We start from the raw sequence: 41,620 nt of genomic DNA on the forward strand, positions 1-41,620 counted from the left end.
CGCCTGGCGCGGGGGGAGACCGGCCAGTCGCTGGACGCCGGCGAACCCGCCCCCAGGGCCGCCGGGCCGGCACCTGCTCCGGCCCCCGAGCCCGCCCCTGAGACCGCTTTTGAGACCAAGCCGGCGCCCGCCGAGGCGCCGTCCCAGGAGGGCGAGAGCCGCCTGACGGTCTCGCTGCTCAACGTCGGCGACGAGAATCGCGCCCTGCTGGTGGAGGAGCTCGAGCAGCTCGGCACCATCGAGTCGCAGGCGGGCGACGCGGCCTGCTATCGCGTCACGCTGGCCACCTCGGTGAGCGCCGAGGACATCGAGGCGGTGATGTGCTTCATCGTCGAGCCCGACCAGCTCAAGATCGAAACCGCGGAGGCCGAGACGAATGATGCATCGGCCGCCGGCGAGCGCCGGCTGGTCGTGTCGTTGCTCAAGGTCGGCGACAAGGACCGCGACCAGCTGCTGGAGGAGCTCGGGCAGCTCGGCACCGTCGAGGGGCAGTCGGGCGACGCGGCCTGCTATCGGGTGACGCTCTCCACCTCGGTCAGCGTCGAGGACATCGAGGCGGTGATGGGCTTCATCGTCGATGCCGATCAGCTGAAGATCGAGCGGGAGGCCGAGTCGGCGCCCGCGGCACCGGCCGCCTCCGAAACGCCGGCGGCGACCGAGCCGGAAGCCTCCGGCCAGGACGCGCCGCAGCCGGCGGCGAAGCCCAAGGCAGAGAAGCCCAAGGCGGCGAAAGCCGACAAGCCCAAGTCGAAGTCCAAGTCCGGTGGCGGCGAGTCCTCCTCGATCCGCGTCTCGGTGGAGAAGGTCGACCAGATCATCAACCTGGTCGGTGAGCTGATCATCACCCAATCGATGCTCGACCAGACCGTCAGCGAGCTCGACAACGTCAACCACAGCGGCCTGCACAACGGCATGAACCTGCTGCAGCGCAACGCCCGCGACCTGCAGGAAGCGGTGATGTCGGTGCGCATGATCCCGATGGATTTCGTCTTCAGTCGCTTCCCCCGCGTGGTGCGCGAGACCGCCGGCAAGCTGGGCAAGGACATCGAACTGGTCACCGAGGGCGCGGCGACGGAGCTCGACAAGAGCCTTACCGAGCGCATCATCGACCCGCTCACCCATCTGGTGCGCAACAGCCTGGACCACGGCATCGAGTCGCCGGACGCCCGCGAGGCCGCCGGCAAGCCGCGCACCGGCAAGCTGACGCTCTCGGCCAAGCACCAGGGCGGCAACATCCTGATCGAGGTGATCGACGACGGCGGCGGCCTGAACCGCGAGAAGATCCTCGCCAAGGCACGGGAGAGCGAGCTCAGCGTCTCCGACAGCATGAGCGACGACGAGGTCTGGCAGCTGATCTTCGCCCCCGGTTTCTCCACCGCCCAGGAGGTCAGCGACGTCTCCGGCCGCGGCGTGGGCATGGACGTGGTCAAGCGCAACATTCAGGGCATGGGTGGCAACGTCCAGATCATGTCCACCCCCGGGGAAGGCACCACCATTCGCATCGTGCTGCCGCTGACCCTGGCGATCCTCGACGGCATGTCGATCAAGGTCGGCGACGAGGTGTTCATCCTGCCGCTGTCCGCGGTGCTGGAGTCGCTGCAGCCGAGCCCCGACGACCTCTACGCCATGGCCGGGGACGACGTGGTGCTCAAGGTGCGCGACGAATACCTGCCGGTGGTGCCCGTGCACGAGGCGCTGGACGTCACCGGCGCCAAGACCGAGCTGGCCGAGACCATTGCCGTGATCGTCCAGGGCGAGGGCCGCCGCTACGCGCTGCTGGTGGATGAGCTGGTTGGCCAGCAGCAGGTGGTGGTGAAGAACCTCGAGACCAACTATCGCAAGGTGCCCGGCGTGTCCGCGGCGACCATCCTCGGCGATGGCAGCGTGGCGCTGATCCTCGACATCACCGATCTGCACCGACTCAACCGAGCCAAGAAGGAGGCGCGGCGCGACGCCCGTCCCGCCGTCTCCACGACCCTGAATCCCAAGGAGGTAGAGCCGTCATGAGCATCGAGACCACCGAAGCGGCCCTGGCCGCCACCGAGGCCGAAAACCGCGAATTCCTGGTGTTTTCGCTGGGCGACGAGGAATACGCCATCGATATCCTCAAGGTGCAGGAGATCCGCGGCTACGAGAACGTCACCCGCATCGCCAACGCCCCCGAATTCATCAAGGGCGTGACCAATCTGCGCGGTGTGATCGTGCCGATCGTCGACCTGCGCATCAAGTTCCATCTGGAGAACGTCGAGTACGGCGGCCAGACCGTGGTGATCGTGCTCAACGTCGGCGAGCGCATCGTCGGCATCGTGGTCGACGGCGTCTCCGACGTCATGACCCTGACGCCCGAGCAGATCAAGCCGGCGCCGGAGTTCGGCGTGACCCTGTCCTCCGACTTCCTCAGCGGCCTCGGCAGCCTCGAGGACCGCATGCTGGTGCTGGTGGACATCGACAAGCTGCTGACCAGCCAGGAGATGGCCCTGGTCGACAGCGTGAGCGAATAAGCCGGCACGTTCGGGCGCTCACGGCGGGAGGCGACGCGCCCGGCGTGCCGGACCATCGCGAGCAGGCTGTCATCACGTTCCTGGGCGCTGCGCTTGGCGCCCAGGCACCGACATCCTCGCGCCGCCTCGTGCCCGGCGCTCGTCTGCCATCCCCGGCAAGCAAGCCGCGCTCTGCCAATAACAACACACCCGACAAGAGGTGACGCATGCGCCAGCTGACAACGACAACAAAACTGTGGGCCACCCTGGGCATCATCTGGCTGGCCATGGGCCTGATGATGGCCTGGAGCGCCTGGGAGAATCGCCAGACCATGCTGGAGGAGCGCCGCGGGGCCCTCCAGGACACCGTCCATCTGGCCCAGAGCCTGATCGCGGGCCAGGCCGAGCGGGCCGCGGCCGGTGAGATCTCGACGGACGAGGCCAAGGCCAGGGCCGCGGCGCTGATCGAGGACATGGAGTACGACCACGGCCGCGGCTATCTCTACGTCTTCGACGACGACTTCGCGATGCAGAGCCACCCGCGCCTGGCCGCGGGCACCGACGTCGGAAGCTTCGAGAACGTCGAGGGTCGCCTGCTGTTCCGCGAGTTCGCCGAGGACGTGGCCAGCGACGACGGCTATGTCGACTACCTGTGGCCGCACACCGAGGGCAGCGAGCCGATTCCCAAGTCGTCCTACCACGAGCGCTTCGCGCCCTGGGGCTGGACGATCGGCACCGGCGTCTACATCGACGACGTCAATGCCGCCTTCATGGCGTCACTGGCCCGCTCGTTGATGGCGCTGCTGATCATCGGCGTGCCGGTCAGCCTGCTGATGGGATGGGTGATCCGTGGCGTGACCCGCTCGCTGGGGGGCGATCCCCGCTACGCCGCCGCCTCGGTGCGGGCCATCGCCGACGGCGATCTGACCCGGGAAGTGCGACTGCGCGGCGGCGACGAGCGCAGCCTGCTGTTCGATATCGAGCGCATGCGCCGGGCCCTGGTCGACACCATCGGCGACATCCATCGCGACAGTGATGCGGTGCATCAGGACGTGGAAGCGCTGGGCGAAGGCAACGACGAGCTGGCCACCCGCACCGAGCAGCAGGCCGCGGCGCTGGCCCAGACCGCCTCGAGCATGGAGCAGCTGACCACCACCGTGGGGCACAACGCCGAGCACGCCGAGCAGGCGCGCGCGGTGGCCGACGAGACCGCCCAGGGCGCCGAGCGGGGCCGCCAGGCGATGGGCGAGGTGGTCAACGCGATCGACGCCATCAATGCCAGCGCCAGCGAGATGAGCGGCATCGTCGATACCATCGATTCGATCGCCTTCCAGACCAACATCCTGGCGCTCAACGCCTCGGTGGAGGCGGCTCGGGCGGGCGAAGAGGGCCGCGGCTTCGCGGTGGTGGCCGAGGAGGTGCGCCAGCTGGCCAGCCGCTCGGCCGAGGCGACCCGGGAGATCAAGGCATTGATCGATCGCGCCGATGGTCAGGTCGTGGCGGGCAGCCGGCGCGTCAAGGAGACCGACGAGGTGATCGTCGGGATGGTGGATGACATCCGCCGTCTTTCCGGCCTGGTGGAGGAGATCTCCACCGCCACCGGCGAGCAGCGTCAGGGCATCGAGCAGGTCGGCGAGGCGGTCACCCAGATGGATCGCATGACGCAGCAGAACGCGGGCCTCGTCGAGGGCAACAGCGACGCCTCTCAGCGCCTGGTGGCGCGAGCACGAGGCCTGCGCGAGCGGGTGGCCCACTTCCGCTTCGTGGCGGGGGCCGACGTCGAGACGCCCGCCGCGCTGCCGGCGGCCGCGGCCTCGGCGCGCGAGGCCGAACCGGCCATGGCCTGATACCGAGAATTCGTGATTCGGGGCGGCAAGGACCGCCCCTCCAAGAAAGGGAGTGCGTGGTGAGGAAGCTTCTCGACAACATGACCGTGCGGGTCAGCTGGAGCCTGGTGCTGGCGCTGTTCGCCGTGCTGATCCTGGTGCTCAGCGCCCTGGGGCTCTATGCGGTGCGCTACAGCGAGGATTCGCTGCGCACGCTCAACGAGGTCAACGTGGACCAGCAGTCCTCCCTCAACCGGGCCAATGCGCAGATGCTGTTCGCGCAGACGGAACTGCGCGGCCTGCATGCCCGGCTGGGGCAGGCGGTATGGCCGGAGGAGCGCGAGTCGGTGCAGGCCGAGGCGGCCGCGCTGGGCGCGACCCTCGACGAGATCGAGGCGACCTTCCAGGACTTCCTGGCGCTGCCGCGCCAGGCGGGGCAGGACGCGCTGATCGCGTCGATCGAGGAAGACTTCACGGCCCTGATGGACCAGGGACTCAGGCCCCAGCGTCAGGCCCTGGAGGAAGGCAGCGCCCAGGCCTTCGCCGACCTGAACGAGGACGTCGACCGCCTGACCCAGGCCTTCTACACCGATGCCGTGGCCTTCTTCGAGGCCTCGGAGGCCAACGGCGCCGCTCTCTACGACGACTTCTTCGACCTGTCGCGGCTGATGAAGGGGCTGATGATCGCCGTGCTGGTGATCGCCGCCCTGGCCATCGTGGTGGTGATGTGGGGCGTGACGGCCAACGTCATCCGCCCGCTGGGCCGCCTGGTCGGCTACTTCGAGCGGGTCGAGGGGGGAGACCTGTCCCAGGATATCCCGCAGTACGGCAACAACGAGATCGGCCGCCTCTATCGCTCGCTGGACGAGATGCAGCGGGGCCTGGCGGCGACGATCGGTAGCGTACGCAGCAGCGGCGAGTCGATCTACGCCGGCTCGCAGAGCATTGCCAGCGGCAACAATGATCTCTCGTCGCGCACCGAGCAGCAGGCCTCCTCGCTGCAGGAGACCGCCTCGAGCATGGAGGAGCTGTCCTCCACCGTCGGCCAGAACGCCGACAACGCCCAGCAGGCCAGCCAGCTCGCCGTCGAGGCCACGCGCACCGCTGAAGAGGGCGGCCAGGTGGTCGGCGAGGTGGTCTCGACCATGCACGAGATCCAGCATAGCTCCCAGCGGGTGGCCGAGATCATCGGCACCATCGACTCGATCGCCTTCCAGACCAACATCCTGGCCCTCAACGCCTCGGTGGAGGCGGCCCGGGCCGGCGAGCACGGCCGCGGCTTCGCGGTGGTGGCCGAGGAGGTCCGCAGTCTGGCCAGCCGCTCGGCGGACGCGTCCAGCGAGATCCGCGGCCTGATCGAGGCCTCGGTGAACCAGGTGGAGGCCGGTACCGCCCGCGTCGACAAGGCCGGCCAGACCATGACCGAGATCGTCGCCGCCGTGCAGCGGGTCAGCGACATCATGGACGAGATCGCCGCGGCCTCCAGCGAGCAGAGCAACGGCATCTCCCAGGTCAACGACGCCGTCACCCAGATGGATCAGGTGACCCAGCAGAACGCCACCCTGGTGCAGCAGGCGGCCAGTGCCGCCACCCAGCTCGAGGCCGAGGCCGGTCGGCTGCGTGACGTCACCGGCCGCTTCCGCTTGCCCTCGGGGGCCGAGGCACCGAACCACGAGGCCGCCCGCCAGGACGACCTGGCGCGCTGGATGCCGTCGCTGGTGGCCGCTGGCGGCCAGGACGGTGGACGCACACCGGACAGCGCCCGTGGCTCGCAGCCGCCGCGCCAGCGCGATCAGGACCCGAACGAGGAGTGGGAATCCTTCTGAAGGCCGATGCGCCGCCGGTGTCATTCGGCGGCGCTCCAACTCCATAACAAATGGCCAGCATCCAGGCACGCCGTAGGGAATTGATGACATGAGAAACAATCAGCCGATCACGCAGCGGGAGGTCGTGCTCGACGACGACCACTTCCTGATCTCGCGCACCGATCTCAAGGGGCGCATCACCTATGCCAACCCGGCCTTCATCGAGGTCAGCGGCTTCTCCAAGGAGGAGCTGATCGGGGCGCCGCACAACCTGGTGCGCCACCCGGACATGCCGCCGGCGGCCTTCCAGGACCTGTGGGATACCCTGGCCGCCGGCGAGACCTGGCACGGCCTGGTCAAGAACCGCTGCAAGAACGGCGACCATTACTGGGTCGACGCCAGCGTGTCACCGATCCTCGAGGACGGCGAGGTGGTCGGCCATGCCTCCATGCGCACCAAGGCCGATCCGGCCGACATCGAGCTGGCCGAGACCGTCTATGCGCGGATGCGCGAGGGCCACAAGACCGGCTATCGCCTCGACAAGGGATGGCTGGAGCGACGCGGCCTGCGCGGCGCGCTGGGCCGGCTGAACCTGAGCAGCATGCGCGCCAAGATGGTGGCCATGGTGGCGGTGGCCGGCGGGCTGCTGGCCGTGACCGGCGGCATGGGGCTGTTCGGCATCGACGATGCCGGCCAGCGCCTGCAGACCCTCAACCGCGACGGCCTGCAGGACGTCGCGCGGCTGCAGCAGATCGACCAGGTGATCACCCAGAGCCATCAGGATCTGACCCGTCGCGAGCCCTTCGAGCTGATCAACCAGCGTGAGGAGGTGATCGCCGGGCTCGAAGAGGCCGAGACGCGCCTCGCGTCGCTGTGGGAGGGGTATCGAGGCGACGGTCGTAATGCCTCCGCGGTGGCCGATGATTTCGGCGAGGAACTCGATCACTATCGCCAGGCGGGGCTCTCGCATGCGGTGTCGCTGCTCAATTCCGACGACAACTTCCAGGTCTTCTCCAACCTGCCGCCTCATGCCAAGGAAATGCGCGACTGGGGCGAGGGGCTGTCGAGTGACGTCAACGAACTGATCGCCGAGGAGCAGCAGGCGGCCACGGCGCTGGCCGACGAGGCCCTGGCGGCCGAGCGGCGCATGGTGATGATGCTGGCGATGATGCTGGGCATCGGCCTGCTGGCGCTGGGTCTGCTGGGCTGGCTGCAGCTGCGTGCCCTGATCCGGCCGCTGCGCGGCGCGCAGCAGTTCACCCTGCAGATCGCCTCCGGCAACCTCGGCGCCACCCCGCCCCACCGCCGCCGCGATGAGGTCGGGCGCATGCTCGGCGCGCTGGAGCTGATGCGCAAGAGCCTGGGCAGCATCGTCGGTGACGTCAGCAACGGGGTCGAACGGGTGGCCCCGGCTGCCCGGGACATCGCCTCCGGCAACGAGGAACTGGCTTCGCGCACCGAGCAGCAGGCCGCCTCGCTGCAGCAGACCGCCTCCAGCATGGAGGAAATGACCACCACGGTGCAGCACAACTCCGACAACGCCCAGCAGGCCAGCGGCCTGGCCTCAGACAATGCCACCCAGACCGCCGAGACCGGCGAGCTGATGCAGCAGCTGGTGGGCACCATGGGCGAGATCACCGAAGGCTCGAAGAAGATGACGGAAATCATCGACGTCATCGATTCGATCGCCTTCCAGACCAATATCCTGGCCCTCAACGCCTCGGTGGAGGCGGCCCGGGCCGGCGAGCAGGGCCGCGGCTTCGCCGTGGTGGCCGGCGAAGTGCGTCAGCTGGCCAGCCGCTCGGCGTCCGCCGCCCAGGAGATCAAGGCGCTGATCGACGGCTCGGCCCGGCAGATCGAGGGCGGCGCCCAGCTGGTCAAGCGCGCCGAGAGCTCGCTTTCCGAGGTGCTCGAGGCCTCGACCCGGGTCAACGACATCATGGGCGAGATCACCGCGGCCTCCACCGAGCAGAGCAACGGCATCGGCCAGATCAATCAGGCGGTGATGGAGATGGATCGGGTGACCCAGCAGAACGCCGAGCGCGTGCAGGCCTCCGCCCAGGCGGCCACCGAGCTCGATCAGCAGGCCGCCGAGCTGGCCCAGGCCGTGGCCGCCTTCCGCCTGCGCGGCGCGGGCCTGGAACGAGCGCCGTCGCTGAGCGAGCGGCGCGGTGCCGCCGAGCGCCAGCCGCTGCCGGCCGCCTCCGCAAAGGCTCGCACCGCGTCCAGTGCCTCGGCCGAGGCATCCCGCGGGACGATGCCCCCGCAGACCCGCACGTCCCAGGCAGCGGACCTCGAGGAATGGGAGGAATTCTAACGTGACACAGGAGCTGCCCTCGTCGGGGCCGGGAAGCTGGGCGGGCGGCGGTCAGTTCGAGCGTGACCTCGAACTGACCGATGCGGACTTCGCCCGCATCCGTCAGCTCATCTACCAGCGGGCCGGCATCGTGCTGGCCGAGCACAAGCGGGAGATGGTCTATAGCCGCTTGGCCAAGCGGCTTCGCCATCATGGCCTGACGCGCTTCGCCGATTATCTGGCACGCCTCGAGCGCCAGCCCGATGCCCGCGAGTGGGAGGCCTTCACCAATGCCCTGACCACCAACCTCACCGCCTTCTTCCGCGAGGCGCATCACTTCCCGCTGCTGGCGACCCACGTGCGCGAGCGGCGTGGCCCTGTGCGGGTGTGGAGCTCGGCGGCGTCCACCGGCGAGGAGCCCTATTCCATCGCCATGACGCTGGCCGAGGCGCTGGGCTCGCGGGCCGGCGACGCCGAGGTGGTGGCCACGGACATCGACACCGAGGCGCTGGAGAAGGCGCGCGCCGGGGTCTATGCCATGGAGCAGATCCACAAGCTCGACGAGGCGCGGGTCAAGCGTTTCTTCCAGCGCGGCCGCGGCGCCCACGAGGGGCTGGCCCGGGTGCGGCAGGAGCTCAAGGACATGGTCGACTTCCAGCCGCTCAACCTGCTGGCGCCCTCCTGGTCGATCCAGGGGCCCTTCGATGCGATCTTCTGTCGCAACGTGATGATCTACTTCGACAAGCAGACCCAGGCGCGGATCCTCGAGCGCTTCGCCCCGTTGCTCAAGCCCGACGGCCTGCTGTTCGCCGGGCATTCCGAGAACTTTTCCTACACCACCGAGGCCTTCCGGCTGCGGGGACAGACCGTCTACGTGCGCAAGGCGCGTTAAACAACGGGCGCGTTAAAGAACCGGGAGCGCCGGCCGATAGTGACCCCATCGGCCGGCGACGGGGGTGGCATGCCGTCCGCCGCCCGCCCGCATGGAGAGGAGACATCCCTTGAGCGCACCCAAGATCAAGGTGCTGTGCGTCGACGATTCGGCGCTGATACGCGACCTGCTGACCGAGATCATCAATCAGCAGCCCGACATGGAAGTGGTGGCCGTGGCGCCGGACCCGCTGGTGGCCCGCGACCTGATCAAGCGCCACGACCCGGACGTCATCACCCTGGATGTCGAGATGCCGCGCATGGACGGCCTCGACTTCCTGGAGCGGCTGATGCGGCTACGGCCGATGCCGGTGCTGATGGTCTCGTCGCTGACCCAGGCCGGTTCCGAGGTGACCCTGCGCGCCCTGGAACTCGGCGCCCTGGACTTCGTGGCCAAGCCGTCGCTGGGCATTCGCCACGGCATGCAGGCCTACGCCGACGAGATCGCCGAGAAGCTGCGCGCGGCGGCACGCTCGCGGCCGCAGCGCGCCCGTCGCCGTGACGCTCCGGCGCCGAAGACCCTCGAGGCTCCGCTGGTGTCGAGCGAGAAGCTGATCATCATCGGCGCCTCCACCGGCGGCACCGAGGCCATCCGCAGCGTGCTGGAGCCGCTGCCAGCGGGCAGCCCGGCGATCCTGATCACCCAGCACATGCCCGGGGGCTTCACTCGCTCCTTCGCCGAGCGCCTCGACCGGTTGTGCCAGATCACGGTCAAGGAAGCCGAGGACGGCGAGCGCATCCTGCCCGGGCACGCCTACATCGCGCCGGGGGACACTCACCTCAAGCTGGCGCGCAGCGGCGCCAACTATGTCGCGCGGCTGGACAGCGGCCCGCCGGTCAACCGTCACCGGCCCTCGGTGGACGTGCTGTTCCACTCCGCCGCCACCCAGGCCGGCCGCAACGCCATCGGCGTGTTGTTGACCGGCATGGGCAAGGACGGCGCCGCCGGGCTGCTGGAGATGCGCCAGGCCGGGGCCCAGACCCTGGCTCAGGACGAGGCCAGCTGCGTGGTGTTCGGCATGCCGCGCGAGGCCATCGCCCTGGGCGGCGCGGCCGAAGTCGTCGCCCTGGACGCGGTGGCGCCGCGGCTGCTCAAGCTGGTCGCCGCCTCCGGTCGCGCCCAGCGGGTGTAAGAAGGACTGTCATTTCGGCTCAGGAGTCGCCTCGATGCTCAACCTATTGCGCAATTTCAAGATCAGCCGGGTCGTCAACGGCGTGCTGGCCTGCTTCCTGCTGTTCCTGGTGGTGGTGGCGGGCCTGGGCTGGACGGCCAGCCGCACGGCCCATGACACCCTGTCGACCCTGGACCGGATCAACGTCGAGCAGCTCAACGAGATCAACCGCGCCGATGCGCTGCTGACCGGAGGCCTGGTCGACCTTCAGACCGCCTCCGGCCACTTCCTGATGGGGCGCACCAGCCAGGCCGATACCGCCCTGGCCTCGGCCCTGGACAAGATCGAGCGCGCCGAGGCGCGCTACGAGAACTACGCCGGCGTGCCGCGCACGCCCCAGGGCGAGGCGCTGGGCGCCCGCGTCGAGGCAGATTTCGACGCCGTGCTGGCGCTGGTGCGCGAGGGCTACGAGACCCTGGACCGGGTGGATACCCAGGGCTTCTCCCAGCTGCGTCAGCGCATGACGGAACCCCGCGAGGCCCTCGAGGCGTCGCTGACCGAGTTCGTGCGCTACGCCGGGGAGCGCGGCGACACCCTGATGGCCGACTACAGCGTCATGGAGGGCCGCTTCGGCATGATCGGCCTGGCCATCCTGGCGCTGGCGGCGCTGATCATGGGGGGCATCTACCTGACCCTGCGCCGGCTGCTGGTGCTGCCGCTGCGTCAGGCGGTGCGCGATCTCGAAGGCATCGCCGAGGCCGACCTGTCCCGCGAGATCCAGGTCAAGGGGCGCAACGAGATCGGCCAGCTGTTCGCCGCCATGCGCGACATGCAGGGCAACCTGGGGCGCATCGTCGGCGACGTGCGCCAGGGCAGCGGCGCCATTCACGGCCGCGCCCGGGAGATCTCCCGCGGCAACGCCGATCTGTCCTCGCGCACCGAACAGCAGGCCGCTTCGCTGGAGGAGACCGCCTCCAGCATGGAAGAGCTCACCGCCACGGTGCGCCAGAACGCCGACAACTCCCGCCAGGCCAGCGGCCTGGCCCAGGAGGCCACCAGCACCGCCGAGCGCGGTGGCGAGGTGGTCCAGCAGGTGGTGCAGACCATGCACGGCATCGCCGGGAGCTCGCAGAAGGTCGCCGACATCACCGGGGTGATCGACTCGATCGCCTTCCAGACCAACATCCTGGCGCTCAATGCCTCGGTGGAGGCGGCGCGGGCCGGCGAGCAGGGCCGCGGCTTCGCGGTGGTGGCCGGCGAGGTGCGTCAGCTGGCCAGCCGCTCGGCCGAGGCGGCCAAGGAGATCAAGGCACTGATCGACGGCTCGGTGACCCAGGTGCAGGAGGGCTCGGCGCTGGTCGAGCAGGCCGGTTCGACCATGCAGGAGGTGGTCGCCTCGGTGCGCCGGGTGACCGACATCATGGACGAGATCTCGGCGGCCTCCCAGGAGCAGAGCGACGGCATCGAGCAGGTCGGTCAGGCGGTGGGCCAGATGGACCAGGTCACCCAGCAGAACGCTGGCCTGGTGCAGGAGGCGGCCTCCGCGGCGTCCGAGCTGGAGGCTCAGGCCACGCGCCTGGAACAGGCCGTGTCGGTGTTCCGGCTGAGCGGTGGTGAATCCGCCGCCCTGCCGGCGGCCGGTCCGGCCGCGGCCCCCCGTCAGGCTCCTGCCCCAGCGCCGCGCGCCGAGGCCGCGCCTCAATCCCGGCCCGAGCCGACCCGCCCCGCCCCGCGGGCGGCGACCGCGGCCGAGGACGACTGGGAAGAATTCTGAACATGGCCGGTGGCGTGCCGCCGGCCCCGCAACGCAATTGCCCCGACTAGCAAAAGAAGAGGAATCCCGATGGCGGACAAGAACATGAGCATCTTGGTGGTGGATGACTTCCCGACCATGCGGCGTATCGTGCGCAGCCTGCTCAAGGAACTGGGCTTCACCAACGTCGAGGAGGCCGAGGACGGTCAGGAGGCGCTCAACAAGCTCAAGGCCGGCGGCTTCGAGTTCGTGGTGTCCGACTGGAACATGCCCAACCTGGACGGCCTGGAGATGCTCAAGCAGATCCGTGCCGATGATGATCTCAAGGAGCTGCCGGTGCTGATGGTCACCGCCGAGGCCAAGAAGGAGAACATCATCGCCGCCGCCCAGGCCGGCGCCAACGGCTACGTGGTCAAGCCCTTCACCTCGGCGACCCTCGAGGAGAAGCTCAACAAGATCTTCGAGAAGCTGGGCATGTGATACCCGGCCGGGTCCGCGCGGGCCCGGCATGCAGGAGAGGCGATGATGAGCACCGAGACACAGCCTGGCGACCACCAGGCGAACGGAGACGAACTGGTCCAGCGCATTGGCCACCTGACGCGCATGCTGCGCGACAGCATGCGCGAGCTGGGGCTGGACAAGGAGATCGAGCGGGCGGCGGACGCGATTCCCGATGCCCGCGACCGCCTGAGCTACGTGGCGACCATGACCGAGCAGGCGGCGGAGCGTGCCCTCAACGCCATCGATCGTGCCCAGCCGCTGCAGGACCGCCTCAGCGAGGGGGCCGAGGCCCTGGACGCGCGCTGGGCCGAGTGGTTCGCCGAGCCCAAGGAGCTCGACGACGCCCGCGAGCTGGTCAAGGACACCCGTGGCTACCTGGCCGAGGTGCCCCAGACGACCCAGGCGACCCACAAGGAGCTGCTCGAGATCATGATGGCCCAGGACTTCCAGGACCTGACCGGCCAGGTGATCAAGAAGATGATGGACGTCATCCGCGAGATCGAGCATCAGCTGGTGCAGGTGCTGATCGACAGCGTGCCCCAGGGCGAGGCCCGCGACAGCATGCAGCGTCGCGCCGACGGTCAGCGCGAGAGCGAGGCCAGGAAGCGCGACGAGGAGGACAGTCTGCTCAACGGCCCGCAGATGAAGCCCGAGGCCGAGGACGTGGTGGCCGATCAGGATCAGGTGGACGACCTGCTCGACCAGCTGGGCTTCTGAGTCATCGCCGAACACCGTCTGCGCCCGGCCAGCCTGGGGTCAGACCCCGGCGGTGTCGATGTGGCCGGAGAGGTGTCCGATGACGGGCCGGGTGGCGTGGCCGGGGGCTGACCCCTGAGCCATGCCCACCGCCGTCCTTTCTTCCCGCTTTCCCCTTCCGGCAAGCGGCCGAGGCGCGTGGATAAGCCCACGAAAATCGGCCCTTTTCGCCTGACCGTTCCTACCTTCCTCCCCGGATAATGGCCAGGGTGCGCACGAGTGCCCGGTGACTGGCCATGGCCGACGACAGCAGCGACGACGAGAAGACAGAAGAGCCCACGGCTCGACGCCTGGAGAAGGCGCGCGAGGACGGGCAGGTAGCCCGTTCCCGGGAGCTGGCCACCTTCATGCTGCTGCTCGGCGGCGTGATCGGCCTCGGAGCCATGGGCGCGAGCCTCTTCGAACTGGTCGGTGGCGTCATGGAGCAGGCCTTCCTGTTCGAGCGTCGGCAGGCCATGGAAACCATCCCGATGCTGGTCCAGGCGCTGGCACTGGGGCAGCGCACCCTGATCGGCATGCTGCCGCTGTTCCTGTTGCTGGCGGTGATCGCGCTGGTGGCGCCGGCGCTGCTGGGCGGCTGGGTGATCTCCGCCAAGTCGCTCAAGCCCCAGGCCAGCAAGCTCAATCCGTTCAAGGGGCTCAAGCGCATGCTGGGCGTCCAGGCGCTGGTGGAGCTCGCCAAGGCCATCGCCAAGTCGGTGCTGGTGGGCGGCGTGGGCGTGGCCTACCTCTACCTGCACCGCGGCGAGTTCATGGCGTTGATGGGCATGCCCGTCCAGCGGGCCCTGGCCGACGCCATGTGGATGGCCGCCGAGGCCTGCGGCCTGATGGTGCTGACCCTGCTGGTGGTGATCCTGATCGACGTGCCCTACCAGCTGTGGAACCACACCAAGCAGCTGCGCATGTCGAAGGACGAGATCAAGCGCGAGCACAAGGAGTCCGAGGGCGACCCCCAGGTCAAGGGCCGCATCCGCCAGCAGCAGCAGGCCATGGCGCGCGGGCGGATGATGAGCCAGGTGCCGGAGGCCGACGTGGTGATCACCAACCCCACGCACTACGCCGTGGCGCTCAAGTACGAGCAGGCCGGCATGAGCGCACCGCGGGTGGTGGCCAAGGGCACCGACGCCGTGGCGGCGCGCATCCGCGAGGTGGCCGAGGAGGCCGGGGTGCCGCGCCTGGAGGCGCCGCCGCTGGCTCGCTCGCTCTATCACCATGTGGATCTGGAGGCCGAGATCCCCGCCGACCTCTACACCGCGGTGGCGGAGGTGCTGGCCTGGGCCTTCGGCCTGAAACGCGTTGCCGAAGAGGGCGGCGAGGCCCCGCCGACCCCCGAGAACCTGCCGATTCCGGACGCCGTGGCGGCGCCGGGAGCGGGCCCTGACACCGACGAGGCACGAGCATGAAGGCCCTGAGCCAATACCTGCCGCGACGCAACCTGATGGCCGACGTGCCGATGAAGCTGCTGGCCGGCCCGCTGCTGATCATCATGATCCTGTCGATGATGATCCTGCCGCTGCCGCCCTTCGCGCTGGACCTGCTGTTCACCTTCAACATCGCCATGGCGGTGATGGTGCTGCTGGTCAGCATGTTCACCCAGAAGCCGCTGGACTTCGCCGCCTTCCCGGCGGTGCTGCTGTTCACCACCCTGCTGAGGCTGTCGCTCAACGTGGCCTCCACCCGGGTGGTGCTGTTGGAGGGGCACCAGGGCGGCGACGCCGCCGGCAAGGTCATCGAGGCCTTCGGCCAGTTCCTGGTCGGCGGCAACTTCGCCGTGGGCCTGGTGGTGTTCCTGATCCTGGTGATCATCAACTTCATGGTCATCACCAAGGGCGCCGGGCGCATCGCCGAAGTGGGCGCCCGCTTCATGCTCGACGCCATGCCCGGCAAGCAGATGGCCATCGACGCCGACCTCAACGCCGGCCTGATCGGCGAGGACGAGGCCCGACAGCGTCGGTCCGACGTCTCCCAGGAGGCCGACTTCTACGGCTCCATGGACGGCGCCAGCAAGTTCGTGCGCGGCGACGCCATGGCCGGCCTGGTGATCATGGTGGTCAACATCATCGGCGGCCTGCTGATCGGCCTGATGCAGCACGACATGGCCTTCGGCGACGCCGCCCGCACCTACGTGCTGCTGACCATCGGCGACGGCCTGGTGGCCCAGATCCCCGCCCTGGTGATCTCCACCGCCGCCGGCGTCACCGTGTCCCGGGTCACCACCGACCAGGACGTCGGCCAGCAGATGATCGGCCAGCTGTTCGTCAACCCCCAGGTGATGATCCTGGCGGCCTGCGTCATGGGCCTGCTGGGCCTGGTGCCGGGCATGCCCAACCTGGTGTTCCTGATCTTCGCCACCCTGTTGGGCGGGCTGGCCTGGTGGCTGATCCGCAAGAAGGAACGGGAGCTGGTCGCCGAGCAGACCCAGGCGGCGCCGCCGCCGGCTCCCGAGGCCCCGGAGGCCAGCTGGGATGACGTCCAGCTGGTCGACACCCTGGGCCTGGAGGTGGGCCACCGGCTGATTCCCATGGTCGACGCTCAGCAGGACGGCGAGCTGCTGGGCCGCATCAAGAGCGTGCGCAAGAAGTTCGCCCAGGAGGTCGGCTTCCTGCCGCCGGTGGTGCACATCCGCGACAACCTGGAGCTCTCGCCCAACGCCTACACCCTGAGCCTCAAGGGCGCCGAGATCGGCCGCGCCGAGGCCTTCCCGGGGCGCTGGCTGGCCATCGACCCGGGCCAGGTGTCCGGCGAGCTGAACGGCACCCCGACCCAGGATCCGGCCTTCGGCCTGCCGGCGGTGTGGATCGACACCGAGCAGCGCGAGCACGCCCAGGTCTACGGCTACACGGTCGTGGACGCCAGCACCGTGGTGGCCACCCACCTGAATCACCTGCTGCACCGCCACGCCGCCGAGATGCTCGGTCGCCAGGAGGTGCAGAAGCTGCTCGACAAGCTGGGCGAGGATCACAAGCCGCTGGTCGAGGAGGTGGTGCCCAAGGCCATCTCGCTCACCGTCTTGCAGCGCATCCTCCAGAACCTGCTGGAGGAGGACGTCTCGATCCGCGACATGCGCACCATCCTCGACGCCCTGGCCGAGCACGCGCCCCAGCAGCAGGACCCCGGCGAGCTCACCGCCGCGGTGCGCCTGGCGCTGGGCCGGGCCATCACCCAGCAGTGGTTCGCCGGCCGCGAGACCCTCAATGTCCTGGGGCTGGACGGCCAACTGGAGCAGGTGCTGACCCAGGCCATGAACGGCAGTGGCGCCCTGGAACCGGGACTGGCCGAGACCCTGATGACCCAGGCCGAGCAGGCCCTGGAGCGCCACGAGGCCAGCGGCGAGCCGCCGGTACTGGTGGTGCCGCACCCGCTGCGCCCGGTGCTGGCGCGCTTCCTGCGCCGCCGCCTGCGCCACCTGGTGGTGATGTCCCAGGCCGAGCTCCCCGATGACCGGACCCTGAGGGTCACCACCCTGATCGGAGGACAGTGAACCCCATGAGCGTGATGCGATTCGTCGGCGAGACCAGCCGCGAGGCCATGCGCCAGGTGCGCGCCGCCCTCGGCGACGATGCCTTGATCCTGGCCAATCGTCCCACCGAGACGGGCGTGGAGATCCTGGCCATGGCCGACGAGGCCGTGGCGCCCGCCGCCGCCGAGGCCCCGTCGCCCGCCGCCCCGGCGCCGGGGGGCGAGACGCCCTCGGCGCCTGCCGCCCCCGCCGAGGGCGACGGCGATCTGCGGGCGATGAGTGAACGCCTGCTGCGCGAGATGCAGGACATGCGCTCGCTGCTGGCCGGCGAGGGCGGGGCGACGGCCGCCGCCGAGCCGGGACGCGATGCCCTGGAGCGGGCGCTGCGCGAGGCGGGCTTCGGCCAGGCGCTGGCCGACGAGCTGCTCGCCCGCCTGCCCGCCGAGCTGGCTGGCCCCGAGGCCGCGCCCGATACCGCCCGCGCCTGGCTGGCCCGGCGGCTGGCCGCGCGGCTGCCGGTCAGCGTCGATCCCGAGGCCTTCCTCGACGCGCCGGGTATCCTGGCACTGGTCGGCCCCACCGGCGTCGGCAAGACCACCACCACCGCCAAGCTGGCGGCCCGCTGCGTGCAGCGCCACGGTGCCGAGAACGTTGCCCTGGTGACCACCGACGGCTTCCGGGTCGGCGCCCACGAGCAGCTGCGCATCTACGCCGAGCTGCTGGACGTGCCCCTGCACGCGCTGTCTCCCGAGGTCTCCATGGACGAGCTGTTGGGCGAGCTGGGCGGCCGGCGCTGGGTGATCATCGACACCGTGGGCATGAGCCAGCGGGATCGCCGCATCATCGCCCAGGCCGCCCAGCTTCAGGGCAGCGACGAGCGGGTGCGCATGCTACTGGTGCTCAACGCCGCCAGCCAGCCCGGCACCCTGGAGGAAGTGATCACTCGCTATCGCCAGGCGGCCCGGGCCGCTGGCGTCGCCCTGGACGACTGCCTGCTGACCAAGCAGGACGAGGCCGGCCAGCTGGGCCCGGCCCTGGATGCCCTGATCCGCCACGGTTTGCGGCTGCGCTTCGTCTCCACCGGCCAGCGGGTGCCCGAGGACCTGGAGGCGGCCGACGCCGAGGCGCTGGTCGAGGCCGCCCTGTCGGCGCGGATCGCCGCGCCGCCGGCACCCGCCGCGATCGCCGCGACGCCCTGGGCCGACGACCTGCTCGGCCGAGGGCGCCGGCTGGGCCTGCTGCTGGCGGGCTTGCGTCGCCGGCTGACCGGCATCGCCGCCCTGGAGGCCGCCTGGGACCTGTCGGCGCTGCCGGCCTGCCTGCAGGAGGAGCGCCTCGAGCGCCTGCTCGAGGCGCCGCCCGAGGCCCTCGAACGGGTGGGCATGCTGTGGGCGGCGCGTCGTACCCTGCCGGGGGCCGACTGGGCGATGCCCGATCTCGGCATCGATGCCCGCGGCGGCTGGCTGGCGCTGCCCGAGCTCCAGCAGCGTCAGCCGGCGGGCTGGCCCGCGCGGCTGGCCCGGGCCGGCGAGCGGGGCGTCGGGGTGCACCTGTTGCCGAGCCTGCCCGACGCCGAGACCTGGCTGTGGCTGGACGAGGCCCGGGCGGCCTGGCTCTGCCAGGCGCGGCCCGGCCAGCGGGTGCATCACGCCGGCGAGCGCCGCGCGCTGTCGGAGCTGGCGGCGCTCGCCGAGCACGCCGGGGAGCGCCGCTGTCGCTTCCGCGGCCAGGCCGCCCGGGCGCGCTTCGCCGCCCTGCCGGTGGAGGCGGGCCCCGCGGGGCAGCGTGGCGGGCCGTCGCGACAGCCGCTGATGGCTTGGGTCGCGGTCCTGGACGATCCCGAGAGCGGCCGCGCCCTGGGGCAGCGCTACTGGTTGACGCCGTTGACCGCCGCCACCGACACCCTGCCGCTGCTGCTCGGCCGGCTGCACGGCGAGGCCCTGCCCCGCCAGGTGCGACGCGCCTGGGAGCGGCTGCAGGCCCTGCTGCCGGGCGAGACCGATGCCGAGGTGCGACAGCTGCTGGCCGCCGGCCTGGCCGCCGCCTCCTGTCACCTGGATCAGGCCGAGGACGCCGAGGCCGACGAGCTGCGCGGCGAGCTGCTGGCGCTGCCGGGTGGGCGTCGCCGGCGCCGCGAGCATGCGCTGCTGGAGGGGCTGCTGTACCTGTTCATGGGCCGTGACGCCATTCGACATGTCGGCGCCGCGGGCCTGGAGGGCCTGCGGTGATCGCCGGGGATCAGGCGGCCGGGCTGCGCGCCTGGGCCGAGCGGTCCGGCCGGGCGACCGGGGGCGCGGCGCCCGCGGCCCCGGTCGAGGCGCCGGCCTCGCGCGACACCGAGCCGGCGCCGAGTGCCACCCTGGTGGTGGTCGGCCTGCCCGGCACCTCGGCGGAGCAGGCGGCCCGGGTGACCGAGCTGTTCGAGGAGTGGGCCGGCCGCGGCCGCCGCTGGGTGGGCGACCCGCGGCGCTGGAAGGTGGTGCCGTTGGCCGTGTCGAGCCCCCACCTGGCGGCCCTGGTCGAGCAGCAGCCGCGCTGGGCCCTGTGGGTCGGCAGCGACGCCGAGGCCTTTCGCCGCGCCTTCGGGGTGCTGGCGCGCCTGGCGGCCGCCGGCGGGCCGCGGCGGCTGCTGGCGGTACATCCTCCCGGCATGTCGCGCCTCGGCCTGCTCGACAACCTGCGCCAGGCGGCGGGCCGCTACCTGGGCATCGACCTGCTGGTGATGGCATGAGGCGTGGCGCCGTGGCGGGGGCGGCCCTGCTGGGCTGGCTGCTGGCCGCCCCGGCATCGGCGGCGGGCAGCTGGGTCGCCGAGGCGCCCGGGGTTCGGGCCGCCGTGGCCGGCCGGGAAACCCCGAGCCGGGCCCTGACGCCGCCCCCGGCGGCGACCGGCGGGCGCATCGCCGAGGTGCGCTGGCGCTTCCGCGCCCCGGCCGGGGCCGCGCTGCGGGCGCGGCTCTGCCATCCGGCCGGCTGCGTGACGCTGCCCGCCCGGCGCGGGCACACTCGGGCCCTGGCGGGGCTGCCTGCCGGCGAGGCGCTGCGTTTCCGCTTCACGCCGACCGGCGCCGACCCGGTCCGCGTCCAGGGGCTGCAGGTGATCGTCAACTATCGGTGAGGCTCGCAAGAGGGCGAGGCACGTATGTATACCGCACAAGGCAAGATCGAACAGGACACGCTGCTGGATGACTACATGCCCCTGGTGCGTCGCCAGGCCCTGGCGCTGCAGGTACGCCTGCCGGCCAGCATCGAGCTGGACGACCTGATCCAGGCCGGCACCGTGGGCCTGCTGGAGGCCCTGGGGCGCTTCGACGCCGCCCAGGGGGCGAGCTTCGCGACCTTCGCCAGCCAGCGCATCCGCGGCGCCATGCTCGACGAGCTGCGCAGCCGCGACTGGCTGCCGCGCAGCGTGCGCCGCAATGCCCGAGCCGCGGACGAGGCGGCGCGTCGCCTGGAGCAGGAGCTGGGGCGTCCGGCCGAGGAGACCGAGATCGCCGCCGCCCTGGACATGGACCTGGAGGCCTATCGCCGGCTGCTCAGCGACACCAACAGCGGCCAGCTGCTGCCCTTCGAGGAGCTGATGGCCGAGGGCGGCGAGGGGCGCATGCTCGAGGGCGGCGCCCCCGAGACGCCCTTCGCGCAGCTGGTGGATCAGCAGCAGCGCGCTCGGCTGGTGGCGGCCATCGAGGCCCTGCCCGAACGCGAGAAGCTGCTGATGGGGCTCTACTACCAGGAAGAGCTCAACCTCAAGGAGATCGGCGCCGTGCTCGGCGTCACCGAGTCCCGGGTCTGCCAGCTGCACAGCCAGGCCGTGGGGCGGTTGCGCGGCAAGCTGCGCGATGCCTGAGGCGTGGGCGAGAAAGGCCTGCGCTCGACGATGTTTCGCTCCACGCCTGGCCATCTATAAAGCTTTCGGCCATCCAGGCCGATAACCACTCATTGTCCGTCGTCCTAGAGACAGGGAGCCCACATGAATCCGTCCACGCTGATCGGGATCCTGGCGAGTATCGTGCTGCTGGCGAGCGTGCTGCTGTTCACCGCCGAGTCGCCGCAGAGCTTCGTCAACCTGCCGGGGCTGGCCATCGTGCTGGCCGGCACCCTGGCCGCCACCTTCATCAGCTATCCGCTCAAGGAGGTGGTACGAGTGGTGCGCCTGGTGGGGCTGGTCTTCCGCCGCGAGAACACCTACACCCGCGACGACATCAAGGAGCTGGTCGACATGTCGCGGCTGTGGTTCAAGGGCGACGTGCGGGCCGTGGAGGCGGCCCTGGAGCAGACCCGCAACCCCTTCCTGCGCACCGGCATCCAGCTGGTCATCGCCAACACCAAGGAAGAGGAGATCTTCGACCTGCTGCGCTGGCGCATCGCCCGGCTCAAGGCCCGTGAACACGCCGAGGCGCAGATCTTCCGCACCATGGCCACCTACGCACCGGCCTTCGGCATGATCGGCACCCTGGTGGGGCTGGTGAACATGCTCGAGGTGATGGAGGCCGGCGACCTGAACGTCATCGGGCCGCGCATGGCGGTGGCGCTGCTGACTACCTTCTACGGGATCCTGCTGGCCAACCTGGTGTTCAAGCCCATCGCCGTGAAGCTCGAGCGCCGCACCGAGGAGCGCCTGATCGCCATGAACATGGTGCTCGAGGGCATCTCGCTGATCACCAAGCGGCGCCTGCCGTCGTTCATCGAGGAGACCCTGAACTCCTTCGTCGCCAACTACCACGACGAGATCCGCGATCCCCAGCGGCCGGGGGCGCGCGACGAGGAGGCCGGCCAGGGTGCTTGATCACGACACCCGCCAGGCGATCGCGCCTCCGGCCCAGGGGGAGGGCGACGGCGAGAGCTGGCTGATGAGCTACCTGGACGTGCTGACGCTGCTCATCACGCTGTTCGTGCTGCTGCTGTCCATGGCCAGCTACGGCCTGCCGGGGGAGCGGGAGGATGAGATCGTGTCGCCGGCGCGGCAGGCGGCCCTGGCGGTGGGTCAGGGGCTGAAGCCGCGCCACGAGGGCCTGCAGCCGCGCTTCCAGGGGCTCGGCATCGACGGCGTCAGCGTCGAGCACGGCGCGCGCGGGGTCACCCTGCGCATCGAGGAGCGCTTGCTCTTCGACAGCGGCCGGGCGCGCCTCACCGAGGGCGGCCACGGCGTCCTGGCGCGCCTGGCCGAGCGGCTCACCGGCGTCGAGGGCGAGATCTCGGTGGAGGGGCATACCGACAGCCTGCCCATTGCCACCTCCCGCTTCCCGTCCAACTGGGAGCTCTCCACCGGCCGCGCCAGCGCCGTGGTGCGCGCCCTGGCCGAGGCCGGGGTGGCCCGCGAGCGGCTGCGCGCCATCGGCTACGCGGACACCCGCCCCCTGGCCGCCAACGACAGCGCCGAGGGCCGAGCCGAGAACCGCCGCGTCGAGCTGCTGCTCAAGGCGCCCGCCGGCCGCGGCTGAGGCCGCCGGCTCAGGGCTCCTCGACCTCGAGCACATACTGGCCCGCGCCGATGGTGTTGCGGATCTGCTCGACCACCTGGTCGGGGAGCTCGGGGGAGTCCGGCGTGAACAGCCCGCTGCGGCGCAGGGCCTCGCGGGTGTCGACCTCGCGGCCCAGGTATTCCAGCAGCACCTTGGAGGCGCCGGGGCGCCGCCCCCGGCGCACCGGGCCGCCGGTCTGGATGCCGCGCATCCGGCGCACCCGCAGGTGGTAGTTGGGATAGAGGGTCAGCTGGGTCAGCGACATCTTCTGCAGGGCCTCGCATTCCATGATGTAGATGCGGTCGGCGAGGAAGAAGACGACGCCCTCGTACTTGTTGACCGTGTAGGTGCGCCCGCTGTCCAGGTCCCGGAGCACCTCGATGTTCTTCCAGTAGTAGTGCCCGTCGCGCTCGTAGATGGTCGCCAGCGAGCGAATCACCAGGCCGGCATGCCCGAACGAGAAGAAGTAGCGATAGTAGTAGCCGACGTAGCGCTCCAGGCTCTGGCTGTGGCGATAGAGCTCGTCGAGGTGCTGAAGCGGCAGGCTGATTGCCTGGTCCTGAACGGGGCGCCGGCGGACGTTCAGCAGCAGCTCGAACTGGCTGCTCTCGAGCATGATCTCGGCCTCGGTCACGCCGAAGAAGTCGCTGATGCGGCGCATGTTGTGCCGCGAGGGGCGGGAACTGCCGTTGAGGTACTTGTTGAACTGCTGACGATTGATGCCGAGCCGTCGGCAGACGTCGGCGATGGAGGGGTAGTGGCTGCACAGCAGCGACAGGTTGGCGGCGAGCTCGTTTGACATGGGGCCATTGCACATTGACGCGAAAATAGTGTCAAGTCGCGAACCCCGCGAAATTGTGATTCTGCATGAGCCTGCAAGGATAGTAAGGACCAAGCGTTATCCAACGTTCGTCCTACGCCAGACCCTGGAGCCATGCATGAGCGAACACCTCTCTCTGCCCCATGACATCGTCGAGATGCCGCATATCGAAATCCCGATGCCCGACGGCTGCCGCCTGGCCGCCCGGGTCTGGATGCCCAAGGGCGCCGAGGGCGCCCCGGTGCCGGCGATCCTCGAGTACCTGCCCTACCGCAAGAACGACATGACCCAGGAGCGGGATGGCTCCATGCAGCCCTACCTGGCCGGGCACGGCTATGCGGTGGTGCGCCTCGACCTGCGGGGCGCCGGCGACTCCGAGGGCCTGATGGAGGACGAGTACCTGCCCCAGGAGCTGCAGGACGGCTTCGACGCCATCGCCTGGATCGCCGATCAGCCCTGGTGCGACGGCAACGTCGGCATGATCGGCATCTCCTGGGGCGGCTTCAACGGCCTGCAGATCGCGGCCATGCGCCCCCCGGCCCTCAAGGCCATCGTCACCCTCTGCTCCACCGACGACCGCTACGCCGACGACGTGCACTACATGGGCGGCTGCCTGCTCGGCGAGCAGCTGTCCTGGGCCTCGATCATGTTCGGCCGCAACACCCTGCCGCCGGATCCCCGCAACGTCGGCGACCGCTGGCGCGACATGTGGAAGACCCGCCTCGGCGGCAGCGGCCTGTGGCTCAAGAACTGGCTGGAGCACCAGACCCGCGACGATTTCTGGAAGCATGGCTCGGTGTGCGAGGACTGGTCGGCGATCCAGATCCCGGTGTTCGCCGTGTCGGGGTGGGCCGACGGCTATTGCCGCAGCGTCTTCCGCCTGATGGAGAACCTGCAGGGGCCCAAGAAGGGCCTGGTCGGGCCCTGGGCGCATCGCTATCCGCACCTGGGCGAGCCGGGGCCGGCCATCGGCTTCCTGCAGGAGGAGCTGCGCTGGTGGGATCAGTGGCTCAAGGGCGTCGACACCGGGATCATGGACGAGCCGCCGCTGCAGCTCTACATGCAGGACAGCGTCGCCCCGGCCGGCTGGCACGCGCATCGCCCCGGGCGCTGGGTGGCCGAGCCCGGCTGGCCGTCCCCCCACGTCACCCGCACCGACTTCCGGCTCGGCGCCGACGGCCGCCTGTCCCGCGAGGCCGAGCTGCCCCATGGCAGCCTCAGCCATCGCTCGCCGCTGGACGTGGGCATGGGCTCGGGCAAGTGGTGCGGCTACTCCAAGCCGGGCGACGCCCCGGTCGACCAGCGGCGCGACGACGGCGGCAGCCTGTGCTTCGAGACGGCGCCCCTGGAGGCCCCGCTGGAGATCGCCGGCGACGCCAACCTGACCCTGGAGTTCTCGGTGGACCGGCCGGTGGCGCAGGTCGCCGCCCGCCTGGTGGACGTGGCCCCGGACGGGCGCAGCAACCGCGTCTCCTTCGGTGTGTTCAACCTCAACCACCGCGACGGCCACGAGGCGCCGGAGGTGCTGGTGCCCGGCGAACGCTATCGCGCCACGGTGCCCATGAAGCACGTCGCCCAGCGCTTCGCCGAGGGGCATCGCCTGCGCCTGGCGATCTCGACCAGCTACTTCCCGCTGATCTGGACGCCGCCGGAGCCGGTGACGCTGACCCTGCACACCGCCGGCTGCCACCTGGAGCTGCCGCTGCGCGCCCCGTCGCCGTTGGACGAGACGCTGACCGACTTCGCGCCGCCGGTCTCCGCGCCGCCGATCGCCAAGGAGGTGCACGAGGAGGCCGACGGCTTCTGGCGCATCACCGAGGATGCCGCCAGCGGCACCATGGAGATCCACCTGGCCGACGGCGGCGGGCACTTCACCCTCAAGGACAACGACCTGACGATCTACAAGCAGGGCTACGAGCGCTACCGCCTGACCCACGACGATCCGGCCTCCGTGGGCGGCGAGGTCGAGTGGGAATACCGCATGGAGCGGGATGACTGGTCGGTCCGCACTCACACCCATACCCAGCTGACCGCCGACAAGGACGACTTCATCGTCAAGGCGCGAATGACCGCCTGGGAAGGCGACGAGGTCGTGCACAGCGAGGAATGGGACGAGCGCATCCCCCGCCACCTGGTCTGATCGCGCCGGTTCGCGAATGTGACGAAGACCGACAAGTGAGCAACGCCGAAGGGGGCCTGGCCCCCTTCCGCCAACAACAACTCGAGGGAGTGGAAACATGAGCAAACTGACCACATCGCGTCGCGGCTTCCTGGCCATGACCGCCGCCATGGGCGCCGCCGGCATGCTGCCGGGCTTCACCCGCCTGGCCGGCGCGCAGGAGGGCGGCAAGGTGCTGCGCCTGCGGCTGGACAGCGACAACGACATCCTCGACCCCGGCTACATGAGCGGCGGCATCAACATCGAGGCCCAGAAGCAGTGCCTGCCCTTCCTGGCCGACTACGCCCGGGAAGGCGACAAGATCACCTGGCGCCCGACCTATTTCGTCAACCGCCTCGAGCAGCGCGACGCCACCCACATCGACTTCGAGCTGGCCGAGGGCCTGGTCTGGTCCAACGGCTACGGGCCGGTGCGCGCCTCGGACGTCAAGTTCTCCTTCGAGCGGATGAAGGACACCGACTGGGCGGGCTACTACGAGGCCCTCGACCACGTCGAGGTGACCGGCGAGCGCTCCGGCATCATCGTGCTGAGCAAGCCGTTCTCGCCGTTCATGATGGTCACCCTCTGCCACGGCCCCGGCGCCATCCTCTGCGAGCAGGCCGTCAAGGACGCCGGCGGCACCTTCACCACCGACTTCCCCGCCGTCTGCGGCCCCTACACCTACGAGGCCATTCCCGGCCAGCGCGCGACCTTCCGCGCCAACCCGGAGTGGACCGGTCCCAAGCCGGCCTTCGACCGGGTCGAGGCCAACGTCATCAGCGAGGTCAAGGCGGCGGAGCTGGCCTTCGAGGCCGGCGAGCTCGACTGCACCGAGGTGGGCGCCGACACCCTGGCCCGCTACAACGAGAACATGCCCGAGGGCGCGGCGATCACCGTCGCCGGCGAGCTCCAGTACATGTGGATGGGCATGAACACCGAGCACCCCAAGCTGCAGGACAAGACGGTGCGCCGCGCCCTCCAGCACGCGGTGGACGTGGACTCCATCCTCCAGGGCGCCTACTCGGGCACCACCACCAAGTCCCACGGCATCGTCTGCCCCGGCCTGCTCGGCCAGCGCCACGAGACCAGCTACTACCAGTACGATCCCGCCAAGGCGCGCCAGCTGCTGGCCGAGGCCGGCGTGTCCGGGCTCAACCTGACCCTGCGCACCCTCAACACCCAGGAGCGCATGCTGGCCGCCCAGATCATCCAGGCCAACCTGGCCGCGGTGGGCATCACCGTCACCGTGCTGCCGCAGGACAGCGGCCCCTTCTGGGAGATGGGCCAGGAGAGCAAGGGCGACACCTGGCAGGACCTCGAGCTGTGGCTGATGCGCTTCGGCACCACCCCGGACCCCTACGAGGCGACCTCCTGGTTCACCTCCGACCAGGTCGGCGTCTGGAACTGGGAGCGCTGGACCAGCGAGGAGTACGACCGGCTCTACAAGGAAGGCGTCGCCGAGACCGACGAGGCCAGGCGCCGCGAGATCTACCTGCGCATGCAGGAGATCATGGAGGAGACCGGCGCCTACGTGTGGATCAACCACGAGCCGGAGGCCTTCGCCCACCGCCAGGAGGTGGTGGTCAACGCCGCGCCCTCCGGCGAGCTGAACTACCGCCGCTTCGAGCAGGCCTGAGCCCTGCCCGCCCCGCCCTGACGGGCGGGGTGCCTTCCGCCGTACCCGCAACGAGGAGCTTCGCTCGATGCTCACCTATCTCATGAAACGGCTGGGGCTGGCCGTGGCGGTGATCTGCGCCGTCGTGGTGGTGCTGTTCTCGCTACTGCACCTGATCCCCGGCGACCCGGCGACCATCGCCCTGGGGCCCCGGGCGACGCCGGAGGCCATCGCCCGCTATGCCGCCAAGATGCATCTCGACGAGCCCGTCTGGATGCAGTTCCTGATCTATATCCAGAACGCCGTCCAGGGCGATCTCGGGGTCGACGTCTTTTCCGACCGGCCGGTCGCGGCCATCGTCGGCGAGCGGCTGGGCTTCACCCTGGCCCTGATCACCACCGGCCTGGGCTGGGCCATCCTGCTGGGCGTGCCGCTCGGCTGCCTGGCGGCGGTGCGCCCGAACTCCTGGCTCGACCGCATCACCGGGGTGCTGTCGGTGGGCACCATCGCCGTGCCTTCCTTCCTGGTCTCCATCTGGGCGCTGCTGATCTTCGCCGTGACGCTCAAGTGGCTGCCCGCCATCGGCGCGGGGGAGCCCGGCGACACCCTGGACCAGCTCACGCACCTGGTGCTGCCGGCCTTCGCCATCGGCCTGAGCTGGGTCGGCTACCTGGCACGCATGGTGCGCGCCTCGATGCTCGAGGTCATGGGCGAGAACTACATCCGCTCGGCCCGGGCCTTCGGCCTGACGCCGCGCAAGGTGGTCTACGGCTATGCCCTGCGCGTGGCGATCCTGCCCACCATCACCCTGATCGGCATGGGCTTCGGCGGCCTGATCTCCTCGGCGGTGTTTGCCGAGATCATCTTCGCCCGCCCGGGGATCGGCAAGCTGATCTTCGACGCCGTCATGGCGCGCAACTTCCCCATCGTTCAGGGCGCGGTGCTGGTGGCGACATCGCTGTACATCATCATCGTGCTGATCTCCGACCTGCTCATTGCCTGGAGTGATCCCCGTGTCCGAGAAAATTTCTGATCCCGAAGCCGAAACCGGCGAGCCGATTCTCGATTCCTCGGGCCTGCCGGATCATGTCGATGAGGCCATGCGCGAGTCCGCGGCCCGCGAGCGGCGCGAGAAGCTGCGCCAGTTCATGACCAGCTGGCAGGGGATGACCGGCCTGATCCTGGTGGTGCTGTTCTTCGCCAGCGCCATCTTCGCGCCCTGGATCGCCCCCTACGACCCCAATGCCCTGGACGTGCCGGCGCGCCTGTCGGGGCCGACCCTCGAGCACCTGGCGGGCACCGACCAGCTCGGCCGCGACACCTTCTCGCGCCTGCTGTTCGGCGGCCAGGTCGCCCTGAAGATCGCCGCCATCGGCGTCTCGGTGGCGCTGGGCGTGGGGCTGCTGCTGGGCATGCTGGCGGGCTATGGGCCGCGCTGGCTCGACCACCTGCTGCTGTTCGTGTTCGATACCGTGCGCGCCTTCCCGACCATCGTGCTGGCGCTGGCCACGGTGGCGCTGACCGGCCCCAGCCTGGAGCTGGTGCTGGCGATCATCATCATCACCTCGATTCCCCAGTACGCGCGGATGGCGCGCACGGCGACGCTGACCCTGAAGAACACCGACTTCATCCTCGCCGAGCGCTCGCTGGGCGCCAGCATGGGCCGGGTGCTCTGGCACCACGTCATGCCCAACGTGGTCGGCCCGCTGCTGATCCTGGCCGCCATGGAAGTGCCGGTGGTGGTGACCGTGGAGGCGGGCCTCAGTTTCCTCGGCCTGGGCGTCCTGCCGCCCACCGCCAGCTGGGGCACCATCCTCAACGAGGGCTACCTGGTGATCCGCGACAACCCCTGGATGGTCATCGCCGGCGGCATCCCGCTGATCCTGACGACGCTGGGCTTCACCTTCCTGGGTGAGTCCCTCCGCGACATCTTCGACCCGCGCATGGGCAAAGGACGCTGAGACATGGACACCCTACTCGATATCCGCAATCTCTCGGTCGACTTCCGCACCCCCCGCGGTCGCGTCCAGGCGCTGCGCGACGTCAGCTTCGGCGTGCGTCGCAACCGCATCATCGGCGTGGTCGGGGAGTCCGGCTCGGGCAAGAGCACCGTGCTGTGGTCGATCCTCGGCCTGCTGGCCGGCAACGCCGAGGTCACCGGCGGCGAGATCCGCTTCGGCGATCGCGACATGCTGAACCTGGGCGAGACGGATCTGCGCGCCGCCCGGGGCGAGGACGTCTCGGTGGTCTTCCAGGACCCGATGACCTCGCAGATCCCGGTGCTGACCTACGGTCGGCAGATGCGCGACATCCTCTACCGCCGCCCCAACCTGCCGGCCAGCGAGAAGCGCCGCCTGGCGGTGGAGATGATGCAGAAGGTCGGCATCCCCGACCCCGAGACCCGCGTCGACCAGTATCCTCACCAGTTCTCGGGCGGGATGCGCCAGCGCGCGGGCATCGCCATGGCGCTGCTGACCGGCCCCCAGCTGCTGCTCGCCGACGAGCCGACCACGGCTCTCGACGTGACCATGGAGGCGCAGATCATCCACCTGCTGCAGGAGCTGCAGCAGGAGCTCGAGGCCACCGTGGTGGTGGTCTCGCACAACCTGGGGCTGATCGCCGAGCTGTGCGACGACGTCGTGGTGATGTACGCCGGCGAGGTGGTCGAGGCCGGCGAGGTGCGCGACATCTTCCATTCGCCCCGGCATCCCTACACCCGGGCCCTGCTCGAGTGCGACCCGGCGCGGATCCAGACCGGCTCGGGCAAGCTGCCGGTCATCCCCGGGGACATCCCCGACCTGATCCATCCCCCCAGGGGCTGCATCTTCGCCTCGCGCTGCCATCAGGCGGTGGCGGCCTGCCGCGAGGTCACGCCGCCCCTGGCGGCGCGCGGCGACGCCGGCTTCGCCCGCTGTCACCTGCTCGAGGGCGAGCATCGCAATCCCGCCTGGCCGCCGCCGGCCGACGTGCCCACCGTGGAGATCGCCGCGGACGGCGGCGCGCAGAAGCGCATCTCGCCGGAGCCGCTGCTGGACGTCGAGGACCTGCGGGTGCGCTTCCCCACCATGGGCCCGCTGCGCGCCAAGCTGAAGGGCGTCGAGGACCCCTTCGTCGATGCCGTGCTCGACGTCTCCCTGTCGGTGCGTCCCGGCGAGACCGTGGGCCTGGTGGGCGAGAGCGGCTCCGGCAAGACCACCCTGGGCCGGGCCGTGCTCAACATGGTGGAGTCCCAGGGCGGCTCGGTGCGCTACGAGGGCGGGGAGATCCGCAACCTGGCCGAGCGGCGCTTCAAGTCGCTGCGCCGCGACATGGCGATGATGTTCCAGGACCCGGTCGGCTCGCTCAGCCCCCGCAAGTCCGTGCGCGCCCTGATCACCGAGCCCTTCCAGATCCATGGCGTGAAGGGCGTCGACCTCGACCGCGAGGCCGAGCGCCTGGCCGACATGGTGCGCCTGCCGCGCGCCTTCCTGTCGCGCTATCCCCATGAGCTGTCGGGGGGCCAGGCCCGCCGGGTGGGCGTGGCCCGGGCGCTGGCGCTGAACCCCAAGGTGATCATCGCCGACGAGCCCACCGCCGGGCTGGACGTCTCGGTGCAGGGCGAGATCCTCAACCTGATGGCCGACCTGCAGGCCGAGCACGGCCTGGGCTATCTGATCATCACCCACAACCTGCCGGTGGTGCGCCATATCAGCGATCGCCTGGCGATCATGTACCTGGGGCGCATCGTCGAGCAGGGCGATGCCGAGCAGATCTTCGATCAGCCGGCGCACCCCTACACCCGGGCGCTGGTGGACGGCGTGCCCCAGCCCGACCCGGATCGGCGGCGCGCCCATGTGTCGATCTCCGGCGAGGTGCCGAGCCTGCTGAACCGCCCTGCGGGCTGCGACTTCGCCACGCGCTGCCCGCATGCCCGGGAGCGCTGTCGCCAGGAGAAGCCCGAGCACGTCACCCAGCCGGACGGGCGCCAGCACGCCTGCCTGTTCCCCCTGCGCTAGCCCCTGGCGGCGACGCCGTTCCCTCGCCCCTCCGGCCCCCGGCCGGAGGGGCGAGGTGCGTCATGCCGGCTGGTCGATCCGCTGGGCGTCGTACCAGGCCAGGAAGTCCGCCTCGAGCAGCGGCCGCGCGAACAGGTAGCCCTGGCCGATGCCGCAGCCCATCTCGCGGAGCCGCTGCGCCTGCTCCAGGGTCTCGATCCCTTCCGCGACCACCTCGAAGCCCAGGCCGTGGGCCAGGCGGGTGATGGTGCAGGCCAGCTGGCGCGCCGCGGGGTCGCCCTGCAGGTCGGTGACGAAGGCGCGGTCGATCTTGAGCACGCTCAGCGGCAGGGTCTTCAGGTAAGCCAGCGAGGAGTGGCCGGTGCCGAAGTCGTCCACGGCGATGGCGATGCCCGCCGCCGCCAGCGCCTGGAGCTGGCGGCGAGCCTCGTTGAGGTCGGCCATCAGCCCGGATTCGGTGACCTCGATGCTCAGGCTGTGGGGCGGCAGCCCGTGTTGGGCCAGTCGGCGCAGCAAGGTGGCGGCGAAGTCCGGGGTGCACAGCTGGCGGGCGGCGACGTTCACCGCCAGGGAGAAGTCCTCGGCCACCCGGCCGTCGGTCCGCCAGGCGACCAGGCGCTGCATGGCGGTCTCGAGCACCCAGTCGCCGATCTCCAGGATGTCGATGGTCGCCTCGGCGAGGGGGATGAAGCGCCCCGGCGAGACGTCGCCGTGGCGCGGATGGCGCCAGCGCAGCAGCACCTCGGCGCCCAGCGGATGGCGCTCGGCGAGCCACAGCTTGGGCTGGTAGGCGAGCCGCAGCTCGCCGCGCCCGGCGGCGCCGCGCAGGTCGTGCTGGAGTTCCAGTCGCTCGCGCTGCCGGGCCTCCAGGGAGGGGGTGTGGCAGCGAATCGGCGGCGTCGCCTGGGCGTCCGGCAGCGCCAGGGCGGCCATGTGCACCAGCCGCTGCGGGGCGCTGTCCCGGGCCCGGCCGATGCCGATCCGGGCGCGGCTGGTGAGGCGCCGCTCGTCGACCGGCTGGGGGCGGCCGAGCCGCGCCAGCAGGTGGCCGGCCAGGGCCTCCAGGGCGTCCGGGTTCGCCGGGGCCGGCAGGATCACCAGCAGGTCGTTGCCGCCCCACAGGCCGAGCATGGCCGCCTCGGGCAGCATCGGGGTCAGGGCGTCGGCCAGGCGCTGCAGCAGTCGCTCGGCGACGTCGTGGCCGTGCAGGCGCATGATGTCGGGCAGGTCGTCGAGGACGATGAACAGCGCCCCGGCCTCGTGGCCGGCCTCCCGCCACGCCTCGAGGCGCTGCAGCAGGGCCCGCCGGTTGGGCAGCCCGGTCAGCGGGTCGGTCATCGAGAGGCGCTCGAGCTCGCGGGTGCGCGCCTCGGCCAGCCCCTCGAGCTCGGCGGCCTGCTCGCGCCGCTCGGCGAGCCGCTGCTCCACGCGCAGCACATTGCGGATGCGCTGCATCGCCTCCTCGTGATCGAAGGGCTTGGTCAGGAAGTCGCGCACGCCGGCCGCCAGGGCGCGCCGGCGGGTGGCGTCGTCGACCTGGGCGGTGAGCACGATCGTCGCCGGCGCCTGCTCGCCGAAGGCGTCCTGCAGCTGCTCGAGCACCGCATAGCCGTCCAGGTGGGGCATGCGGATATCCAGCAGGATCAGGTCGGGCAGCCGGGTCCGGCAGTGCCCCAGCACCTGGCGGGCGTCGTCCAGGCAGGTCAGGTCGGTGTAGCCGTGGTCCTCCAGCAGGTCGCCGAGCAACTCGAGGTTGACCGGGTTGTCGTCGACCACCAGCAGGCGCTTGTGGGTCAGGTCCGTGTCGGGCATGCCCGCTCCTCAGGCGTTCTCGGGGCGGCCAGGCAGCGCGCCAGGGCCGCGAAGAGGTCATCGAAGGCGACCGGCTTGACCAGATAGTCGTCGAAGCCGGCCTCGCGCCCGCGGCGCACGTCGTCGTGCATGGCGTTGGCCGACAGCGCGATCACCGGCAGCCGCCTCAGCGGCGGTTCCGCGCGCAGGCGCGCCAGCGCCTCGAAGCCGTCCATGCCCGGCAGGTTCAGATCCATCAGCACCAGGTCCGGGGGGTGGCGGCGGATCCGCTCGAGAGCCTGCTCGGCGCCGGGCGCCAGCTCCAGGATCAGGCCGTCGCGCTCCTCGAAGGCCTCGCTCATCAGCCGCCGGTTGGCCGGGTTGTCCTCCACGTAGAGCACCCGGGCGCGCAGCTCGACGGCGGGGGCGGCGGCCGAGGCGGCCGGCGGCGGCGCGGCGGGCGCGGCGGCGGGCAGGCCGAACCAGAAGTGGCTGCCCTCGCCGGGGCGGCTCGCCACCTCGAGGCGGCCGCCCATGTGCTCGACCAGCTGGCGGGTGATGGCCAGGCCGATGCCGGTGCCCTCCACCGGGCCGTGCTCGGCGTCCAGCCGCTGGAAGGGCTGGAAGAGCTCGCTGCGGCGAGCCTCGGGAATCCCGGGGCCGGTGTCGCGGACGCCGATGCGCCAGGCGTCGCCGCGGCGCTCGATGGCCAGGCGCGCCTCGCCGCCGGGCCGGTTGTACTTGATGGCGTTGGACAGCAGGTTCAGCAGCACCTGCTTGAGGCGGGTGTAGTCGCCTTCCACCGTCGCCCCGGCGGCCAGCTCCGCGGTCAGCCGGACCTCGAGGTCCCGAGCCTGGGGCTGCATGGCCTCCAGGGCGTCCTCGGCCACCTCGCCGAGGTCGACCCGCTCCCGCGACAGCGGCAGCCGGCCGGCCTCGATGCGGGCCAGGTCGAGGATGTCGTCGATCAGCCGCAGCAGGTGCCGGCCGCTCTTGTCGATCTGCTCGACCTGGCGGCGCTGACGCGCGTCCAGCGGATGGCGACGGCTGCCGGCCAGCAGCTGGGAGAAACCGAGCACGGCGTTGAGCGGCGTGCGCAGTTCGTGGCTCATCGCCGACAGGAAGTCGCTCTTGGCCTGGCTGGCCCGCTGGGCCTCGTCCCGGGCGCGGGCCAGGGCCTCCAGCACGCTCTCGCGCTCGGCCATCCGCCGATAGAGGTTGATCAGCAGCGCGCAGGTGGCGGTGAAGGGGCGCAGCCACTCGAGCAGCTCGTCGTCGTAGGCGCGGCGGCCGTTGGCGATGGCGTACATGCCGATCAGGGTCTCGCCGTCGTGGATCGGCACGCCCAGGTAGTTGTGCAGCGCGGGGTGGCCCGATGGCAGGCCGCCGCGGTGGGGGTGCCCGGCCAGGTCCTCGGTCATCACCACCTCGCCGTGGGCGAAGACGCGCCCCAGCAGGGTGTCGGGGGAGGTCAGCATCATGTCGCCGCTGCGCAGCCGCTCCATCAGGCAGCGCGACTCCTCGCTCCAGGACAGGTCGGTGATGGCGTGGATCTTCAGCGCCGGGGCCCCGGCCTGCTCGATGACCTCGCCGATCAGCGCATAGTCGCTCTCGGTGAGCTCGCGCAGGGCTTCCATCAGGAAGGTCCACAGCCGGTGGCCGGACATCAGCGCCTGGTAGTCGGTGATGCCCTGGTGGAGCACCCGCAGCAGGGCGGCCTGGCGCCGGGTCTGGGTGTTGTCGTGGGCGACCCCCACCACCCCGTCGATGCGGCCGTCGGCCTCGCGCAGCGGCGCCAGGGTCAGGTCGTGATGGCGCCCGGGGCGCAGCGACAGCCCCAGGCACTGGGGCCGGCCCTCGGCCACCACCCGGCGCTCGGCGGCGTCGATCGCGTCGCGGGCCCGGGGGTCGAGGCGGGTCAGGGCGTCGCTGTCGTCGGGCCGCTTCATCAGCGAGTCGAAGGCCTGGTTGATCGCCAGGTAGCGGCCGTCGCCGCTGCGGGCATAGATGGGGTCGTGGCTGCCGTCGAGCACCGCTCGGAGCAGCTGCCGCTCGCGCAGCGCCGCCTCGCGGGCGGCGCGGATCTCGCTGAGGTCGGTGAGGATGCCGATGAACTCGTCGATGCGGCCCGCCTCGTCGCGCAGGGCGCTGACCGCCAGGTGGACCGGCACCGGGTGGCCGTCGCGGTGGCGTGCCTCGACCTCCCGCCCCTGGCCGATGATCCGCGGCGTCCCGCCGGCCAGGAAGCGCCGCAGGTAGCCGTCGTGCTCCCGGGCCACGGCCTCCGGCATCAGCCGATTGACGTTGTGGCCGAGCAGCTCCTCGCGGGCATAGCCCAGCAGCAGCAGGGCATAGGGGTTGGCGTCCAGCACGATGCCGTCGCCGTCGATGCGCAGGATGCCGGTCGCCGATTCCCGCAGGATCGCCTCCAGGCGCCGCGTGGAGCGCTCCAGGCGTTGCGCCTGCTCGCGGGCGCGCAGCAGGGCCTCGGCCTGGCTCGCCAGCAGGGCCAGGCGGCGGCGTCCCCGGGCGTCGAGGACGCCGGCCACGCACAGCGCACCGGTCGGCGTCGCGCCGTCGGGGCACAGGGGGTGAGCGGCGAGGCCCCCCGCCGTCTCGTCCGCCAGCGGCGTCGCTGCGTCCAGCACCCGGGCACAGAACGCCAGCGCCGCCGGGGAGGGCGCGCCGGCGACGGCCAGCGTCCGGGGCGTGCCCTCGCGGTCGACGCGGGCCAGCAGCGCCATCGGCACCGCGAGGAGCTCGCGGGCCAGGCGGGCGACGCCCTCCAGGCCGTCGCCGGCGGGCGCCATGTCGGGGGAGTCGGGTGGCTGCATCCTGCCTCCGGGGAGCGCGGCCCTCGGGACGAGGCGCCGTACATTGCCCGGGTTATCGGCCGCTCGAGGCAGGACTTGACCCGTGCCGATGCTTAGTCATGTTCTTTGGCTATCAGAATCATCATTGTGTTCAATTTTAGCTATCAATGGGGCGCGGTTATGCTCGTTTGCGTCTTCACCCATCACCCAACGCAACGAGGATCGCAACGCCATGTCCCTGCTCAACACCGAAATCAAGCCGTTCAACGCCACCGCCTATCACAACGGCGACTTCATCGAGGTCAGCGACGAGAGCCTCAAGGGCCAGTGGAGCGTGTTCTTCTTCTACCCGGCCGACTTCACCTTCGTCTGTCCCACCGAGCTGGGCGACCTGGCCGACAAGTACGAGGAGTTCCGGGAGCTGGGCGTCGAGATCTACGGCGTCTCCACCGACACCCACTTCACCCACAAGGCCTGGCACGACAGCTCCGAGACCATCGGCAAGCTCCAGTATCCGATGCTGGCCGACCCGACCCATGTCGTGTCGCGCAACTTCGAGGTGCTGATCGAGGAAGAGGGCGTCGCCGACCGCGGCACCTTCGTGGTCGACCCGGACGGCCGGATCCAGATCATCGAGCTCAACGCCGGCAACATCGGCCGCAACGCCGAGGAACTGCTGCGCAAGGTCAAGGCCGCCCAGTACGTCCGTGCCAACCCCAACGAGGTCTGCCCGGCCAAGTGGAAAGAAGGCGAGGAGACGCTGGCGCCGTCGCTGGATCTGGTCGGCAAGATCTAACTGACTGCCGATTCGCGCATCCCTGACGGATCGCCGATCTTCAGCGGGAGTCGAAGGCTCCCGCCCCCGTTACCCCGCCGAGGCGCTGCGCCTCGATCGCCCAGCCAGTCGCGCAAGCGAGATCGGGGCGACGTCCCGGCGGGGCCTGATTCCGATTCTGCCGACATGGCTTCCGGGTGCGAGTCCATCGCGACCCGTACGGGGAAGTCCTTCGAGTCACTCATCACAAGGATTACTGCCGTTATGCTGGACGACTCTCTGAAGCAACAGCTGAAAGCCTATCTCGGCAAGGTCACCCACCCCTTCGAGCTGGTCGCCACCCTGGATGATGGCGACAAGTCCAGGGAGCTCCACGCCCTGCTCGACGAGATCGCCGGGCTCAGCGACCAGATCACCCTGTCCACCGAGGGCCACGACCGGCGCGCGCCGTCCTTCGCCCTGCATCGCGGCGGCGAGCCCACCGGCGTGGTGTTCGCCGGCATCCCCATGGGCCACGAGTTCACCTCCCTGGTGCTGGCGCTGCTGCAGGTGGGCGGTCATCCGCCCAGGGCCAGCGACGCGGTCATCGAGCAGATCCGCTCCCTCGACGCCGACCTGCACTTCGAGACCTACTTCTCGCTGTCCTGCCAGAACTGCCCGGACGTGGTCCAGGCGCTGAACCTGATGGCGATCCTCAACCCGCGCATCTCCCACGACGCCATCGACGGCGCCCTGTTCCGCGACGAGGTCGAGGCCCGCGAGGTGATGTCGGTGCCGAGCGTGTTCGTCAATGGCGAGCCCTTCGACCAGGGCCGCATGAGCCTCGAGCAGATCCTGGCCAGGGTCGACACCGGCGCCGCCGAGCGCGAGGCCGCCAGGCTCAGCGAGAAGGACGCCTTCGATACCCTGATGATCGGCGGCGGCCCGGCCGGCGCCGCGGCGGCGGTCTACGCGGCGCGCAAGGGCATCCGCACCGGCGTGGCCGCCGAGCGCTTCGGCGGCCAGGTGCTGGACACCCTGTCGATCGAGAACCTGATCTCGGTGCCGCACACCGAAGGGCCCAGGCTCGCCGCGGCACTGGAGGAGCACGTCAAGGAATACGACGTCGACATCATGAACCTGCAGCGTGCCGTAGCGCTGGTGCCGGGCGAGGCCGGCGGCGAGCACGAGGTGCGCTTCGAATCCGGCGCCCGCCTCCGGAGCAAGACCCTGGTGCTGGCCACCGGCGCCCGCTGGCGCGAGATGAACGTGCCGGGCGAGGCCGAGTACCGCAACAAGGGCGTGGCCTACTGCCCGCACTGCGACGGCCCGCTGTTCAAGGGCAAGCGCGTGGCGGTGATCGGCGGCGGCAACTCCGGCGTCGAGGCGGCCATCGACCTGGCCGGCATCGTCGGCGAGGTCACGCTGATCGAGTTCATGGACGAACTGCGCGCCGACGAGGTGCTGCAGAAGAAGCTCGCCAGCCTGCCCAACGTCGAAGTGATCAAGGGCGCGCGCACCACCGAGGTCAACGGCGACGGCAACCGCGTCACCGGCCTGACCTACGAGGAGCGCGCCTCCGGGGAACTGCGCGAGCTGGCCCTCGAGGGCGTCTTCGTGCAGATCGGTCTGGTACCCAACACCGAGTGGCTGAAGGACTCGCCCATCGAGCTCTCCGAGCGCGGCGAGATCGTGGTCGACGAGCGCGGCATGACCTCGGTGCCCGGCATCTTCGCCGCCGGCGACGTCACCACCGTGCCCTACAAGCAGATCGTCATCGCCATGGGCGAGGGCTCCAAGGCCGCCCTGGGCGCCTTCGATCACCTGATCCGCAGCTGATCGCCCCGCGGTTCATGCAGGACGCCCTCGCCGCTTTGCGGCGGGGGCGTCCTGCGTTGGGCGGGAGAATAACGGCGAGGGCTCAGCCTGCGCGGCAGAGCGTCTCCATGCGGGTCAGCGCCGCGTCGGCGCCGTCCAGGCTGAAGACCAGGAACCAGTGGTCGTCCTCGGCGCGATGGAGGCGCAGGCGCAGCGTCTCGCCGCCGCGCATCTCGTCGAGCACCTCGTCGGTGTCGGGCAGCACCAGGCGCGCGTAGAAGCCGCTGTTGCCGCGCTCGGTGATGAACTCGGCCCGGCCCTGGTGGACCCAGCCCTCATCGATCAGCAGGTCCACCGGCACCCGGTTGACGGTGCCGGTCTCGGCCTGGACCTCGTCGAGCTCGACGCGCAGCTCGAGCCAGGGGCGATCGCAGGCGTCCGGCGTGGCGTTGACGCTGAACACGCTGTCGCTATAGCTGTGCTGCTCGATGGCGCGCACGTGGCGTTCGTTCCCCAGCCGCAGCACCAGCGAGTGCCAGTCGCCGTGGGCCCGGGCGTCGTCGACGTTGAAGGTTTCGGCTGCTGCCGGGGCGGCGAGGGTCATGCCCATCAGCGCGCTTAGCGAGAGAGGCATCAGGCAAGAGAGGAAGGGGCGTGAGGAGAACATGCGGGCATCCATGACCGTGGCGTCGGGAGACTAGCACGCGGTGTCGAAGCTGTCGGCCTTACGAGGCCTGTGAGGCGTCCTCGATATTCAGCAGCTGGACCAGCTCGGCGCGCTGCTGGCCCAGCAGATCGGCGAGGGTGTAGCGGTCGAGCACCGACAGGAAGGCCGCCAGGGCCTCGCCGAGGATCGGCTTCAGCCGGCAGGCGGGGGTGATGGTGCAGGCGTTGCCGTCGCGGAAGCATTCCACCAGGCCGAGGTCGGGCTCGGTGTCGCGCACCAGCCCGCCCAGCGAGATCTCGGCGGGCGCCCGCTTCAGCCGCAGGCCGCCGTGCTTGCCGCGGGTGGCGGTCAGGTAGCCGAGCCGATTGAGCTCCTGCACCACCTTCATCAGATGGTTGCGCGAGATGGCGAAGCGCTCGGCGATCTCCGAGATGGTCGCGCGCTCCTCGTCCTGTCCCTTCACGGCCAGATAGATCAGCACGCGTAGCGAGTAGTCGGTGAATCGGGTCAGGCGCATGGGGTCTCCGGACGCGGCGGGAAGCGGTCTTCATTCTATCACGGCGAGGGCGGGCTCCCGGCACGTCGCGTCGCCGCGGCGTTTCGCCGCGATCGGCGGCGGTGAATTGACCGGCATCAAGCCGGCGCCGGGTGGTACCCGTGGGGCCGCGGGCGGGCTGGCATAATATGGGCAGCGTTCATGGAGGTCCGATCATGCCCCAGCCACAGCCGTTCATCCGCCCCCTCGTCGAGAAGTACGACCGCCCCGGGCCGCGCTATACCTCCTATCCCACGGCGCCGCAGTTCCATGCCGCCTTCGCCGAGGACGATTATCGGGCCCAGGCCGCCCAGAGCCATCGCGTCGCCGCGCCCAAGCCGCTGTCGGCCTACGTGCACGTCCCCTTCTGCGAAAGCCTCTGCTATTACTGCGCTTGCCACAAGATCGTCACCCATCGCCGCGAGCGGGCGGCCGAGTATCTCGCCCTGCTGAAGCGCGAGATCGGTCTCCAGGCCGAACTCTTCGATAGTGAGCGCACGCTTGCCCAGCTGCACCTGGGTGGCGGCACGCCGACCTATCTGAACACTGCCCAGCTCGGTGAGCTGATGGAGGCCCTGGCGGCGGGCTTTCGCTTCGCGCCCCCCGAGGCCCGGGAGTTTTCCCTGGAGGTCGACCCGCGTACCGTCACCCCGTCGCAGCTGCATGAGCTGCGTGCGCTGGGCTTCAATCGCCTGAGCTTCGGCGTTCAGGACTTCGACCCCGAGGTGCAGGCGGCGGTCAACCGCGTCCAGGGCGAGGCCGAGGTGGCCGCCTTGATGACGGCCGCCCGGGACGCCGGCTTCCACTCGGTGAGCGTCGATCTGATCTACGGCCTGCCACGCCAGACCGTGGCCAGCTTCGCGGCCACCCTGGACAAGATCGTCGCCCTGCGGCCGGATCGCATCGCCACCTACAGCTATGCCCATCTGCCCGAGCGCTTCAAGGCCCAGCGGCTGATCCGCGACGAGGACATGCCGCCGCCCGAGCGCAAGCTCGAGCTACTGGAGCTGACCATCCATCGCCTGACCGACGCCGGCTACGTCTACATCGGCATGGACCACTTCGCGCTGCCCGACGACGAACTGGTCCGGGCCCAGCGCGAAGGTACCCTGCAGCGCAACTTCCAGGGCTACTCCACCCACGCCGACTGCGATCTGATCGGGCTTGGCGTCAGCGCCATCGGCGAGGTCGGAGACGGCTACAGCCAGAACGTCAAGGAGATCGCCGCCTATCGCGAGCGCCTCGAGGCCGGGCGGCTGCCGGTGCTGCGCGGCTACCGGCTCGACGACGAGGATCGCCTGCGCCGCGACGTCATCCACGCCCTGATGTGCCATGGTCGCGTGGACGTCGATGCCATCGAGGCGCGTCACGGCATCGACTTCGCCGGCCACTTCGACGATGCCCTGAAGGCCCTGGCGCCGATGCGTGACGATGGCCTGATCACGCTGGGCGAGCGCCGCCTCGAGGTGCGCCCGGCCGGCCGTCTGATGTTGCGCAACCTGGCCATGGTCTTCGATGCCTACCTGGACGGCGACAAGGTGCGCTACTCCCGGACCGTCTAGGCGTGGTCCCAGGGGAGCGTGATCGCCCTGTCACCCCGGTACGAGTTTCCTGCCGTCTGCCAGGCAGCCGTTTGCCTGATTCCCTCGTCGCGATAATCAGCGGCCCTTCCGATGGTGAAGCCTGCGTTCTGTGACGATGCTTAGCTTGCGTGTAACAAAATGTTGTATGGCGTTATGTCGCGTCGACGGCGAGGGCCGGCGGCGGGGGAGGGCGAGATGCAAGGGTTCAAGTTGGCTGCCCTGGTCGTCGCCGTGGGCTGTCTGTCAGCCGCCGGCGTACAGGCGCAGTCGGGAGTCGAGGGTTCCGGGGGCAGCACGCTCTCGGAAGACGAGATGGCGAGGGTCGCCAACGATCAACTGACCGAGCCGGCCGGGTCGGGGAGCCTGACCGATGCCGAGATTGACGCGTTGCTCGAGGACCTGCCGGCGCCGGCCGCCGGGGGCGGCGGTGGTGGCTGCGGCGGTGGGCTGCTGGACGGATGCGACGGCACCTTCCTGCCCCTGATTGCCGCCGTGCCGAGCGAGGAGGTCATTCCCGCGCCGACTGTGCCCACCACGCCCACTGGCGCACCCACCACACCAACGAATGGTAACGATGGCGGCGGCGATGGCGGTAATGGTGGCGGGGGTGACGGCGGCGGTAATGGCGGCGGCGGTGACGGCGGCGGTAATGGTGGCGGCGGCGGCGGCGGTGGTTCCGGCGGCGGCGGTG

At 70.3% G+C, this 41,620-nt stretch carries 31 protein-coding genes and 1 pseudogene; 27 read left to right on the plus strand and 5 right to left on the minus strand.

The features are described from left to right. The 18 genes from C9J49_RS02175 to C9J49_RS02260 form a co-directional block, all read left to right on the plus strand. On the plus strand, window positions 1–2,007 hold a 2,007-nt coding region (locus C9J49_RS02175; protein ID WP_111382294.1), incomplete at its 5' end, for a chemotaxis protein CheW. Continuing rightward, entirely contained in the window at window positions 2,004–2,501 is a 498-nt protein-coding gene (cheW, locus tag C9J49_RS02180; RefSeq protein ID WP_035596940.1) for a chemotaxis protein CheW, read from the plus strand. The genes C9J49_RS02175 and cheW, both read left to right, overlap by 4 nt. 206 nt (window positions 2,502–2,707) lie before the next feature. Continuing rightward, a complete protein-coding gene (locus C9J49_RS02185) occupies window positions 2,708–4,327 on the plus strand; it encodes a methyl-accepting chemotaxis protein (protein ID WP_046077931.1) in 1,620 nt (539 codons plus the stop codon). A 59-nt stretch (window positions 4,328–4,386) separates the two neighbouring features. Next, the gene (locus C9J49_RS02190; RefSeq protein ID WP_309250812.1) at window positions 4,387–6,132 is read left to right on the plus strand and encodes a methyl-accepting chemotaxis protein; all 1,746 of its coding nucleotides are present in this window, start codon (window positions 4,387–4,389) and stop codon (window positions 6,130–6,132) included. Window positions 6,133–6,220: 88 nt separating this feature from the next. Then, window positions 6,221–8,428: a methyl-accepting chemotaxis protein gene (locus C9J49_RS02195; RefSeq protein WP_107180976.1), complete on the plus strand. Its 2,208-nt coding sequence runs from the start codon at window positions 6,221–6,223 to the stop codon at window positions 8,426–8,428. 1 nt (window position 8,429) lies between these two features. Further along, window positions 8,430–9,299, plus strand: coding sequence for a protein-glutamate O-methyltransferase CheR (gene cheR, locus C9J49_RS02200; RefSeq protein WP_107180977.1), 870 nt, complete (start codon window positions 8,430–8,432; stop codon window positions 9,297–9,299). A 109-nt stretch (window positions 9,300–9,408) separates the two neighbouring features. Beyond that, window positions 9,409–10,470: a chemotaxis response regulator protein-glutamate methylesterase gene (locus C9J49_RS02205; RefSeq protein WP_035596951.1), complete on the plus strand. Its 1,062-nt coding sequence runs from the start codon at window positions 9,409–9,411 to the stop codon at window positions 10,468–10,470. Window positions 10,471–10,504: 34 nt separating this feature from the next. Continuing rightward, window positions 10,505–12,223 carry a methyl-accepting chemotaxis protein gene (locus C9J49_RS02210; RefSeq protein ID WP_046077927.1) on the plus strand — a complete coding sequence of 573 codons (1,719 nt, stop codon included), beginning with the start codon at window positions 10,505–10,507 and terminating at the stop codon, window positions 12,221–12,223. Between the two features lie 69 nt (window positions 12,224–12,292). Beyond that, window positions 12,293–12,682, plus strand: coding sequence for a chemotaxis response regulator CheY (gene cheY / locus C9J49_RS02215; protein WP_035596957.1), 390 nt, complete (start codon window positions 12,293–12,295; stop codon window positions 12,680–12,682). Between the two features lie 45 nt (window positions 12,683–12,727). Further along, entirely contained in the window at window positions 12,728–13,420 is a 693-nt protein-coding gene (gene cheZ / locus C9J49_RS02220; protein ID WP_046077957.1) for a protein phosphatase CheZ, read from the plus strand. 275 nt (window positions 13,421–13,695) lie between these two features. Then, window positions 13,696–14,862 (plus strand): flagellar biosynthesis protein FlhB, encoded by a 1,167-nt coding sequence (gene flhB, locus C9J49_RS02225; protein ID WP_035596960.1) that lies wholly within the window; start codon window positions 13,696–13,698, stop codon window positions 14,860–14,862. Next, the gene (gene flhA / locus C9J49_RS02230; RefSeq protein ID WP_107180979.1) at window positions 14,859–16,940 is read left to right on the plus strand and encodes a flagellar biosynthesis protein FlhA; all 2,082 of its coding nucleotides are present in this window, start codon (window positions 14,859–14,861) and stop codon (window positions 16,938–16,940) included. The genes flhB and flhA overlap by 4 nt, the downstream gene beginning before the upstream one ends. Window positions 16,941–16,945: 5 nt before the next feature. Further along, on the plus strand, window positions 16,946–19,147 hold the full coding sequence (flhF, locus tag C9J49_RS02235; RefSeq protein ID WP_107180980.1) for a flagellar biosynthesis protein FlhF: 2,202 nt from the start codon (window positions 16,946–16,948) through the stop codon (window positions 19,145–19,147). Beyond that, entirely contained in the window at window positions 19,144–19,650 is a 507-nt protein-coding gene (locus C9J49_RS02240) for a hypothetical protein (RefSeq protein ID WP_107180981.1), read from the plus strand. The genes flhF and C9J49_RS02240 overlap by 4 nt, the downstream gene beginning before the upstream one ends. Then, window positions 19,647–20,036 carry a flagellar protein FlhE gene (locus tag C9J49_RS02245; protein WP_107180982.1) on the plus strand — a complete coding sequence of 130 codons (390 nt, stop codon included), beginning with the start codon at window positions 19,647–19,649 and terminating at the stop codon, window positions 20,034–20,036. Before C9J49_RS02240 ends, C9J49_RS02245 begins: the two co-directional genes overlap by 4 nt. Window positions 20,037–20,060: 24 nt before the next feature. Then, window positions 20,061–20,765, plus strand: a complete 705-nt coding sequence (locus C9J49_RS02250; protein ID WP_107180983.1) for an RNA polymerase sigma factor FliA — start codon at window positions 20,061–20,063, stop codon at window positions 20,763–20,765. A 123-nt stretch (window positions 20,766–20,888) separates the two neighbouring features. Then, window positions 20,889–21,704 (plus strand): motility protein A, encoded by an 816-nt coding sequence (locus C9J49_RS02255; RefSeq protein ID WP_107180984.1) that lies wholly within the window; start codon window positions 20,889–20,891, stop codon window positions 21,702–21,704. Beyond that, a complete protein-coding gene (locus C9J49_RS02260; protein WP_107180985.1) occupies window positions 21,697–22,359 on the plus strand; it encodes an OmpA family protein in 663 nt (220 codons plus the stop codon). Before C9J49_RS02255 ends, C9J49_RS02260 begins: the two co-directional genes overlap by 8 nt. A gap of 10 nt (window positions 22,360–22,369) precedes the next feature. On the opposite strand, the gene C9J49_RS02265 is transcribed toward C9J49_RS02260, so the two are convergent. Continuing rightward, the gene (locus C9J49_RS02265) at window positions 22,370–23,182 is read right to left on the minus strand and encodes a helix-turn-helix transcriptional regulator (protein ID WP_181454229.1); all 813 of its coding nucleotides are present in this window, start codon (window positions 23,180–23,182) and stop codon (window positions 22,370–22,372) included. A gap of 136 nt (window positions 23,183–23,318) precedes the next feature. On the opposite strand from C9J49_RS02265, the gene C9J49_RS02270 reads away from it, so the two are divergent. The 5 genes from C9J49_RS02270 to C9J49_RS02290 all read left to right on the plus strand — a co-directional run bounded on the left by C9J49_RS02270 (window position 23,319) and on the right by C9J49_RS02290 (window position 30,968). Further along, window positions 23,319–25,340, plus strand: a complete 2,022-nt coding sequence (locus C9J49_RS02270) for a CocE/NonD family hydrolase (RefSeq protein WP_107180987.1) — start codon at window positions 23,319–23,321, stop codon at window positions 25,338–25,340. A 97-nt stretch (window positions 25,341–25,437) separates the two neighbouring features. Further along, the gene (locus C9J49_RS02275; protein WP_107180988.1) at window positions 25,438–26,994 is read left to right on the plus strand and encodes an ABC transporter substrate-binding protein; all 1,557 of its coding nucleotides are present in this window, start codon (window positions 25,438–25,440) and stop codon (window positions 26,992–26,994) included. A gap of 67 nt (window positions 26,995–27,061) precedes the next feature. Beyond that, window positions 27,062–28,006, plus strand: coding sequence for an ABC transporter permease (locus tag C9J49_RS02280; RefSeq protein WP_107180989.1), 945 nt, complete (start codon window positions 27,062–27,064; stop codon window positions 28,004–28,006). Further along, entirely contained in the window at window positions 27,987–28,934 is a 948-nt protein-coding gene (locus tag C9J49_RS02285; RefSeq protein WP_258393724.1) for an ABC transporter permease, read from the plus strand. Before C9J49_RS02280 ends, C9J49_RS02285 begins: the two co-directional genes overlap by 20 nt. A gap of 3 nt (window positions 28,935–28,937) precedes the next feature. Continuing rightward, window positions 28,938–30,968: an ABC transporter ATP-binding protein gene (locus C9J49_RS02290; RefSeq protein ID WP_107180990.1), complete on the plus strand. Its 2,031-nt coding sequence runs from the start codon at window positions 28,938–28,940 to the stop codon at window positions 30,966–30,968. Window positions 30,969–31,028: 60 nt separating this feature from the next. Here C9J49_RS02290 and C9J49_RS02295 read toward each other — a convergent pair whose 3' ends face one another. Both C9J49_RS02295 and C9J49_RS02300 read right to left on the minus strand, forming a co-directional pair. Next, window positions 31,029–32,780, minus strand: a complete 1,752-nt coding sequence (locus C9J49_RS02295) for an EAL domain-containing protein (protein WP_107180991.1) — start codon at window positions 32,778–32,780, stop codon at window positions 31,029–31,031. Beyond that, window positions 32,762–35,593, minus strand: coding sequence for an ATP-binding protein (locus C9J49_RS02300; RefSeq protein ID WP_107180992.1), 2,832 nt, complete (start codon window positions 35,591–35,593; stop codon window positions 32,762–32,764). The genes C9J49_RS02295 and C9J49_RS02300 overlap by 19 nt, the downstream gene beginning before the upstream one ends. Window positions 35,594–35,804: 211 nt before the next feature. Between C9J49_RS02300 and ahpC the strand changes: the two genes are divergently transcribed. Then, window positions 35,805–36,368: an alkyl hydroperoxide reductase subunit C gene (gene ahpC / locus C9J49_RS02305; RefSeq protein ID WP_107180993.1), complete on the plus strand. Its 564-nt coding sequence runs from the start codon at window positions 35,805–35,807 to the stop codon at window positions 36,366–36,368. A 243-nt stretch (window positions 36,369–36,611) separates the two neighbouring features. Continuing rightward, entirely contained in the window at window positions 36,612–38,165 is a 1,554-nt protein-coding gene (ahpF, locus tag C9J49_RS02310; RefSeq protein WP_107180994.1) for an alkyl hydroperoxide reductase subunit F, read from the plus strand. A gap of 82 nt (window positions 38,166–38,247) precedes the next feature. On the opposite strand, the gene C9J49_RS02315 is transcribed toward ahpF, so the two are convergent. Together C9J49_RS02315 and C9J49_RS02320 are read right to left on the minus strand one after the other, a co-directional pair. Then, on the minus strand, window positions 38,248–38,811 hold the full coding sequence (locus C9J49_RS02315; protein WP_258393726.1) for a hypothetical protein: 564 nt from the start codon (window positions 38,809–38,811) through the stop codon (window positions 38,248–38,250). Between the two features lie 58 nt (window positions 38,812–38,869). Then, window positions 38,870–39,328, minus strand: coding sequence for an Rrf2 family transcriptional regulator (locus C9J49_RS02320; protein WP_107180995.1), 459 nt, complete (start codon window positions 39,326–39,328; stop codon window positions 38,870–38,872). Window positions 39,329–39,522: 194 nt separating this feature from the next. Here C9J49_RS02320 and hemN point away from each other — a divergent pair, with 194 nt between their 5' ends. Continuing rightward, a complete protein-coding gene (gene hemN / locus C9J49_RS02325) occupies window positions 39,523–40,908 on the plus strand; it encodes an oxygen-independent coproporphyrinogen III oxidase (protein ID WP_107180996.1) in 1,386 nt (461 codons plus the stop codon). Between the two features lie 216 nt (window positions 40,909–41,124). Beyond that, window positions 41,125–41,620: pseudogene (locus C9J49_RS17115) on the plus strand (hypothetical protein); the annotation flags it as partial.

Origin of the sequence: Halomonas sp. SL1 (assembly GCF_003030865.2) — a bacterium.
In the GTDB taxonomy this organism is placed as follows: Bacteria; Pseudomonadota; Gammaproteobacteria; order Pseudomonadales; family Halomonadaceae; genus Halomonas; species Halomonas halophila.

Coding starts and splice junctions, on each gene's coding strand:
- C9J49_RS02270 (WP_107180987.1), top strand. CDS start 23,319: ATGAGCGAACACCTCTCTCTGCCCCATGACATCGTCGAGATGCCGCAT.
- C9J49_RS02315 (WP_258393726.1), bottom strand. CDS start 38,811: ATGTTCTCCTCACGCCCCTTCCTCTCTTGCCTGATGCCTCTCTCGCTA.
- C9J49_RS02295 (WP_107180991.1), bottom strand. CDS start 32,780: ATGCCCGACACGGACCTGACCCACAAGCGCCTGCTGGTGGTCGACGAC.
- C9J49_RS02195 (WP_107180976.1), top strand. CDS start 6,221: ATGAGAAACAATCAGCCGATCACGCAGCGGGAGGTCGTGCTCGACGAC.
- C9J49_RS02275 (WP_107180988.1), top strand. CDS start 25,438: ATGAGCAAACTGACCACATCGCGTCGCGGCTTCCTGGCCATGACCGCC.
- C9J49_RS02320 (WP_107180995.1), bottom strand. CDS start 39,328: ATGCGCCTGACCCGATTCACCGACTACTCGCTACGCGTGCTGATCTAT.
- C9J49_RS02250 (WP_107180983.1), top strand. CDS start 20,061: ATGTATACCGCACAAGGCAAGATCGAACAGGACACGCTGCTGGATGAC.
- C9J49_RS02255 (WP_107180984.1), top strand. CDS start 20,889: ATGAATCCGTCCACGCTGATCGGGATCCTGGCGAGTATCGTGCTGCTG.
- ahpC (WP_107180993.1), top strand. CDS start 35,805: ATGTCCCTGCTCAACACCGAAATCAAGCCGTTCAACGCCACCGCCTAT.
- flhA (WP_107180979.1), top strand. CDS start 14,859: ATGAAGGCCCTGAGCCAATACCTGCCGCGACGCAACCTGATGGCCGAC.
- C9J49_RS02265 (WP_181454229.1), bottom strand. CDS start 23,182: ATGTCAAACGAGCTCGCCGCCAACCTGTCGCTGCTGTGCAGCCACTAC.
- hemN (WP_107180996.1), top strand. CDS start 39,523: ATGCCCCAGCCACAGCCGTTCATCCGCCCCCTCGTCGAGAAGTACGAC.
- C9J49_RS02290 (WP_107180990.1), top strand. CDS start 28,938: ATGGACACCCTACTCGATATCCGCAATCTCTCGGTCGACTTCCGCACC.
- C9J49_RS02185 (WP_046077931.1), top strand. CDS start 2,708: ATGCGCCAGCTGACAACGACAACAAAACTGTGGGCCACCCTGGGCATC.
- C9J49_RS02300 (WP_107180992.1), bottom strand. CDS start 35,593: ATGCAGCCACCCGACTCCCCCGACATGGCGCCCGCCGGCGACGGCCTG.
- cheW (WP_035596940.1), top strand. CDS start 2,004: ATGAGCATCGAGACCACCGAAGCGGCCCTGGCCGCCACCGAGGCCGAA.
- flhB (WP_035596960.1), top strand. CDS start 13,696: ATGGCCGACGACAGCAGCGACGACGAGAAGACAGAAGAGCCCACGGCT.
- C9J49_RS02210 (WP_046077927.1), top strand. CDS start 10,505: ATGCTCAACCTATTGCGCAATTTCAAGATCAGCCGGGTCGTCAACGGC.
- cheY (WP_035596957.1), top strand. CDS start 12,293: ATGGCGGACAAGAACATGAGCATCTTGGTGGTGGATGACTTCCCGACC.
- ahpF (WP_107180994.1), top strand. CDS start 36,612: ATGCTGGACGACTCTCTGAAGCAACAGCTGAAAGCCTATCTCGGCAAG.
- flhF (WP_107180980.1), top strand. CDS start 16,946: ATGAGCGTGATGCGATTCGTCGGCGAGACCAGCCGCGAGGCCATGCGC.
- C9J49_RS02280 (WP_107180989.1), top strand. CDS start 27,062: ATGCTCACCTATCTCATGAAACGGCTGGGGCTGGCCGTGGCGGTGATC.
- cheZ (WP_046077957.1), top strand. CDS start 12,728: ATGAGCACCGAGACACAGCCTGGCGACCACCAGGCGAACGGAGACGAA.
- C9J49_RS02245 (WP_107180982.1), top strand. CDS start 19,647: ATGAGGCGTGGCGCCGTGGCGGGGGCGGCCCTGCTGGGCTGGCTGCTG.